Below are 57,671 nucleotides of genomic sequence, written 5' to 3'. Positions count from 1 at the left end.
CACGATTGACCTTCAACAGCCCACACATCTTGGAAAGGGACAAATCGCTTTTCCGATCGGTCTTGATCGTCTCGACGTACCGATTTCGCAAAATGAACTCGAGCGTCTTGCCCTGCGGAATACACTCGGTTCCATCGATAAGCCTCTGGGCATTGTCGACGACTTCACGGTATGCGTTCTCGTTCAGCATGGTCCCGAGCTTCGTTCCGAGTACGGCGGTAGCGATAATGTCCCGGCCGATATACGGGTCGACGATTGCCTTTGCGAGCCTGAGGTCACGTTCGCTGATCATTTTGCCTCGATCTGGGTCGGCTGCTCGATTCCCGGTTCACGTTGTTCAGTCTCAGCGATTTTGCTGCAGGCAGATTTGACGGTTTCGGCTTTATCGGAAAGTCTCGTGTGTTCACGGCAGGGCGCCCCGCCGTTGGAGACACCTTCGATCGGTCCGTTTTCGATAACGTCGATGATGTCTGACGAGCTGACGATTGAATTTGGATCATGGAACAGTTGGTCGAGATCGCCCATGAACTCATTGCTTTCCGGACGGCCCTCAAAGGAGAACTTTTCCGTCACGGCATGTGCATTGGAAAAATCAAGTTGGTGGAAGGTGAGTAGCTGGTCCACATATTCGCCTTCACGGTAGAAACCAGTATGGGCGAGCATGGCAAGGTGCTCGCGATTCTCATCGCAGCCAAAGTCGACGCCGCTCTTGAAATCATCCATGAACCACTCGGTGAAATCGGCAAGGTCCTCACCGGAAGTGGGACCGAGAGGAAGAAGCTCATATTCGGGTTCACCGATTTGTTTCGTTCCGGAGAAATTGACCTTTTGCACGACGAAGGCGGTGTCCTGTCCCTCGGCAAATTTAGAGATCAAACCGAAGATATGGTCGTTCTCTTCGGCATGGGCAAGCTGGTCCGGTTCGGGGACATCGGCCTTGATCTGATTCAGGTAGATAAAGTTCTCAATCGAGACATCATCGGCTTTTGGTCGGATTCGTCCCTGCAGATCGTCGATCTTATCCACGAGGCCGGAAAATGCCGAAAGGATATAATCCGGCTTGGAATCAGGATTCCATTCATTGATTTCGAGAACGTCAGTCAATCCATATTTTTGTGCAAAAGAGTCCAGTTCATCAAGTTGTTCTTTAGTGAACCCCCATGAGTCCAGATCTTCAGGATCGTCGATAAAGACCATGCCCGCATAGCTGTCTCGGACGTTCTCCGTAATAGCGTTCAGCATTTCTGGAAATTTCGGTGGGTCTACTTTCGGAACCATTGCATAAGTCCTTTCTTTGAATATCTTTTGTAAGATTCTACCACTTCGCATTAAAAAAATGACCCTGACCATGAGAAGAGATTGAGCGCGGCGATGGTATATGACGACTACGCGGATATTGGTATATTTGCAAAATGGGTGATGGATGCGCCCGAGATTGGGGAGCGGGCACATCCATCGGTGGGAAGAAGATGTCCCTGCACGAGAAAGGGGATCAAACTCGTGCTCTTAACCATAATAGCGATTTCTCAGCCCGTTTTCGTGTGGACTTTCCAAATTCGCAAACGTTTGCGAATTTCACTTCCGAAATTTGTCGAAGAGGCCTTTTAGCCTTCCGAGAATCCCGTGCGGTTTCGTCGGCGTTTCAAAACCGGTATCTTCGGTCTGCTTTATTTGTCGGCCGGCGGGTGCGCTGTTTTTATAGGAAGGGCATCTGGAACTGAGTGACCTTTTCTTCCTCAGTGCCTCTTCTTGCTTCTCGACGGTCGCTTCGGATATCTCCCGGAGTGTGAGGTCGATGTTGTCCCATGAGGTCTCACCTGTCGGTGCGCCTTTCACGGCATAGACCGTGATTGCCGGAAGCGGTGTCTCCAGCCTTACGAGATCTGTTCCTTTATGGCGGAGCGGTTTATCGGATGGTTCTGCCTCGATATGCCAGCTACGCTTGAGAATCTTTTTAGCTGCAGGAGAGTAGAGCCATTCGCGACCGGCGAAACGCGTCGCATGGCCGGTTCCTGTAATTCGTTCTGCCAGGCTCTTTCTGGTATTCCCCGCATTTGCGATATCATCTGTGATGGATATTTCCATGACCGGGAAATCCACGGTGGCATATTTCCGCACATCCTCGATGGCCAAACCAGCAAGCCTTTGAAAAAGGCTTTTCCGATATTGAATTCCTACAACCAGATGATCCAAATGTCGTCAGGGCTTTTACCGGTAGCCTCAGTAGTGCTTTGAACCTTCTCCTATTTACACTTTCAGCCGAAAACGATCCACAGGTCATCTACGCCCCGAGCAGGCATATTGCCAAACAAAAAGTTGGCGCAAAGACAAACTTAGAGACAGTCACTTTGCTCGGGGCGAAAATTGGTCATGCGATCGGAGAGGCAAAACGCTACGAGCGTGATAACAGAGTTGTATCGAATTCTGATTCAAAGCTAACTCGCAGCATGGCGCCGCATGTTCGAATTGCTCATTGGCATCATTACTGGGTTGGCAAGCGTAAGGATCGTTCAGACGGTCAATTCGGTGACGAGTTGGTCTTGAAATGGATTCCGCCAATTCCGGTAAACATCGGTAACGGCGAAGTAATCGAAATGGTTCATCAACAGTTAAGTGACAAGTCACTTGCATCGAAAGTTCCTTCGACGACTGTTGCTGCCGAGAAATTATCTAGGATTAAGGAATCTATGCCGGCAAAGGAAGAAATTCGACAGAAATAATTTTAAGCCTCAATAACCAAATGACTCGATGCTTCTCATCTCAAGTGAAAGGGACTCCGGATTAGATTCTGGAGTCCCTTTTTGTGGCGGTTTTTAACTATAGCGTAGTACTTTGATACAATATTACCAACAAGGGAAGGAGTAATTGAATGGAACTTACGGATGTCGTTGGTGTGTTTTGCGCGGCAGAAGAGTGCATTAAGGACCCAATTTTACAGATGCGTCAGCACAAATTGAAAATGCGAAAAACCGTCGTAAAACCCTGGTTTCAGCTACGGGGAGTGTCAACTGCGTTTAAGCTTCCTGATTGTCTAACATAGCTGTCCGATATGCAGCATCGATTGAGATAATGATTCCACGGAGGTTCCGATATGCCTGTGTATGATTTTGCCGTCTACTCATCCGATGATGGATCGCTGACGCTCTATCATCGAAGGCGGACCTTATTGCCCCTAAAGGGCATGGTTTTCGAGGGAAAACGCGTATCCGCTTGTTTTCGAATCGGAAAGGAAGGCCGTGACCATGGCTGGACTGCGGACAGTAAATGCAAGAAGGCCATGAGCGTCCTCGTCGCTGATGCCGGGATTAAGCCGAAAAAGATCGACTACTGGTTCGTTGATTTCAAGAACCTTCGGTTTGTCGATCTTTCAAAACTCGACACCTTTGACGTCCAACATGCCGGCGGACTCTTTTGCGGCTGCGAGCACTTGGAGGAGGTCTTGATGCCTGCCATCGGTCTACCGTCTGCTATACGAACCGCCTGCATGTTCCAGGGCTGCAGGTCGCTCACTAGCCTCGACATGGCAGGGTGCGACCTGCATAGTGCCGTAGATCTTCATCGTATGTTTTCGGAATGCGGAAAACTGCAACAGGTAGGCGCCTCCACCTGGAACATCCCACGCGCCAGCGATGTCAACAAGATGTTCTTCGGCTGCCAAAACTTGCACGAGGATCTTCGACGTTGGCAGCTCCCGCATCTGACTCTAGCGGATGACTTCAACCGCAATTCTCCCGGCATCCTCGCGCCGGATTGTATCGAGCTCACCCAGTAGGCTGCGTAGCAATAGTAGATGAGTTTAAAAGCGATGCCACAGACGAATCGTGGATAAGGCTTTAGACCATTAGAGGTCGATAATGTCGTTTTAGCGGCCTTACTTGTTTGTCTGGTGATATCGTAGTATTATTGTTTATATAAAGAAAGAGAGGAGGAATCATGATGGATATCGATAATTCGTTTGAAAAAACTCTTAATCCTTGCCTTAAAGATGCGATTGCCGCCTATCTTGAAGGAGAAGAAAAAGCGAAAGCTAACATAGGATATTTGGAATTCGACTGTGACTATTGCCTACTACAAAGTGAAATTAACAGCGCTGAGATTGAGCGTTCGATTACTGAGGAACAGGCATGGTATCTTCGTAAGAAGTATTTAGGAATCAAGAGAACGGATATCTAAATGATTGATTTCACGGATGCTCCTAAGCTTAAGAAAGGCTATGGTGGAGCCAATGGAAATAAGATTTCTATTATGTTAAACGGGTCACGCTGGATGCTTAAGTTTCCTTCTATTTCGGAACGAAGCCCTGAGTTGCATTACACAAAAGGATGTATTTCTGAATATATTGGTTCACATATCTTTCAGTCAACTGGCATTAGCGCTCAAGATACTTTATTGGGTACGTATTTTATAAATGGTAGTGAAAAGACTGTCGTAGCATGTCGTGATTTTGTTGAACCTGGTTTTGAACTTCAAGATTTCGCTTCTCTGAAGAATCAAATGGTAGATTCTGCTAGAAGTGGATATGGAACAGAATTAAAGGATATTCTTGAGACCTTCAATGTACAGGATGTTATTGATCCGGAAGAACTTGAGAATCATTTTTGGAATATGTTTATTGTGGATTCTTTAATAGGAAACTGGGATAGACATAATGGAAATTGGGGATTTTTATACGATTCCACCCACGACGCGCTTAGTATTGCTCCCGTATATGATTGCGGAAGCAGTTTGTTCCCAGAAGCGGGCAAAGCTATGCAAAAAGATATTTTGCATAATAAACAGGCTTTACATCGCCGTTTGTACAGTATTCCAACTTCTTCTATTAAGATTAACGGTAGACGTATAAATTATTTCAATTTTTTATCCTCGTTAGAAAACGATGGATGTAACAGAGCTCTTGAGCGAATGCTACCGCGAATTGATATGTCCAAAATAAATAATATTATTTGGGACACTCCTGGAATTGATCAGGCGGAAAAGGAATTTTATACGGGAATAATTAAGGCTCGGAAAGAGGCTATTCTTGATTATTCTGCAGATTTGCTCAGTCGTGAGAAAGGAATAGTAATTCTTACAAAAGAATTTAAGAGGATGCCCGATCGGTCATTGGCTTCAAAAGATATTTCTTCAACTGAAGCTGCAAAGAAACTTGCTGAAGCAAAGAATTCCCGAGCTAGTAAAGATGAGACTCTTAATAAGTTGAATATAAAAGCAGTAGAAGATAGTCATTTTGATGATTCATCTGATACTTCTTGTTTATAAACGTATTGATAGTATCGCCAAAAACGGAGCTGTCCTGTTGAAGGATGGCTCCGTTTTTGCTATCAAAACAAGCAGATCATTGTCCTTTACTTTGCCGAATGTTCTTTGCTCCAAGTAGCACGACAGGAGTTGCTGCAGAAAGAACGTTCGCCGCCCTGGGTGCCGGAGAGCACCGTTCGCATACAGCGCTTGCAAGTCAGAAAATAATAGCCGGGATGGTTCCTGACGAGGAGCCACATGGCCTCCAATATATTGCTCGGTTTCCGTTCCGGGGCTATTTCCGCCATCTTTACGCCCGTATACGTAAGTTGTGGCTGGAAGAGTATCCCGTCAAATGCCTGAAGCAAACGGTTTGCCAGTTGCATCTGGCTATTTATCGCGTCGTCGTTCATTTTTGAGCTGACGACCATATACCGCCATTTATTTTCCCCGGAATGGCTTTCATGATTGTCCGATCTGTTCTTGACCCGTGATGCCTCTAACGGCGCAAGAAATTTCACGAATTCATTGCCGGGACCTTTAAGATATTGCTCAATCGTAGTTCGGCTAAAGGAATTCTTTTTATCGATAAGGCTGCCGTACAGCGGGCAGAATTGCAGAGCATCGAAGGAGATATCCTTGACTGCTAAGTTTTCCATTCGATAGATCGGATTGAAAGCGATGGGGATTACATAGCAGGTGTCCGTAGCTATATTGAATCGTTTTTTCAGAACTGTGGGATTCACTTGGCGGAACCGTGCGGTTTCCAGAATAGTGTCTGGATCGGCACCGGATCTGTATAGCCCGCCGATGCGCATGAGAATCGAAAGCAGGTTTCTGGCAAAGACCCAGTCGTGCAGCGGTTCGACGATTGCACGAAACTGCGAATCCAGATAGGACAGATCCCCGGCTATGGTGAAGTCGAAGTCGTTGATAAGCTCTCGTGTCGCCTTCTTTTCCGTACGGCCGATTGCCCTATAGCCCATACCAGCTATCTCATCGGGGATTGCGTATGGGTCGAAATAGCATTCCGAAAGCAGGCTCTCTAGATCGGATGGAATGAGATTAAACCCGCACTCAATATCTTGCTGGAGATGGCTAGGTATAAAAGTGCGACGTGAGAGGATGTTTGCTGAAATGTACATGGGTCCGAGATCGCGTGCAGCCAGGACAAGCGATTTTACATCCCTTGCCATCATGAGTTTATTGAAATTGTCGGGATCAATCGGAGGATAATCTACTCCTATATCATTGACTGCCAAGATTCTGACGAGAACATGCATACCCGACTTCCCGTCCCTCGCGATATAGATTTGATTGGTGCGCATATAATTCCCTCTTTTAGTAACGAAACTAGCATGCATCAGTTGAAAGACCGTCATGGTCTGACCGTATCACTCGTTCTCAGCCTGACGGTATACGTGCAGTTCCCATTGCTTGCGCTCGACTTTCGCCACGGCATCCAGAATGAATCCAGTAGCCAGAGAGAGGGCGGCAATAAACATGAACGCCACGGCTAAGATGGCTGTCGGGAGTCTGGGCACGAGGCCGGTGGCAAGGTACTCACTCACTACAGGCATGCCGGCACATAGGCCCCCGATGCAGAACGCCAAAGCGATCAGCGAGAAGAACTTTAACGGGCGGTAGTCCTTGAACAGCGTGCCGATCATGGCGATCACCTTCAGACCGTCACTCACCGTATTCAATTTAGAGACCGAGCCTTTGGGGCGGTCGCGGTAGTCAATCGGAATGTTCAGGATGCGCCAACGATGATCGACGGCATGTATCGAGAGCTCGGTCTCGATTTGGAAACCCTCGGAAAGGACGGGGAACGTCTTGATAAAGGGCTTGGACATGGCCCGATACCCCGTCATGACATCGGAATAGGCATAGCCGTAGATCCACTTAATCATGAAGCGAACCAAATCGTTTCCGAAGCCATGAAACGCGCGGGCGTTCTGCTGCGCATAGGTGCCGTTGGATAGACGGTCGCCCACGACCATATCGGCCTGTTTAGCAAGAATCGGCTCGCATAGGGCTTTAGCCGCCTCGGCCGGATAGGTATCGTCGCCGTCGACCATGAGGTAGCAGTCGGCTTCGATGTCTCGGAACATCTGGCGGCAGACGTTTCCCTTGCCTTGGCGGGGTTCGAGTCTGACGACAGCGCCACGCGAGCGGGCGATGGCGGCGGTGCCGTCGGTCGAGTTGTTGTCGTAAACGTAGACAGACGCCTCGGGTAGCTCGCGGCGGAAGTCATCGATTACCTTGCCGATGGTAAGAGCCTCGTTATAGCAGGGAATGATGACGGCAATCTTATCTCGACTCAATGCAGGCTTCCTTTCAATACAAACCTCCATATAAGGCTAACGTTGTTAATGTGACAGCGCAATAGTGCGATAGTACATTACCTATTATGCTATCATAATATCATCCGACCATCTCAAATAGAAAGTCACCACCATGCAAGTTCTTACTTCCGCGTTCTGCCGCGAGCTTTTCACGTCACTCGGCTTTGCTTACGACGATATACGCCACTGCGATCTCGATGCCCTCCAGGGCTATATCGCCATCGAGTGCGCCAGGTCTCACCGTGCCGGGATGACCCCGCACTTCATGACGCCACGTCGGAAGTCTGACAGCCTGTGCTGCAAAATGAAGCCGGAAGGTGGTCTTGAGAAGGCATATATCAAGATCGACTGTCTTGACCAGTGGAACGGTCGAGAGGCGATAAGCTTCAACGCTGACGGCTTCATCGGCTTCTGTGGATGGGCTGATACGCAGAACAGCCAACCGTTCCTCAATGCTTTTCGACGTTGGCTGACTGAATACATGTTAGAGCGTTCGCGCTGATTTCAAGTGCTTTATTATGGTGTCGTAGTATTGTGATACAATAGATTTCGACGATAAATAAAACCTGGCTGATAGGAGTGGCTATGGGCAAAAGGAAAGTGACCGATAAAGACATCCGTTCGATTGAGTTTGCAATTGATAGTGTGTTTCCCGGTGCATCGGGAGAAGCTGCTAAGCAAGCTTTCCATGTTTTGGTTGAACGGGCCAAAGAGACCGGGAAGCTCCAAAACGATTTGAACTCTCTGCGCCACGAATTCAATACGCTTAAAGGCGAATATAAAAAGGTTTCCCATCGCTTCAGTAAATTCCGTAAGCTCTGCCACGCGATGGCACGTAAGGAGATTGTCGATGCGGATGGGGAGCCCATCTTGTTCGGCGACATTCTGTATGGTGAGGATGGCCGTGCATGGACTGTTCTCGGACCGAGTAGTAAACGTTGGATATTTGTCAGCGGGATGAATGTCGATGGCGAACCGGTCAAACAACTTGTCATGACGAAATGGTTGACTCGTACACCTTGTAAGGCAGAAGAGAAGTAGTGCGATCTAAAACTGATAGGTCTAAAGAGTCGTCTTTTTCGGGCGACTCTTTTTAAGCTCTATAATCGGTGGGCTGTAGACTGGTTAAAGGGGAAGGTCAACTAAATGGCAAAGCTAATCGTCGGTCAAAATGACCTGGCGACAGTCAATCCGGATTTGGCAGCGGAGTGGCATCCGACGAAGAATAACTGCCTTCGACCGACGCAGGTGACTGCCGGATCCAACCGAAAGGTCTGGTGGAAAGGAACATGCGGGCATGAGTGGGAGGCGGTAATCGGAAATAGGAGCAGGGGAATTGGATGTCCCCATTGTTCAAAGAGACATGTCGTCGAAGGCGTTAACGACCTCGTCACGGTGAATCCAAGCCTGGCCGCCGAATGGCATCCCACGAAGAACGGTAGGCTTCGCCCGATGCAGATTGCCGGAAAATCCAACAAGAAGGCGTGGTGGTTGGGAAAGTGCGGGCATGAGTGGGAGGCTGCCATATATTCAAGGGCGGCAGGGAAAGGCTGTCCCTATTGCCATGGCAAAAAGGAAAGATAAGAATTAAGACTGCAGATACCGTTTCTGGGCTATCACGGAAGACAATGATTGGTTTTGCAGGAAAGTTTTTGGGAATTTTCAAAACTAACCGGTAGAAATATTAGTAGCAGCTATACTAAAGATGACGCGAGGGTGCGCTTAACGGTTTTGCAGAACCGGCGCCCTACGTGGATAGAAACAGGTTTTGAGGCTTTCACCTCGTCACTGAAGTCGTCCTTGCAGGGGCGGCTTCAGTCATTTAATAGGTCGAATTTAACGACCCAGAATGATCTGCACGGTCGTAAGCAGGAGAGCTACGACTAAAAGACGTAGCATGTCCATATGACCACCTCCCCGAAAACTCGGGTAGGGCTTCAGCGCACCCCGCGCCTTTGCTGATTGTATCAGGTATCATTTCGTCCTGCAAAAAAGACCCCGGATTAAACCCGAGGTCTTTCTTTTTACCGGTAAATTCTCATCGCTAGTGCCATGGTACTATGGTACAATCTATTTACCAAATGTAAGAGGAGAGGAACGATGTACATTACTCCCAGTGACCGGCGACGTCGACAACCCAATGTTGTCCCGTAGCCTGCTGTTCATAATGTCCTTGGTCCTCAGAGGTGGTATACGAATCATTGATTGCAGAACCGCCGTTAGGATGCTGCGCATCGCCAAAAGTAGCGTGAGCGTGAGCGTCCATTTCGGCTGCAGATCCAAATGCTGCGTGGCATGCACTGCAGATCCAACGTTCATGGCGCGTATAAACCACATTCGGCACCCAGACCTGGCTGTAATCTGTCTCCCAGTGGCCCTGCTCGGCAACCCACTTCTTCTGGCTGCCGCCGTTGGAAGAGGAATTGTTGCTGCCGGAACTCTGCGAATTGCCGGAATTCTGCTTGGACTGGGAGGAATCGCCCTTGTTGTCCGACTTCGAGGAATCGGAAGACTTGTTATCCTCCTTCTTGGAGTCATCGGACTTCTGGTCCTTGTCGTCGGATTCTTTCTTCTCCTCGGTCTTGGTTCCAGTCGAGATAGGGGTTCCGTCCGGTTTCTTCACGGTACCGGCATTCTGGTCATAACCCTGGTCATGCACGCCATCGGTGGACCAGATGTCATCGGCGATCACATGTCCGCCGGATCCGTTGATGATGTCGACTGTTGATCCTCCGGTCGGTGCCTTTGTGACATCGTATGCGACGGCGACTTTGATGTTGCCGTCCTTGTCAGTGGTAACCCACGTCACATCGACGGCACTGACGCCCTTGATTTTCTTTCCGTTGAGTACGGCAGCGAGGGCGGCGGATCGGCGTGCGGTCGAATCGACCATTTTGGCTGCATCGTCCTCGGAAACCTGGGTCACGAGGACGCGGCCGCTTTTGGCATCGACCCGTACCTGATCAGAAGCGATCGACAGATCGGCATCGTCCAGCTTGAGCGTCGAGCATAGCTTGGCGATATCGGAAGTCGACAGATTGTCCGTCTTTTCCTCAGAGTTGTCCTTGACCGGTGCGACGGTTTGCTCCTGCTCGGCCGGCTGAGTGTTCGCTGTCTTATGGGAACTCAACGCGAATGCGCCGATACCGAGACCGGCGATGAGCACGACGCCTGCGGCGATCGCGATGATCTTCTTGCGCCCGCCTCGGTCACCGGTCGACGTATCCCCATACACCGGAAGTTCCTCGGTGAGACCGGCATCGTTCTCGCCCTCGGTGGGGATGGGGTCTGTCGGTTTCATATCGCCGCTGTCGTAAACGGGCGGCTCGTTGTTCATGTTCATATCATCCATTTGCATATCCTCCTTATGCTGTCTTTGGTGCTTCATCCTGGATGGATGAATTCGGGAGCGGTGCGATCTGAACGATCGGCTTGCTTCCCTTCAGGACGACGATCGGCTTTCCAGTCGTCGCCACGTCTTTTGCGATGCGGGAGAAATCCCGTTTGACTTGTGAGATTCCAAGCATCAGTGGAATATCGCTGTCCATTGTATCGCCTTCTAAAACTGAACCCGTACCTATATCTACAGTTCTTATACCACAATAGCGCTGTTTTTAACGCTATTTTTGGAGTTATCTAATATACTTTTCAGTTAAATCATATGTTCTGTCTGCTTGCATGGACAAATGGTTTCTTACTCGAAGAAGTCTTTTGTAAACAGCGTCTATAGGTAGACTGCTGTTTTTATTAAACGGTATGGCAATTTCCTTGAAAATTGCTTTTAAGGCAGTCAAGTCGTCATTGAGCCTGGCAATTTTAGACGCACTGTCCATGTCTCGACTGCTAACAGAAGTCTAATCTAAGTCATATCCTGCTTCCATTGCGCATAGTGACCAAAACACTCTTTGAGTCCTCCCGTTACCTTCTCTAAAAGGATGAATATAGTTCACATTTGAAAAATGGTATGCAAGACGATCGGCAAACGATAATTGATTTAAACCTTGGAGATTATGGTCTTCACCAAGTTCTTGCATTGAATTATAGAAAGCTGGTTCGATTAGGGCCGAAGGCGCAAAATTAGAATTGTCTGGATCTCCAACTTTGTGTATTTCAACAGTTCTGATTTGTCCAGCCCACGGATATACTTTGCCAATTGACACTCCCCGTAGTTGAAACCAGGGGATTCTCAGTTCTGCGAGGTCTGCCGTCGGGGACCGATATAGTCCTCTAGGGTCTTACGTCCTCTCCCCGAGCGTTTAGGCGGTTATAGCCGCCACGGTTCCCGCGTGCCCCGCGGTACCTTGCGTGTTGGAGAGGATGCGTTTCCCTTCCGTCAGTATGTTTCTCGCCGCGTTGACGTCGCGGTCGTGGTGCGCACCGCACACGGGGCAGTCCCACGACCGCACCGACAGCGGCAGGGCGTCGAGCCTGTGCCCGCAGGCCGAGCAGGTCTTGCTCGACGGGTAGAAGCGGCCAATCTTGACAAGGGAGCGCCCACGCTCGGCGCACTTGTACTCAAGCAGCCGTGCGAACTCACCGAACGAGGCATCCGACACGGCTTTCGCCAGATGATGGTTTCGCACCATGCCCTTGGCATTCAGGTCCTCCATGCACAGGACTTGGTTCTCGTCCGCGAGCATGGTCGTGACCTTGTGAAGGGCATCGGTTCTGGCATCGGCGATATTGGCGTGGATCCTGGAGACCCTCTTCCGCTGCTTCATGTACCTGCCGCTCGGCTTCTCGCCCCTGCGTGCGCCCTTCCTGCGGGAGAGCCTGCGCTGCTCCCGCGCGAGCTTGCGCTCGTATTTCTTGAGATGACGCGGATTCTCGATTTTCGTGCCGTCCGAGAGAGTCGCAAGCGTCTCGACGCCGAGATCGATTCCGACCTCCCGGTCGGTCGCGGTCGTGTTCTTAGCCGGCACGTCGGTGCAGAGGAAGGTGGCGAAGTAACGGCCGGCCGCGTCCAGGGAGACCGTGACCGACATGAAACGCCCCTGGAGCGGTCGGGATACCTTAGCCCGGACAGTCCCGAGCTTCGGCAGCGCGATATGGTTGCGGTCGAGGACCTTGCCGCCGTTGGTGCGGTAGGACTGCCGGGCGTGCCGGCGCGACTTGAACTTGGGGAAGCCCGGCTTCCCGCCCTCGCGCACGCGTCGGAAGAAGTTCTTGTAGGCGCGGTCGAGGTCGCGGATGGACTGCTGGAGCGCCATGGAGTCCACTTGCGCGAGCCAGGAGGTCTCGGGGTCGCGCTTCCACGCAGGGATCATCTTGATCAGATCATTGGTGGCGATACTCTTCCCGGTCTCGCTGTAGGCGGTCTTCTTGACATCGAGGGCGCGGTTGTACACGAAGCGGCAGCAACCGAACATCCGCGCGATCTGGTCGCGCTGTGACTCATTCGGGTAAATTCGGTATTTGAATCCGCGTTCCATCGGCTAGACCTCCTTCTGTCTCTCTATGTATTTCCTCACCTGCGCGAGCGGTGCACCTCCCACGGTCGACACGAAGTAGCTGTTCGTCCAGAGCGTCGGTATACGGCTCTTGAGCCACGGGAACTCCTCGCGCAGGTCGTGGCTTGACCTCCCCTTGATGCGCTTGATCGCCCGGTGGATGCTCAGCTGGGGATCGATTGACAGGAGCAGGTGGACGTGGTCGGGCATGACCTCCATCTCGGCAATCTCGAACCCGAGCTCGTCGGCGACTTCCCATGCGATCTCCTTGAAGCGCTCGTCGACTCCGTCCACGAGGACGGGCCGACGGTACTTCGGGCAGAAGACCACATGGTAGTTGCAGGAGAAAACTATGTTGCGGTTACTCTTGTACTTCATGGTATAGATATTATACAGTATTGAGCTGCATAATATCTACCGTCTTATATCCCCGTAGTTGAAACCAGGGGTTTTACGACGGTTTAGATAAAGAAGCATGGATATATTGCAGGTCTTCAAGAGAATAGCTGACTCTAAATTTTTCGTCATATAACTTCAAAAGCCCAATAGAAACGAAGTCCGCTTCTATTTGATCGAGTTCTGATTGAGTTTTTGCACCTATCGAATTGATGAGAAGTCCTGTTTCAGTATCAATATATGGGTCGACAAAGGACATAGGTGGCTACCTTTCTAGCTGAGACGGTGAAATGCCGTAGTGCTTGCAAAGGCGGCGATCAAATTCAGCAAGGTCGATTTCATCGTTGCAATACCTGCTTGCTTCTTCAAGAAAGAAATCAGAAACTCTTTTACCTTCCAAGGTGTTCGTATATATAGCTTCTGCAACAAACTTTGGGCGATCGTTTTTTTTGATCATTCTTTTGCTCCTTTCTAAAAGTATAATATCATTATACCATGTCTGTATTATGATACAAGTGTACTACGCCCTTACCGAGACCGTCGTAAAGCCCCTGGATTTATCTATGGGGAGTGTCAATGAACAAAAATAAGAAGCGTTCTCGCTCGACCGCCCGTATTCATCGAAGAGCAGGTGACGAGTGTGATTGCGCGGGTTGCGTTTGCAATCGTGGCGTCGCAGTCATCACTGACGGCGGTCGCGTCTTTTTTCATATCCAAAAGCCACGACCGTACTTCCTCTGCGGAAGTGAAATCGAACGTCTGGATTGGCTGGTATTTCTTATCGACAGACATCGCCATGACAGGTTTGAGAACCTGCCGTCCTTTATCGGGGGTGAACCAATACATCTCGCCGATCTTGTCGAATTCCGCTTGCCTGTAGGTCGCGAAAATAGGGGAGAAGATCTGACCGGTAAACCCCATGTGGTGTCCGTATACGAGTGCGTGTGGTCCGTCTGCCGTACCCCTTGCGTCTAGGTATGGGCAACCGGCGAAAGACGGATTACGGTCGAAATCGTGGCTCAGATAGAAGTCCGCGGGGTCTCCCTTACGTGTATTTACGACGGGAAGGTCGATAGTTGTTCCCTCGACCCTGAGCCAAGCCGCGATATCCTGATTGCGGCCGCGAAGCATGGTCCAGTCGATTCCGTCTGCCGTCTGAGCCTCAGCGTCCTTTGCGAGGCTATCGTATTCCCAGCCTTCTTTAACCGTCTCTCCTCCCAGCAGAAGGGCTGCGGCCGCGGATAGGATGCAGATGACGAGCAGCATCCCGTTAACGATCTTGCTTATCCTTTTCTTTTTCGTCATGTTCAATTCCTTTCCTTTTTAGTGAAAAAGGGGCCATCGGGTTGCCCCGAATAGCCCCTTCAGTAGGCGATGGAAGCCCCTCTTAAAGGTTACTCCATCATATCGTCGGCGTCATCGATTTGATGGCGCTTGCGGTAGATATACGTACCGCCCGCACCGGCGGCGACGGCAGCCGCGATTGCGGCGCCGATCAGGATGTTGCGGCCGGTTTGAGCCATCGAGGACTTGTCGCTGGTGACGGTGACGGTCTGGTTCGCATCGTCGATGTCCTTGTGCTCGGCAACGGTCTTGTCGACGGTTGTCTTCTCGCCGGTCTCCCTGTCGGTTTCCGTTTCCTTGGTGGTCAGCGTCTCGAATGCCACGAGATCGTGGCCGTCCAGATGTGTCGTATCGACGGTGAACTTGACCTCGACGGTGCCGTCCTTCTCCTCCGGAGTGAAGGTGACACTCGAGCTGAGTGGGTTACCGTCCCCATCGGAGAGGGGAGCGCCGGTGGTCTTATCCATAAGCGTACCGGTGACGGTATGCTCGACACCTGCCTCGATATTCGTGTAGGAGACGGTATCGGTGAGCTCGACCTTCTCGCCGACCTTGACGGTGTGCTTGCCGTCTTCGCCGGTGAGCGTGGTGCCGATGATGGCGGAATCGGACTTCGGGGTCTGCTTCACCTTGTCATCGTCATGGTCCTCGAGCTGGTCCTCGCCACCGCCGTTGCGGTAGAGGTCGACCTTGGCGTAATTCTCCAAGGAGTCGCCATCGCGGTAATCGTCGGTGACCTTCATATGGACGATAGCCGGTGCATAGTCACCGGAAACGCCCTCGCTGATCTTGAATTGACCGGCGGCGAGGTCGACCTTGGTCTCCTTGCCGTCCTTATCGGTCATCTTCGCGGAGGCGGACCCGTCCTTGTTCAGGGTGAGGGAATAGACGGTATCCCCGTCCTTACAGGTATAGGTGCCATCCTTCTGCTTGATCTTACCGCCGAGACCGTTATTGCCGAATGCCGTGAACTTGCCGGAGCCGTCGAGATCGACGAGGATGGAGACCCCATCGGAGTACGAACCGTTGCCCTTGGCGGTCTCGGTTGCGTCGTTCACGTCATCATGGGAGTCCTTGATGCCGTCACGGTCCCAATCGTCCTCACGCGTGGTGAAGCCGGATTCGACGCGCCCGTACTCGAAACGGATTGCAGTGACGTGCTCGCCCTCGGCAAGCTCGAGGTCGGACACCTTAAGATCCTCGGCCTCGGTGGTGGACACGTCGGCTTTCCAAAGCTTCCAGCCGGTGTAATCGATCTTGCGGCCGTCTTCGCCAAGGGTTTCGGAATTGGACTCGTCGGTGAGCCACGGATTGCCGTGTCCGTCGGAAAGGGTCTGGTTGGCACCGGATTCGTCGGAGTAATCGGATGGTGTCTGATCGGTCTTGTACCAGACGTTCATCTTGCCATCGAAGTCCTTGTACGCCTGCGGGGTCGTGATTGAATCGAGGGTGGCCTTACCGGTCATGACTCCGTAAAGGTCGTCCTCGACGGTGAACTCATCCGTCCAGGTGTTAGAGGTGGAGCGGAAATCGAGGGTGTAATCATAGCTTCCGTCATCTGACGTGCTGGTATCGGCGTTGTTCTCGCCGTCCCCGTTAGCCTCCGTATACGGATGCGTGGGGTCAGCGATCTCCTGGCGCTTGTCGATCTCGCCCTTGATGGAGATCGGCTTGTCGTACATGACGGCGGTCTGGATCTCGCCGGTCTTCTCCACGGTGAAATCGATGGACTCCGCTACATCATAAGTGTGCGGCGTGCGCTCTTCGGTGAGCGTGTACTTGCCGGGCGCGAGGGCATTGATCACATGGTCCTCCGTGGTGGAAGTCCACGAATCAATGACCTTGCCATCGGAATCCTTGAGCGTGAGCTTCGCGCCCTCGATTTCGGCCTCATTCGTGATATCGCGCTTGGAGACATGCAGCTTAGTGTAGTCGTCCGTGACATCGATCGTGTACTCGGTCACGCCCTCGGTCATGCCGTCGGAATCGACTGTGAAGGCGAAAACGTTCGGGTTCTCGATGTAGCCGGCGGGAGCCTCGGTCTCGACCATGCGGTAGGAACCGGTGGTGAGGTGCTTCACGTCGAACTCGCCCTTCGCGTCCGTGGTGCGCTCGGTGAACTTCTTGCCGTCTTTGAGGAGGACGGGCTCGGCTTTGACCTTGCCATCGGAGATGGATGCGTAGGCAATCTCGCCGTTCTTGACGGAAATCTTTCCAACCGCGCCGCCATCGACGGAGACGGTGTATTTGCCGGAGGCAAGGGCCTTGTCGGTGGTGTATGCCTTGCGGGCGGCATCCCACATCAGATTCACATTCGGCACCGAATCACCGGTCTCGCTGAGTTCAGCGGAAGTTCCGAAGATATGGTTCTTGATGGCGACGGTATAGGACTTACCCTTGTCTACGGAAATCGTGGCGTCGGAAAGCTTCACTTCATCGTCGCCCTTCTTAGCCACGACGGTGTAGTCACCGGCTTCGACAGCCGTATCGCTTCCGACCTCGATCTCCCTGCCGTCCTTGTCCTTCAGGACAATCGAATATTCATTCGAATTGACCGTGACGGTGGAAGAGGAGACATTCTGCTTGACGGAGACCTCTTTGCCCTCATCGGCACGGATTGCGACGGAAGTTCCGGTCTGGAAGGTCTCCTGGTCATCGATGTTCCAAATGTCGAACTTGGCTCCGGCGAGGACATCATCGGTACCGAGAATGGTCTTGTTGACCTTTACCTTGGTCGGCTTGTCCTTCTGCTCTACGGAAGCGGTCACGAGATCGGTCTTGTCGTCCTTATAGGAAAGGGTGAACTCGACCGGGGTCGTATCGAGCACATGGCCCTTCGGAGCCTTGGTCTCGATGAAGGCATAGGTTGCGGAACCGGAACCGAGATAGAGTTTCTTGGTGGTGGCGGTTCCATCGTCACCGGTGGTCACATGATCGACGACCTGTCCCTTGGACGCACGCACGGTACCATCGGGGGAGACGACATCCTCCTGCGCGACGACATCGTACTCTGCATCTTTGAGATTCTTGCCGTCATCGGCGCAGGACTTGGTAATGGTCGCCTGCCCCATAGCCTGCCTGTCGAAGACCTTTACGACGGTGATGGGAGAGGCGTCTTTGTAATCCTTGGAGACCTCGAAGCCGACCGTCTCGCTGTTGAGCAGATACGGGGCGGAGGTGGTGATTTCCTTGACGGCGTACTTGCCGGACTTCAGCTTTCCAGGCATGGAAACTTGACCATTCGCGTCGGTGGTGAACGTATCGACCTTGGCGTTCACGTCATACGGATCGTCAAACGATACGACCTTGCCGTCAGCATCGAGGATCTGGAACTTGAAGCCGGAGAGCAGAACCGTGTTGCCCGTCTCCGCGTCGCATTTAACGATCTGGAGTCGGCTCGTCAACGTCTTGTCGATTACGGAGTAGTACTTCGTACTCTGGTTGACCTCTTCATCTGCCGAGATAGTCCAGTCATCGACATGGTCATAGCCCTCGGGCACCGTGGAATCCACCTCGTGGATTGTGTAGCCCTTCTGATCGATTGGCAACGCGCCGTCGATGCCGGCATTACGCTTGCCCTCGCCGAACCACGGACGGGTTGCATCATCCGTCTTGTCCTCGGAGATGGAAGTCTCGTCACAGGTATCGGCATCCTTGGTGGAGGCGAATCCGCTCTCGTTGGTGGTCAGCGTGCCGATGACTTTGCCGGTGGAGTTCGAGATGATTTGGAACTGCACGCCGACGGCAGGCTTGCCATGGCCGTTGTCGGACTCCCAGCTGTCGTCCTCGCCGCCCTTGGTCTTGGCGATCTCGACATCGAACGCCTGCGGGTTCTCGGCGAAATCATCCTCCGGCTCAAGCTCGATGGCCCCGCCGTCAACCTTGGTGGCATCAATCCACTGGCCGGCATTAACCGTATATGAATGGACGGTAGTGTCCAACTTGTAACCGGCGGGTGCCTTGGTTTCCACGATCTGAATTTCACCGAGAGGAACACGATCGAACCACAAAACACCGTTCGCATCAGTCTTTCCGGTCGCTTCCCAGCCAGGGGTCGAGATGGAAGTGCATTTGTATTCTGCACCTTCAAGGGAAAGGCTAGTCTGGGGATTTCCGCTCGTAGCGGAATCCTTCTTGGCAACGGTAATTTTCACATACCCAGGGTCGTCCTTGAGCTGCTGTTCCCCGGCGCTGTTACCGGTCGAGAACTCGATATGTCCCTCGTACTTCTGGAAACCCTGCGGGGCCTTGGTCTCGACGGCGTAATAGCTTTCGTTCGGGTCGAGCTGGTAGCTGGCATGGCCGTTGCCGTCCATGGTGATATGGGTGACCAGCGCGTTGTCACGGGTGCGGTAGATATCGTACTCTGCGCCCGCATAGGAGTACTCGCCGTTGCCGTCCGTCACCTTGGCATCGGCGGAGATCTTACTGAAGGTCACGTTGACGTTGGGGCTGTACTCGAATCCACCGACGGCCTGCGTGTAACCGTAGGGTACGCCGATATAGTTTGCAGCCTGGGTCGGGTGGATCTGGCTCAGGTTGGAAAAGTGGTAGCGGCTGTTGACAGTAATGTTGTACGAACCATTCGCATTGCGCGTTCCGGTGAAGGTATAGGTTCCGTCTTTCGGAAGCGCATCTCCGTGATTGAGGCAATGGCCTTGATATACCTTGCCATCCGGCATGGTGACGTTGAATTGCGCGGTAACGGTTGTATACTGCGTTGCAGAGAGCGCATTCGTGCAGTAGATCGAGCAGTTGCCCGTGATCGTTTGCGAGTCCGCGGCGTATGCCGTCGTGGGTGCGAGCGTGGCACCGAAGCTACCGAGACACTGCGACATCACGAGTACGGTGCCTACCGTAAGCGTTGCGATGCGCCGTCCAAGCTTCCTGATCCTGTCGAACATGCCTCCTCCTTTCTTTTGCTTGTTGTCTGTTTCGTTCATGTCTTACATCATTCCTTTCCTTTTCCGGCTGCAACTCTTGCAGCGTATTCAAGAGGATCGATTTGATATTTTACCAATTTCCACGTCGCGGTGCCTTTGCAAATGGCCCGCTTCACGTGCCGTTTCAACAATCGTATACCTCTTATCAAACAACCACGTTTCAACCTGAGGAGTTGCAAACAGAAAAAGCCCCGCCTTTTATGGCGAGTCTGAATGTAAGGATAGATTTAGACCAGTGGCATGGCTTATCCATATCGTTCACTTGGAACTATTTCATCCATAGATTCCGCGGTTTTACGACGGTTTTGATAAAGACAGCAAACAGGGCTATCGCCGTACTGACGGTAGCCCTGTTAACTCTAAAAGAAAACAACCAGGCAAATACCCGGTGGCCGATTCAGTCAAATTCGCAAGCGCTTGCGAATTTCATCTAGACGAATATCTGGACGAGGTTGTTAAGGAAGATGATGATCGCCGCAAGCTGTGCGATGGTGAGGAGTGAAATGATGAGATACGCCATGAGAAGCGTCTTGTTCTCCTTGTTGCCACGAACATGCTCATAAAGCTTGCGGTCGGAAAAGATGGGAACGAGAGAGTACCAGCCTGGCATGCCGAGCTTGACATACACCTTCCACTTACTGACAAGAGTCACGAACGCGATGGTGAGCAGCAAGACCAGCGTAAAGAAAAACGCACCAGGCAGGGCAGAATAGGAATGCATCAAATTTTCCTTTCAGATATTTAAATTCGCAAGCGCTTGCGAATTTCAGCTAAAGCACCTCGTAGTTCGTATCGCTGTCATCCTCAGTGTCTACAGGCTCGCTTTCGCCGAACCCGAGCATCGGCCAGAACACGATACCGAGCAGAACGAGACCGATCGTATAGGCGGACTCCTTACCGAAAGTGCGGGCAAGATCATTGAGGACGATGATGTTCATCACGAACTGTGCAATGATGAGAATCCAGTTGACCGCCGGCGCCCAACAGAGCACCCACGAGCAGATCAGCACAATGAGATATGCCATGAGGAATGTCTTGTTCTCCTCGCCGCCACGGACTCGCTCGCAGAGCTTGTAGTCGGAGAAGACGGGGATGAGGGAGTACCAACCCGGCATGCCGAGCTTGGCATACACCTTCCACTTGCCGACAAGCGTCACAATCGCGATGCCGAACAACACGATCAGCGTAATGAAAGACGCACCGAGCAGGGTAGAGTAAATATCCATTATCTAAACCTTCCGATTGTTCATACTGTACACGATCCATATGCGCAGCTTCTTCATTACGCTAATTCTATCAGCTACCGTGCAACTTCGTTACGATACACGTAGCTTTTCGAAGCAGCATTGAGGGCATTTGCCATAGCAACGTATTTCTGCGATTTAGAGGCAAGAGAAGTTCCTTTCGAAGAGGGAATATCTTTGCCATTTTGACGAGGCGCAAATTGAATGATGTTGTCTTTTCCGGTGGCATGAGCTGACTGGGTTTTTGATTCAGCGCTCGCACGCGATGTTCTTTTTTGTGTACCTTGATTTCTAAAAAATTCTACATCAGAGATTGAGGCGCTACTGTTTCTTGCAAGGGTTTTCAAATTGAAGGTTTTGCCGATATCTGCAAAATGCATAGCTGTAGAGCAAGTGTTAAGCCAAGGAAGTTCTTCAACAAGCGAATCGTAGAGCACGATCAATTTGTTTTTAGAAATAGGAGCTTTTGAGAGGTATCCAGAGCCTTGTCTATGCTCGAAACCGCGATTTTCAAGTGCTTCTCTTAGGTCGGAATATGCCAAAGTGTATCGTGTTGGCCCGAACTCCTTCTTAAGGCTAGCGGAGTCTAGGTCAAACATCAGATATCGTCGTGGCATGCTTTCATCGTGAGAGATATCGACCGTCGGAAAAGCTCTATCAAAATCAGCAAGCTCAAGTTGTGAGTTATCGACGGCATTGTCGGCGACGAGGTTTTGCGACAACGTCTTTAGGTTGTAAAATCCCCTGACATTTCCGACGTCCATTGTCTTGGAACATGAATCAAGCCATGGCATTTCTTCTGTCATGGCTTGGTAGATAACGATTGTTTGGTTGAGAGAAATCGGTTCAGCGGAAAGATACCCAGACCCTTGTTTGTGTTCGAAGCCACAGTTTTCTAGGAATTGTCTGATCATGGAATAGGCAACTGTATATCTCTTTGGTCCGAACTCTTCTTTAAGAGCGGTGGTGTCAAGATCAAAAAGTAGATATTTCTTTAACGTCTTTCCCATGGACACTCCAAAATATTAGCTGACTGGAAAATCGGCAAAAATCATATCCTGAATCGCATCCTCGATATCGAAATCTTGCGTATCGGCATTCCAACGATAGCACTTCAGGACCTTCACGTAGTTCCTGAACCAGTTCTGCTTCGAGAGACAGAGGGCGATATGGGTGATTGCACCCAGACCGTCTTCAGGATTCTCCTCGATATAGAAGTTTCCCTCCCTGCGAAGACCATTTGTCTCGACGATCAGCTTTGTGAGGTAATTGTTCACATCATCGATCCTGATAAGCCCGTCGTCGATGATTCTCTGCTCATCCAAGATGAGTTCCAGCTTGTGTATCGGAATCGCATCTTTCCGGATGACGGTGGGGGAGGAATAGGTGCCCGAATGAAATGAACCCCAATTTCTCACGGCTTCCTCAATCCCATCCTCAACATCGAAACTGTTTGTTTCCTCATTCCACCAGTAGCAGTTGAGTGTTTTCACGTATTTCCGGAACCAATCGTTCCGGAGAAGAATCAGCTCGACAGCAGCAATCATTCCAAAACCGTCGTCAACCGGATCATTCTCGATGTAGAAGTTCCCTTCCTTGCGAAGTCCCTTCTCGGTCACGGCGATGTAGTTGATATATCCGTAAAGCTCATCAAGGTTATACTCACCATCAGCAAGCACTTTTTTCTCATCCAGCTCAAGTTCCAACTTGTTCATTTGCGTTCCTCCCTATGTTTTGTAGCTAGTACTATTATACCATGTATTCATGTCAGTTACAACGAACGCAAAAGGAGGGAAGCCAGCCCCCCAATCTGATTTCCCACTACTTAAATTGTTCCATTGTGAAACTCATTTTTGATTCTCCTGTTCTTTGTCGCCTGAATTGTCGGTTTGTTCCCGCATCACCCTCATCGCTTCATCGACGCAAGTCTTTTTTGCATCGAGTCTCGCCTTTGGTTGCATTTTCGCACGCTTCCCCTTCTCGGCAGCCTTATCGAATTTTTCAGTAAGAGCCTCGAAGTCAACATCCTCCCAATGCCGTTTCTTCCCTGTTCCCTGCATGAAGACGTCGAAATAGCCGACACGGCTATGCCCGGCATATGCGAGAGGGCAGACCTGTTCTTCTTTCATACCGGCCTTGACTGCTTCAGCTGGCAATCGGTAAGAAATCATCTCGGTTTTCTTGCGTCGTGCGATGTACCGCGTGCACATCTCGGGATGAACGGCCTCATAGGCCAGAACGCTCGATGGGTTACATCCAAATTTCTGCTCGAATTCTTTTTCGCGAGCATTCATGAATTGAAGTCGTGCTTCCTGTGTAGCCTGCTCGGCCGCCATCTGCCTATCGCGTTCGATAACCTGCTCTTGGCTCATCGGTTCGAAGCTCCGGCAGACGGCATCTTCATTGAGACCGAAAAACTCGACCTCTCGGGCGGTTCGACTGGAATGATGCCATGACTTATACTCGAGAAATTCTTTAGCGAGTTCGTCTTTCGTCTTCTTTTCGATATCCGGATCGTAAGCCAAGTCGAAATCGAAACAGTAGTCCTTGACCGCCTGGATGATTGCAGTCTTGGTCCATCTGCTGATCGGCATCTCGCCCTGCTCATACGCCTCGGCTGCACGTACGCTCATCGAGGAACCTAAATAGCCTTTTTGACCATACACTACCTGTGTCATAACCCTAGACCTCCGTTCGCTGATCAGCTGTCGCCGACGGTGCCTTCATCGCGTGTGCAGGGCTTCGCACCGATCTCATCAGACAATCGAGTCGATGCCTCACGCGAGGAAGCGGTTTTCTGGGAGAGGTTCTTCGCCTTTGCAGGCTGCGGCGGTTCGGGCTCAAGCATACCGAGCGTTTTCTTGCATACTTCCGATGCCGTCATGAGATAGGAGTCGAATGATTCACCGGACAACGCATAGAACGTCTTGGCGACAGCATCGCGTCCGGATGCATCGCAACTCGAATAGACGCGCAGCAAATCAATCGCGGCATCGGTTGAGAGGGCGTCAATCGAATTGAATGTCTCGGCGAGCACCGTGTCGGCACCTTCCGCCTCCTCTGCATCCATATCCTTGATTTTATCCATGAACCCCGACACCTGCTCGACCATCCCGTCGCGCCACTCGTCATCTTTTACGATACCCGCTTCGATGCGGTCCGCCTTTGCAATGATTTCATTGAAACGGGCGAGCGTTTCCGCATCGAGTTCCGAGACATAGCTCCAGCGACCGTCTCCGCAAAGTGTGAAGATAAGGTCATTGATTCGACGGTCATCTGGACCCGTAACGTAGATTGTCGCGATGTGGGGGGAACCGTTCACGACATGGATCTGTCCGGGAACCTCATCGAGGTGTTTTGTGCCCCAGGCCATACATTCCTCGATGTCTGCGACCGACACATCATATAACGTGAAATGTGGGACATCGCCCAACCCATTGACTTTGGAGTCGATATAGATACCGTGGACGGGATCGTAGATGCCGCCGTTCTTGGAGAAGGACTTGGAAAGCTCGATGAAATGCAGCATGGGGTTTTCCATGAGCGATTCGGTCTTGCACGCTGGTGCAAAAGACAGCAATGCGTCGGCGACGTTTTCCAGGCAATATGGTCCGTTCAGCCGGGCGCGGTCAAGTATCTCGTTTAACATACGAAGCTGTCCCATATTCGCGCCCTGAAGAAAGGCCGCGGCAAGGGCTTCATGATTGAAAGACTCCTCCTCATAATGCCCGTCGGAGACGTTCAGCGCGGTCCAATCGTCGGTAAGCTTGTTTTTTTGGATCAATAGGCCGGCGCCGGTGTTTGGAAATAATGGCTGGTCCTCATTGACTTTTTTGATACGGGTGCGGCCTTCAAGGTATTCGCGGTACATATATTTGATGTAATCGGACATTGCGATTCGCTCCTTTTATCTATTCGCCTACGGTGTCTTCTTCACGGATCTGGTTGACTGTCGTTCGTTCAGTTTGCATCCGCTGCGCCACATCGCGGTTCACTTCATGTTTATGTCCCAGGGTGCGGTCATGTGCCGATTGCGCTTTATTCTCCGCATAGGGGATGACTTTGGCGGCGAGCTGGCTGCATTCGTCGCAACTGAGGTTCGGCAGTTTGCCGATATCCACTCCGGCATTCTGCAGATTTCTAAGGAACTGAGATGCGGCGACCATGGAATCATTCATGGGAATATCGACTTGACAGCCGCAGGGGAGATATTCATACGTTTCGCCTCCGCCGATCAGCTCATAGTCTATCAATGGGACAAGTTCACCTTCGAGCGAGCGGGAGCCACTTTCAACTGCCGAGACGAGGGCTTCAGGACTGAACTTCAGGCTGTACCCATCGACATCGGCTCCGCCGCCGTATTCCATATAGATAGTTTCATCGATAGTCGTATAGTCCTCGCCGGTGCATTTGAAATATGATTTCAAGGCGTCGAACAGTTTTTCATGGTAGCCGGTCGGTAGTGAATACTCGCTTTTGAATTCGAGCACATGCGTGCCGGTCTCGGCAAATCTATCGACAATTCCCCGTAAAACAGCAGGCGGCCAGTTTCCGACGTCACCGTAAAGTGCACTGTAGAAATCGGCATCCTTGAAATCGAAGTCATATACCTCTTGTCGGATAGAGTCACCGGTGTGCTCATCGGATACGTTGAACCTATACGTTTTCAGAAAGGCCATCATCCCATCGTTGATTTCGACTTTGGAGATGTCATCTGGAAGGAGTTCTTTCGGATCGAGCGAGTGCCTAGTCCAGGCATTCGTGTCACGGGCAGATTTGCCTTCGACGAGATTGGTGAAATCAGAGATCGACACGCCCTTGCTGACGAACTCGCCGGTGGCCCGATCGAAAAAGACCTGCATGTTGACGCCGTCGCCGTCGCGGTGGATAAAGTCGTCCCCGTAACCGTGATCGTTTCTTTCGTATCGGCTATAGCTGAAGAGCGGTTTATTAAGATCGAGAGTTATTTCAGTATCCATGTCTGTTTTTACTCCTTTATGCGTGGATCGCATGGTCATCGATCATGTTTACGGCGTTTTCACGACTTGCCTGTATCCGCTGCGCCGCATCGCGGTTCACTTCATGTTTGTGTCCAAGACTGCGGTCGGGCGCCGGTTGCGCTTTATTCTCCGCATATGGGATGACTTTGGCGGCGAGCTGGCTGCATTCGTCGCAGCTGAGGTTCGGCAAGGCGCCAAGATCCACTCCGGCATTCTGCAGCTCCTTGATCGATTGCGCCGCATTTTCAATCGAATTATTCATCGGGACGGCGATATGGCAGCCGCAGGGAAGATATCTATCGGGTCCGAAGCTGTCTGAGAGATAGGGGACCAGCTCGGCCTGAACAGTCTCGGTAGCATGTTCCACAGCCGCGATAACGTCTTGAGGATTGAACTTAAGCGAGATACCGGAGAGGTATGAGCCGTAGCTCCTGGCAGCGATCAGGTCGCCTGGCGTCCTGTAATTACTCTCTCCGCATCCGAAATGATCTTTAAGGGACGCCAGCAGCTCTTTATGGTAGTCGAGCGGCAGAACCCGATCATTCTCATATTCCGGAATGGGACGGTTTTCGACATTGCACTTTTCCACGAGGGTGCCGTAGACGCTCTGCGGCCACTTTTCGATTGCTCCATAGAATTCACCGGCGGTCTCGATGTCGCCCGTGCGGGTGAAGAGGAAATCCTTAAGTGATTCCGGGTAGTCCGTCTTGTCCCCGAAGACGGCATCGTAGAATTCATTCTGGTAGAAGAAGAGACCGCGCGGCAGGACGTGGATAAAATCCTTCACGGACTCATTTACTTCATATTTGACGTTAGAGATCGGGAATTTCGGACTGAAATCGCTCGGTTTATACTCGCGGGCTGTGCGGGGCAGCTCGAAATGCTGCTTTGCGCCGTCCGCGAGGTCGATATAGTCGTCGACATATTCGAGTTTGCCGATGAACTCACCGCTCTTCGGGTCGAAATAGATCTGGGCGTTCTGTCCGGTGCCGACGTGAAGACGGTTCCCCCTTTTGTCATCGGTGCTGCCGTTCTGCAGATACCAGCTGAAACTGGCGACAGGCTTATCGAAATCAAACTTAGCCATTGCCCATTCCCCTTTGCTTACGCTCCGATGGCATTTTCATCGCGCATGTTCACAAGGTCTGCGCGGTCGCCCTGCATGTGGGCAGACGCATCGCGAGCCGTTTCCTTCTTGTGCGAGAGACTGCGGCCGGCGCGATCTTCCTGCTCCGTCTTTTCGGGCATATCGAGCTTCTGCACGATCTCCTTGCCGGCTGCCGGATGCCCGACTTCCTGCTCGTAGCGGTCGATGATGAAATCGGTCGCCTGCGATGCCTGGGAAGCGGCGGCAAAGAAATCGTCACAGAGTTCTTCCTTGGTCGCCTCATATTCGTCCGTGCCGGCCACGCTGTCGAGACGCCCCTTCCAGAACTCGAGGTAGGCGACATGCTCGCCATAACCGGCGGCCTCAGGGTCGGTCTCGGCCTTGACGGCAAGATCGACGGAGCTGAAGATGCTGCTTAGCTCAGCGACGATCTCCTCGTGTGCATATTCCTTGCTGTGCATGTCACCCGTCATCTGACGGTCAAGTGCGGGCGCTGTAGAATGGCCCATCTCATGGAGCAGTGAGGCGAGAAACGAGGAATTGCTGTTGAACGCCTCGCGGGACGGAACCGAAATCTTGTCATCGACGAAGTTGTAGTAGGCGCCGTCGGTGCTACCCTCGAACACCTCGCACCTACTCGACGCGATCACGTCGTCGGCAAGGAGCCCGACTTCGATATCGTCATTCGGCGCGAGGTCGGGAACGGGAAGCGGCGGGACGCCCTCGATAAGTGAGAGATTGAATACCTTGAAGTAGCGATCGCATTCGGGGTGCGGATGGACGCCACTCGGCAGCTGCTCGAATTCATATTTTCCGTTATCGCCTTTACGGTAGCGTCCCCAGACGCCGTTCTCTTTGACGGCGCGGACCCTGGTGAACTTCTGTGTGCCCCCTTTGTCGGTAAGTGGCGTTCCGTCTTTCTTGACGCGCGGAATGTAGGCGTACATGCCCCAGTGCTCGATTCCTACACCGAGTTCGTCATTGATGCCCCCGCGTCCGTTCTGCAGGTTCTCTGGGATTTTCCAGCCCATTTCCTTGATCTGCTTCTCGGTAGCCCAACGCGGGTCGGCATAGCCTCGCATCATGCCGTAGACATATGTGTAGAGGAAGTTGCGTCCGCTGTATTGGGTACCGGAGACCGGGTTATGCGGTGGGAGAGGGGAGGCCTCTACCCACGGCTTCTTCCACTCGTTACCGCCTTTCTCCATGTCCTCCAGAACGCGCATGGTGATTTCCTCGCGCTGCTTGTTGATGCGGGAGAATTTAGTCATTGCCATTTGTCGTCTCCTTCTAGTCGTTTTGATCCTGAAAATCTATCCATCGAGCGAGCCTTGGCGAGCGGATCATAGGTGCCGTCAGGCACCGCATGGAATGCAGGTCGCGGTACGCATCGCCCATTCGAGTCGCCATCCGTCCGGCAAATCGAATCGATTTTTTGCATCACTCGTCAAGTAACAATTCACCCTTCTTCTTGGCCTCTTCGGCGAGTTTATCGGCGCCTGCTCGTGCGATCTCGCCCTTCACGGTCAACTTTCCATCGTCTCGCCCTGGCGAATCGCTTTTTTCGACTCGCCCCTTCAATTCGAATGCCCTCGATACCGCACCGCGGAAATCGAAAGTCATATTGCGGCTTCTGGCCTCTGCGATGCAGGCATATGTCCAGAACTTATCGCCGATCATGCCGTCTTCGTCGGCAAGCCTGTCAAACCGTTCTGCGAAATCGCTTCTGACGGCAACGACTGGCACGGTCCGCTTCGACAGGATGTCGCAGATCATGAGCTCTCCGGTCTTATCCGCCAGCAGGAGGAAGGGGTTGATGTCATCGACCCATTCCCGTCCGATTCCCGAAAGGTCGCTTGCCCATTTCTCACCTGAGATAATCCGGTATCCTTCAGGGATTTCGATTTCATCGAGCAGGGCGCCCGGACCATCGCTGAATCGCGTGATAATCTCCTGGTAGGCATAATCGAGGACATCGGCATCGCCGTATGCATCGGCCCAGGGTCCGTTTTTGACCCCATGCTGCCCTTTGACCTTTATCACGGCACTCCTGATAGCGCTCCTGACGCTCCTATCGGTATCTTTGTCCATGTTCTCGAGAAGGAATCTGTCTTCCATCTCTTCTGAAACCGAACGTGTCAGAGCTGAGCGAATTCCGTCGGGAAGGGCAGTGCTCCATGGGCTATCGATTGCGGAACGCAGTTGCTCCAGAATGTATCGGTCCTTGATTTCCGCGATGTTGCCTTTGGTGAGTTCGAATAGGACGAATGCCTTGGCTCCATTTTCCCTGTCGACGATGATTTCCCTCAAACACTTGCCTCCTTCCCTGTTTTGTAAGATTCTACCACTCATTCTCATCCGACCATCACGTTTCTCTCCATGTTTTTGCTGAACCGTATTTTGGCAAACGCCTGCAGGTTCCGTCAAAGCCGCGATATCTGCCCATCTTTGCAACCGATCCCTGTTAGTTCCATGTGAGCGGTCCCCGTCGCTCGCGGGTTTCCTAGCCCACCGAGATCCGGAAACGCAAGGGCTGCCCTACGGCGCATCGTTTCACTTGTCCCTTGTCGTTTCGGTCCCATCGTGGTCTTGAACGGATACCGGCGACGGGAAATCGCCAGCACATTGAAAACTGAACAGGGTTCGGAAGCGCCGACGGAAGAGCGGATGTTGAGTGCCGAACCCACAGAGGCACCAAAGAAAACAGCAGGTTGAAAAACAAGGAGGAAAACCAAATGGAAGAAAGAAGAGAAATGAATGGACAGAGAACGATGACCAGGGAGGAACTGGAGATGAGATTGCCGGCGCTGAATCATATCGCGGAACAGAGGAATGCCAAATTCAGACTTCGCTACGCTGAGAAGACGGTAAACAATGGTATCGAGCGTGGGTACACCTTGGATGCCGGGACAACGGTATCTGTAAACGTTTACCAGAACGAGCGATGGGCGCAGATGTCAGACGGGGAACTTTTCGATACCCTGATCGATCTCGACGGAAGATACTGTGTGACGGAAGACCAGAAGACGATCGGGGAGAGACTGAATGCCCTTTTCAAGAGCGGTGAGCTGTTCGAGAAAATCTATCCAGTTGTCGTATCCGAAAACAATAAGGAAAACTTTACGGAGGCCGGTATCACATTCGATCGATATCTCGACATGCTGATTACATATCGCGTCGAACTGATGCAGATGAATGATGGAATCGGAACGATTCGACTTCAGGACAGCCATCTTGAGACTTTCGGAATTTCCCGTCAGAAAATCCGAAAGGCTGCTTTTGCAAACCTTGAAGGGATTGTCGATTTCATGACGCTGCGTGATGACGCATCCGGCTTCAAGATGGTTGCGGCGACCAGGAAAGACAGACAGTTCGGCGGGGCGGCGTCGATGTTGCTCCCGTCGGTTCGCAGGAGACTTGCCGAGATGTTCGGGACCGATAGCCTTGTCTTCCTTCCATCGAGCATTTCAGAGGTCATTGTTGTAGCGCAGACAGCCGGTGAACCGGAAACGCTTCTCGCAATGGTTCATGAAATCAATGAGATGGAAGTCGCGCTGGAGGAACGGCTCACGGACAGTATCTATCCGATGTGCCTTGCAGACGGCGAGTACCGCCTTTCAGTTATCCGCCCTAAATAAAGGGCGGCCCCTCGGGGCATTCGGGTGGCATCTGATTCGCGCTGCTCGAATGTCTCGAATCAAGCTGAGCGCTCGAGATTGAATCGTCGTGCCGTTAATGGTATAATTGTATTATTATATCAAAAGGGGAAATCATGAAGATGGCTGAATACACATTGATGAACAAGAACTACCCCGTTGTTTCTTTCAGATATGACCGCGATATTCACGCAGTGGTGAAGATTGTTGATGTCCATGATCTCAGATATGCACCCGTGGCTCTCGCTGATTCAAAAGGTATCGTGACCAGGCGTGCGCTCAACGACTGGTGGCGCCGGCGTGCGATTCCGCCGTCCCGACATCAGATTCAGCAACTTCTCGATTCTTTGAATCTCAATAGCACGTTGGAGCTGGCGGAGGAGAATTTTGGACTTTCGCTGTCTGATCGTTACTGGATCAACGACAGCAAGAATCCTTTGAAATGGGAGGATGTCAATTTCTTCGACAATGACTTTACAGACGATCTTGGAATGTTGACTCTTGGACAGGAATCGTCCGGCAATCCGAACCTGATGTCGCCGAATTCGACGCTTGGCGGCGATCTCAATAAAAAATGGAAGATCGTCAATGGCACTCGATTCCTCGTGAAAGGCGGGACTGGGTCGACACGGCAGGAGGTTCTGAACGAAGTTGTGGCGACGGCGCTGTATAACCGCCTGCTAAGCAGAAACGATTACGTCCCCTACTTCTTATTTGAGGAGAATGGACGAATCTATTCCGCATGTGAGAACATGCTCGGACAGGATGAGGAGCTAGTCACCGCATATGACGTACTTTCAACGCGAAAGAAACCTAATTCTATGAGTGACTATGACTTTCTGGTGGACACCTACAAGAGCCTTGGCCTTAAAAATATAGAGGAAGGCTTGGCGAAGATGTTCACCTGTGATTACATTCTTGCCAATCAAGATCGGCACTGGCGTAACTTCGGGGTAATCCGAAATGTTGAAACACTTGAATTTACAAGGCTTGCGCCGATTTTCGATAACGGAACAAGCCTTTGGTGTCATGCCTACAACATTCTCGCGGAAGATAGCTATATCGCGAAACCGTTTGGGCCGAAAGGTATGGCTCCGGACAAGCAGCTCAGCCTTCTCAGAGACTACAGCTGGTTCGATAGGGACAAGCTTGTCGGTTTCCCTCTTGAGGCAAAGGAGATCTTGTCCCATGGGAATGATGGTATCCAGGCTCGACTTGATGTTATCGAAAGTCGCATCGAGCGAAACATCGGCGGTGTCATCCGCCGCCACATCGAGAGCCAGGAGCGGAAATGACGGTCACGATGCACAGGGCAGTGGTGTACCGTGCCTACCCGACACGTGAGCAGGCGGCTCGCACGTGAGCAGCGAAAGCTCTCCCGAATGCAGAAGGGTTCCGCCAATTGGCGAAAGCAGAAGCTCAGGGTCGCACGCATCCACGAGAAGATGAAAAACCAGAGGAAGGACTTCCACCACAAGGCGGCGAACGGACTCGTGGAGCGCTACGACTGCGTGTGCGTGGAGGATCTTGACATGAGGGGCATGTCCCGGAGCCTGAAGCTCGGCAAGTCCACGATGGACAACGGCTTCGGCATGTTCCACGCCCTTCTCAGCTACAAGCTCGAAGACCGGGGCAAGCGTCTCGTCACCGTCGGTCGACTGTTCCCGTCGAGCCAGCTCTGCCACGAGTGCGGCTACCGCTTCTCGGGAACCAAGGACCTGTCGGTGAGGGAGTGGACGTGTCCCTCGTGCGGTCGCACCCATGACCGCGACGTTAACGCTGCTCGGAACATCAGGGACGAGGGTATGAGGCTCGCGCTTTCGGCCTAGAGGAAGCGAAACCGTGGGGCACACGGGGATAGCTCGTCGATACTGGCGACATCGGTTGCCTTGAGCGAGAAGCCCCCACCTCTAGCAGCGAAGCTGCAAGGTGGATGGGAGCATGTCACGCGACTATAGGAAGTATCTGGAAGGATCTCATCGAAATATACCGAAAGCCATCGTAAATGTAGTCGGCTGTATCAATACGCTTTTTTGATGTTATAGTACTATTACACAAAGCATTACAGGAGGAATTGAATATGGGAAGGATGTGGCGCGGTGGGTATCGCCGCTTCCATCCGATAGGAGATCGGGTGGAAAATGAAATGGTTGATGTGTTCGATGTGGGGCAGCCGATATGCGACCTTGATATGGAATACGGGATATATAAGGTCCCTGCTAAAGAAGTCATACCGTACAGGATCTATCCGGTGCTGTCGCCGGCCTGGAAGGCTGACGGCTATGACGAGCTGGGGATCATCTACGATCGCTATCTCGATCTGCTTGTCACCTACGTCGTCGAGGGTGAATCCGAAACGGACGGCTACGCGGCCGCAATCGTGACGTATGACAATCTCGATACATTCGACTTGCCGAGAGGGAAGCTGTTCGAATATGCATCCCGCAACCTCAAATCGGATATACGGATCGGCTTCACCGGCACAACGGGGCAGCTCGCTATGTTGGAGATCGGTAGGCTGAGCGGGGGAGTGGGAGGCGCCTCGGCGCTGCTCTTGTCATCAGTATGGGAGAGTGCCGCCAAATTACTCGGCACGGAGAAGATCGCATTCTTCGCATTGAGTAACTGCGAGCTCATGGCATTAGTTGCGGAAGAGCGGATAATTCATGCCTTGAAATCCGGTCTCTTCGATGCGGCAAGGGAATCAGTCCCAGTTGAAGAGTATTTTCCGAAGAGCATTTACGGGATCGTGTCGGATAAATCGGGCTATTGCCTTCATCGGTTTTGAAAGGTGCGATATACCTTGGGCGCTCGAACATACGGTTGCCTTTCGGCTGCTATAGTGCTATAATACTAGCATATTGCATTAACGGAAGGAGGATACGTATGGAGGAAAATAGCTTTCAGGTCGCTTTGCGCTCGGCCCTGTCTGAGCTGAAGGACGGGTCGATGCTCGAGTTGAGCGAACGTGACCCCGGCTTCCGACAAAGTGAGATGGAAGAGCATCTTGCGGAGCAGGATTGGCTCAAGATCTCTCATGAGATTCCGAAGGAGCTTCGGGATGTGACGGATCGCTTTATCCGCGCTGTCCGCGTCCATGCCTGCGACCAGGTCGATACGGCCTATCTTGCCGGTATGCGTGACATGATGAAGATCGCGGCGGCATTCGGGCTCTATGAGATCGATCCCGACGATGTCTTGCCGGCGCGACAGAGGAAGTAGACAAACTGCCTATACTATGCTATAGTAGTATTGTTTTCGAAGATTCCTTCGGGAATCACCTTGTTGGCCGGTATTCCTATCTACCGGCATCAGCCTATTTTTATACAGGAAAAGAAGAAGATTGCGGTCTCTCTCCGCAGCCTTCTTCTTTTTTTATTCGCAAGCGCTTGCGAATTTTAACGGGTGGATTCATCTTTCATTTCTTGAATAGAGCGCATGTATTCTTTTCTTTGTTCAACCTATGGATTGGCGGCATAGGAGACCTGTCTATTTCGGCGGTTGCAAATACAAAGAGGCTTGTGTATAATAGTATCAGAGGCGAGCTTAGAGTAGTATTCGGGAAACTGGATCCCGGCCAAACGCTCTAGGTCTCGCCCTTTTTCTTTGTCTTAATATTCACGTTTGAAAACGGCTTATAGTAAAAAAAGAGGGGCAGATGAAACTCCATCTGCCCCTCGTTCAGTCACTTCAGTCGATATCCGCTACGACCGGGCGCTCATGACACCGTCGTAGCCGCTCCAAGGCCAATCGACGTAGACCGTCGTGTTGCCCTTGATGGTCGCCGAGAGGATCGGGGACCCGCTGGCGGCCGCGGTAGCATATACACCGGGGGTGCTGGATACGCAGCGCGTCTTCCCGGCATCCTCGCACCAAGCGGACCACGGACCGGCAAACGTCAGCTTCGTCCCATACTTAACGATTTCGTCCTGTGGGTACAGGGCTGCCAGATCAAGCGCGGTGCCAAGGTCGGCGTCCGTCGACCAGTTATACGAGGTGTCCAGCACGCTGCTGCGGGTGGTCGTATCGTATTTCACCGAGCAAGGGTTGTAACCGTACAGCTTCAACGAAGTGGCAAGCTCCTGCGATTCATAGGGCTGCGTGTACTCCGGATCCGTGTACCAGCAGACCAGATCGAGGCAGTTGTCTTTCTGACCGGCGGCAGTCGCATCGGGATTCACCTGATAGGTCGTTCCCATCTCATACTCTTCGTCGAAACACGGATCGGTTTCACCGTCGACATAATAGAACACCTTGATACCGACAGGAGGCGGAGGAGTCGACGGCACGGGCAGAGCTTCCAGGCCCTTCGAACTGTCGCCCTGATACGCATCGACGATCATCTTGTGCCCATCGAACCCCGACGTGTCATCGAGGTTGAGCGCGAGCATCGCCTGTGCCGTGAGATAGCCACCCGAATGGGAGTTTTCCGGGATAAACGAATTGTCCTCGGCGAACTCTCGTGCCAGCTTGGCACCGCGCGGCTTCGGGATGGCGAATACCTGGATACACTTGATAGCTCCCTTGCTGCCGGATGCATCATCCGAGCCGCACAGCTCCGCATCATCCTGAGAACCGCCGTTGGAGTGGAAACGCTCCGTCCAGCCCTGCCCATAGATGAAGGCGCGATAGGCGATATCGTATTCCTTGGCGATATCTCCTTCAAGCCAGATCTTGATGCCGGTAATGCGGTTGCTGACGCCGCCCTTGCCAAGTTCCTCGCCGTCGCGGCAGACATCGGACCAAGAGAAATCGCCTGAATTTTCGATGCCCATGCATCCGGCGTAGCAGATTGAACCGAAGTCAGCGTTGTTCTCGATGAAACCGGTGCCGTACTTGATCCTCAACTTGAAGGACTCAACGAAGAAGTTAGTGTCGCGAACGGGGTATCCCGCGCCAGCATAGGCGTCACGCCAGATCTGATCGCCGCAATTTGCAAGATGGCACCAGCTGCTTAACGTAAAGGCTTCAGGATACTTGTTTTCGGCAAACGGGCTTTCCCTCTCGTCTTTCATCCAGTACCAGCGGTACAGGTATTTCACCGAACCGGTGCCAGCCATATCATAGGGCGTGCATGTCTTTGACGGGTCGATGACAGAGATCGTCTTACCGGGCTCGACACGCTCGGCATCGAGCGAGATCGTGCCCTTGAAGAACACTTCCTCGATACGCCATTTATGGGCCTCATTCGACCATTCGGAAGCGTGAATACCGTTGGAATGCAGTCGGACGATGGTTCCTTCGCCGGTCTTGCCGTCGGCTCGGTCGAATGCGAAGCCGGAAGCGTCGCTGATAATGTTGTACCTGCCGTTCTTATCGACACTCTTTGTGACCCAGAATCGACCGGCGATTGTATTGTCATCCCCGTAGAGTTGGAGCGTTTGAGTGGAAGAAGGCGTGGTGCGGTTTCGGGCGGCTTGCTCTAGATAGCCTCTTCCTCCCGATGCGTTGAGCACACGACTGAAACCTTTCACATGCGCCGGGAAGATGGTAAATGTGATACCGCCACGTTCATCCATCGCGCCAAGGCCCATGATGAAATTGCGCTGCGTATAATTCGTTCCGCTTCCGTCCGCACCGTAAAGATGGACGAGCGTGCCGGAGGACTGTCCTGCGGAATCGACATCCAGACATTGATATCCGCTTTTGACGGCATCCGGAACGATCGCGACGATCTTGCCGAACAGGGACATGTCCTGGTCGAGGGTAATTTTATCGATTTTTGCGTGAATATCACTGCCCATGAAGGAATCAGAGTTACTTGTAAATCCGCTAAGAAAAACTCTGTCAGGTGTAGTCCAGTTATTAACGCCTCCGCTCATGACGTTATAAACATAAACTCCAAGACCGAAATAGGCGTCTTGAAGACCATTGTTCCGCTTATAGAGGTATGTCGGGGAGTCGTATCCCAAATCGGACCAGCCAGTAATGCTCCACCAACTTCGATTTCCGCCACCGAGGTTTTCGTTTGAGAAAGCGAAGTATTTATTATCTTCCCAGTCAGTTTCTTGACTACTTCCGGCGATTCCAAGATTGCTCACCCAAAAATGGAGATAGTTATCTTTATATTTGGAAAGCCAGATTCGCTGACCGGTTGAAGTGTTTACATCGCCGCATTTTGCTTGGACGTGAATCTTAAAAATATCATAGAGCTCATCCGTAAAAATCGATTCGACGTATACCCTGAAGGAGACGCAAAGCCATTGGCTTGCATCCCAGCTATATCCGACCTGCCAGCACCAGGTTTTAGATGTAACACCGATATAGTTTCCACCATGATGGACAACAGATCCATTTCCTGAACCGAACCAACCTTTTTCGTTCGGAGGATTTCCGCCCGGACAGGTTGCTCCGAACGCTAATTTGGGCATCATGAGCAATGCCAACGCCGCTGCGCCGGCTTCGAGTACACGGCGGCGGGAGAGTGACTTATCATCACTTTCAGCAGAATTATCCTGTGGGATGAGTTCCGCATTGACGTGGGCGATCTCGTTACTTTTTTCCATTGGATCGTTCAACTCCCTATTCGTCATAACCGGTTTCTTCGTAGTTATCTTGAACGCACAATTTTAATGTGTAGAGGTCAAGGCAGATGATATCGCAGAGCTGGATTACAACTGGCTCAGTGCTCATATGGAAAGCCGGAAGTAAAAAATAGATAGTTGCGACGATACCAGCCGCAAGTGCAACCTTATAGTTATTTTTACAAAACGCAATGGCTGCGAGGGCGAGAATGATTACTGGAATTGCCGGTTGCAGGACAGACCAGACAGAATGCGAAAGTGCAATGTACCTGATAGAAGTTACCAAATTGCCTATAGCGTCCGGCACGGGCGCCACGCTCGCCACGACGGCAGCGAACCCGAAAGCTTCTGCCGAGATCGGGATGACTCTCACCCAGCTTTCTATCTTACCTAGCATGGAACTCCTTTTCATAGAAATAGCTATAGTTAAATTTCATTATATATCTTGCGGTCCGCTTTGAATCGATCTGCTGCAACATGATTACCATATTTTTAGTATCGTCACGCAAATATGGGCGGGGAATCCATCTTCAGATTTCCCGCCCATATTTAGTTACCATAATGTGTGCGACATTCAGCTATTTGTATATTTCCATCTTTCTGTCGATACACTATTCGGTTCTTCTCGTCTATTCTTCGGCTCCACCAACCGGATAGGTTTCCTTTTAATGGTTCTGGCTTTCCGATTCCTTCATAAGGAGTCCTCTCTATCTCTTTTATCAAGGCATTGATTCTTTTCAAGGTCTTCTTGTCCTGTGTCTGCCAGTATAGATAGTCATCCCATGCATCGTTATCCCATAAGTTACCCATATTCCCCTTCTAATCGATAAGATCATGGGGGCTCAGTTTTGCCTCTCCGTTCTCAATTCTGTTCACCACGCTGTTCAAGTGCTCCATATTTGATTTGGAAAAAAAAGGATCGGCGGTCAATTCGAAGGGGATGCGCTGCTCGCGCACCACTGTTTTCAGAAAGATCGTGATTGCCGTCGACATACTGAGTCCGATTTCGTCGAGAGTCGTTTCCGCGTTCTTCTTTACGTCGTCGTCGATTCTTAAACTAATTTGTGCCATGTTTATTTCCCCTTTCTTTGATACTATTATATCATATTGTATATTATATTTCAAGCAGTTTGCTATACAATTGCTTTTGTACTTGCAAAAATATAGCCCGGGGTGCAGTGAGAGCACTCCGGGCTTTCGCTTTGCCTAATCGCCTCGTCTACATGATTTCCATGAGCATGCTTGCGGTCGGAATGATGAGCGGGGGAAGAATGAGGACGAGCACGGCGATCAGGAAGAACACCAGCGGGACAGCCATCTTCGTCGAGAGCTTGTTAATCTGCGCGGTCAGCGCATCGTAACGCGCCTTGCGTGCAAGCTTTGCCTGAGATTCGAGGACGCCTGAGATCGAGGTGCCCTTTCTGGTCGCCTCGATCAACGCCGCGCAGAAATATCCCATGAGCGGTGAATCGCATCGGCGGCGCATATGGTCCAGGGCATCTACGCGGGACACGCCGAGATGCGAAATTTCCATATCGGTACGCGCGAACTCTTCTGCCAGCGGACCGAGCGCCTTGTTCTCGGCAAGCTGCCTGAATCCACGCTCCACGAGCACGCCGGCTGAGACGGAGATGGTGAGCAGTTCCAGTGCCGGCGGCAGATAGCGATCGATCTCTTCGCCGCGTTTCTTTCCCGCATGCGACAGCCAGACTCCGCAGACCGCCCATCCGCCGACGGCACCGATGATTCCGACCAGGAGTGCCATCGCGATTCCATATCCGCCCACGAGGGCGGCACCGGCGAGCATGATAGCGGTGAAGATTGTGATCCCGAGAGAGATGGCACGCCAGGTCGATGGAATGATCTTTAACCCTGCCAGGTCGAGCTTGTTCTGCAGCTCTCGGGATTCCGACAGCTTGAGCGGGATGACCTTTTCGAACGCCTCTCCGGCACGGTCGATTGCCTCGGCGATCTTCATGCGCTGCGTCGGTTTGGCGTGCAGCCCCTTACGGGCGGCGATGGACATCCTGGCACGCGCTAGCGGCTTGCGGAAGGGCTCGCCGGCGAGAACATATGTCATACCGCCGGCAGCACAGGCGAACAGGAGCACGAGGAGATATTGGATATTCATTTCGATTGGCTCCTATTCCACGTCGATGTCTGCCATTTTGTAGATGATGACGGAGCCCGTTGCCGCAAATAGCACCACGACGATCAGCACGGGAATGCCGAGCGGGTCCTGCGTATAGAAATCATATGCCTGGGGGATGCCGACCATAATGATTGCGAACAGGATGAGCAGCATCACGATAAGCGCCTTCATGGATGCAATCACGGATGACGTCTCCGATTCGATATGTCGACGGAGCGACAACCGGGCGTCGATGGTGTCTCCGATGCGCTCGAGCGAGTCGGCCAGCGATCCGCCGACCTCCTTGTGCGAGGCCACGGCGGCCTGCAGGAGGACAAGGTCCTTGCTGCCGGTTCGTTTCGCCATGTCATCGAGCGCGGCGACGATATCGCCATCGATCTGCATCGCACCGGCGCAGGCCAGGAGTTCGGATTTCAGAGGGTCGTCTGAATTCTCCCCGACAGAGCGCAGGGCTCTTTCAATCGAGGATCCGGCACGCATGTTTTCCGCGACCATGGGAAGCGACCGCGCCAATTGCTCATCGAATCGTGCTTTACGGCTCTTTCCGCGGGAACGCACCCACAGCTCGGCAATCAGGGGTCCGATAAGAGCGAAACCGATTCCGATAAGTCCAAGGGCCATGAATCCGATGAGGGCGCCCGCTCCCGCGAGCAAGACAAGGAGGATGATCCATATCTTGCCGTCGACTTCAATACCGGCTTCCGCAAGACGTGGAAGGGGCGTGGAGACTTTTTGGTCCTTATCGTCCGACTCGCCGGTTCTAATGGCAGTCGAATTCCTCATGCGGCGTACATCGCCGGCAGCCGACAGCCCGCAGAACAGGGAATAGAGGCCGACGGTGATGGAAAGCAATAGGAAGAAAACGCTCAGCATCATGATGATGACAGCAGGTTCCATTACCAGACACCGCCTTCGAACCAACGGGGGTCGTACTCCGCGCCCTCGTCGAGGATCTTTTCCTTTAGACGCGCCGGCTGGTATCCAGTGGCAACATGCCTGCCGTTTTCCGGCGAGCCCTCCCAGTGGAACAGTTCGTTTCGGGTCACGTTACCGTCGGAAAAGCCCTCGACGGCTGTGATGGACTCGATACGGCGGTAGCCGCCCCTCCAGCGCTTCACCTGCACGACGACATCGATCGCGGCACCGATCTGGCGGCGGATTGCTTCCATGGTCATGTTGCCCTGACTCTTCAGGATCATGTTCTCGATACGCGTGAATGCACCGGCGCAGTCGTTCGCATGGATCGTCGTGAGCGATCCGTCGTGACCCGTCTGCATGGCCTGAAGCATCTCGTAAGTCTCATCGTCACGGCACTCGCCGACGACGATACGGTCGGGACGCTCACGGAGTGCGCCGACCAGGAGCTCATGCATCGTAAACTCGCCCTTGCCCTCTGAGTTCGGTGGGCAGGCGACGCGGGGGATCACGATGCGCTGTTTCAGCTGCAGCTCTCGCGTATCCTCGATGGTCACGACGCGCTCGTTATAGCCGATGAAGGCGGAGAGTGCGTTCAGCATCGTGGTCTTGCCGGAACCGGTGCCGCCGGAGATGATGAAGTTCGCACGGGCCTGGACGGCCGATTTGAGGAACATGTACATAGGCTCGCTCATGGCACCGCGCTCCAGCAGGTCCTCAGCGGTTAGCTTGTCCTTGCTGAATTTACGGATATTGAGCGACCAGCCGTTGGGGGAGACCTTCGGGTGGGCTGCGTGCACACGGGAGCCGTCGGCAAGGGTGGCGTCCATCTCGGGAAACGAATCGTCGCAGCGGCGGTTCGCCTCCTCGGCGATACGTCCGATAAGCCGACCGACCTCATCATGCGAGACGAGGTCGATACCGGGGCAATCGACGATCTGGCCGTCCACTTCGGCGCGGGCGACCGGCGTGATAAATGTTCCATTCGGCTCGACGCCGACGGGATCGATGAAGATCTCGGCAACCTTGGGATCGTCCTGCAAAGGCTGCAGGGGACCCAGACCGATGAAATCGTCAATGGTGCTTTTGATGATGTAGCCGATCCAGTTTTCGTCGGAGATACCGAAATCGGCGCACACTTCATGGGCGACACCGTCGATCTGGGTCGGAAGCGCCTGACGGTCGATAGAGCCGCCGTCGGCCATGGTCACGCCGAGCAGGTCGCGCATCTCCTGGCGGATGCGCTCCTTGATCCTGAGAACGGTTTCGTCTGCCATGGGCTACTCACCGCTCTCGGTGGTATCGGCAGAAGAGGGCAGGGTAAGGGTAAGGCCACCGGCGGTGCGGATCTTGCCTGCCTGCTCGGGCGTGACTTCGAGCGTCACGGTGCTGTATCCGTCAGAGGAGCCGCTACCAGAGCTGAAGTTTCCGTCGAGGGCGGCGATGCGCACGGAGTCGGCGATGACGGTGAACCCGTCGCCGCCGAGGGAGCCGTCGTTGGGCTGGATGACCTTGACCCTGTCGTTTACGCGGAGCATGCCGCCCATGCCGGACTGGGCATCGACGGAGATGGTCACGGCCTCCATGCCGTCCCCGATCGCGGCGGCAAGGGACTCAGGGTTGTCCTTGCCGGCAGTCGATGCGTTGGTGAGCTGGGAGCCCTTGGCGATGTACTGGGTTGCGACGCGGCCGACGGGAGTCTTGGAGGAGTCGTCGATATCCTTCTTGGTAATCGCGCCGTCCGCCACCGTGCTGTTCGGAACGGAAACGAAGGCGAGGTCGCTTGCGGAGATCTCGTCGCCGGCGTGGATGGTCTTCGTGGCAGCGACGATTTCGGTGGTGCCGGAGAACGCTTCTGCGATTCGGTTGTTGGCGTCGATCTCCGATACGACGGCGACACCTCCCGCGAGGACGGCGATAACAGCGAGACCGGCGGTGACCTTCTGCAGGCGGGAGACCTTCACGGCAATCTTCTCCATGCCCGTGAGGCTCGGACCGTTGGGGGACGCGGCGCCACGGCGGCCGGCTGCCCTCTTTTGGACTTTCGCTGCCTTGGCTTCTTCTTTGGCCTTCTTCTTCTCGGCCTTGCGTTCGGCACGGGACGGCTTCGATGGCTTTGCAGGCTTCTCGCGCTTCTTTTTCGGCTCCTGTTCCTCAGCAGGTTCAGGATCGGTAAAGAAGCTGGAGGATTCCATCTCGTTGACGGGAATGTACTTGTCGGTCTCCTGCGGGGGATTATACGGAAGGTGCGAGTCCTGATGGTACGCGGTTTCCACTTCTGGCTGGGATGCGGTGGCATCCTGTGCCGGAAGCGTGGCAGTCGTGTCGGGTGCCGGCTGACGATACGGATTTACGGCAGGGGAGGGCTGGTCGTAGACCGGATGCGGCTCGGGTGCCGATGCAGCCGGGACATATGCAGGCGGCTCATAGGGGGCGGGGTGCTGCGCTGTAGGTGCCTGAGGGTGTTGCAGAATCGGCTCTTGAGCCTTCTCGGCAACCGCATCGGGCGTCGGTGCGGCATATGCCGGCATAGCCGGAACCTGCGGCTGATAGCAAGGTGCGGCAGCCGCGACCGGTGCCGGCTGGACGGGCTGCTGGAACATGCCCGGCTGGCTGGCGGCTTGAGGTGCGGGAGGCTCGGGCTGCGGAGCCTGTGCAGACTGCGCGTCCTGCATCGCCTTGTAGGATGCGGCGTGGAGATTCGCGATCAGGGCGGCTGCATCGCCTGCCGAAAGCTCGCCTGAACGGACTTTCGCGAGGATCGCATCGGTATCGTTGGTGTCTGGCATGGTGTTCCTTTCTCGCTTTCCTGTGTAGAGATGCCGTCAGACACGCGGCATAGCAAAAGGATATCAGGCATTGGCACATGATGTCGCCTGATATCCTTTCATTTTAGCTCATCGGGAAGGCTATTTATTGTTCGTTGCCTGGTTGACGGCTGTTTTCATCTCGTCGATCACTTCTTGCGGAAGCTCTTTTGTGGACGTGTACTCTTCGTATTCGGGGGTGTCCGAACCGGCTTTGAAGGAATACTTTCCGTTACCCGAATCCGCCGGTCTCCATGCCTTTCCCGCAGTGTAGGGGACGGCATGTGCCGTGACGTGCGATCCAATGGGGATATTGAAATCTCCGAGCGAATAGGTCGCAAAGTATCCTTTCAAGGACGATTTCGTCTGGATGCCCCAGGCCCACGCGCGTTTGCTCTGGGGGACGGCCGAGGAGGGGGCTTCATAGAACCAGACCTCCACTTCGCCGTTGAACCCGTTGGCACGCAGGGACTTGACGGCCGCGGTCGCGATTGCGAATCCGGGGTCATCGGAGTTCTTCGCGACAAGGAGGTTCTGCGACGCCATGGTGGCGTCCCTGGCTGCGGAGCAGTCATTTGTCTGGGCGTTCTGCTGGTCGAGGGCTGCGGAGAGTTCGAATGCGAAGCCGAGTGCGATGAGGAGCACGAGCATGATGATGACGTTCAGGATGCTGATTGCGCCGGATTCGCTGCGGACGCGCGTCATCGCGACACCTCCATTTTCTCGGAAACCGGGACCTCCACTTTGATCGTTTTCGACATCTTGATACCGTCGAAGCTGCCGACCGAAATCAGGGTCGGGACTTTATAGTCGACGGTCGATTCGAGAAGTGCCGTGGTGCTTGATTTCGAGATGGTCGTGATTCCCGTGGAACCGGAATCGGTGACGGTGGCCTCATCGGACCTGTCCGTATAGGAGACCTTGGAGTTCGTCACGGTGATATTGTCCTTGACGATACCAGGCGTGTTCGATGCGAGTTCGTCCTTTACCGCCTGGTTTACGTTTCCGGATGCGATTGCGGCGGAGAAATCGGATTTCATCGCGGCCGACTCGATTGCGGCGCTCATCGCGGTGCCCTCATATGCTATCAGGCAAACTTGGATAAGGCAGAATGCGAGGACGATGAGCATGGGGAGGACGATGGCGGCCTCGAGGACTTCCGCGCCTCTTTCAGAATGGGTCCTTACCACGAGGACGCACCTCCTTCCACCGTTGCATCCTTTAACTCCACGGCGTTGGATTCGATCGTCATGCCGCCTCCGAACCCTCCGGCGGCATAGATCGCATCGCCGAGGACGGTCTGTGGCTGGATGGTCACGGATACGGTCGCGGTGCATTTCCGGGTTGAGACATTCGACTCCCTGTCCGTATAGGACGATCCGTTTGAATCGGGAATCCGGTGCGTGTACGCTTCCCTCTCGGCATCCGAGACGTCTGTCTCGATCTTCATGTTTTCAGCGAAAAAAGAGGAGGCGGCATTTACGGCTGCCTCCTTAGCTGATGAGGCATCGCCGCTGGGGTTTACGGCGAGCTCTCGGGCGGCTGCATGGGCGGCGTTGTCGACAGCGGTTGTCGCCGCCGAAATCTGGCCGAATTCCATGGCAGCCATGGCAAAAATCAGGAGGAACGGGACACCGAGCGCAAATTCGATGATTGCGGCGCCCGATTCGGACTCCGGTTTCTTGAAGATGCCTTTCACGTCCTGTTCCTCCTTGGTTGCAGAATTCTCGATTCTCGGAACAAATACCTTAGTAGTATGGTATTATGCTATCAGAGAGAAAGGAGGTTTACTTGCCGCCGGCGCCGGGGTTTTTGCCGGGGTCGATCTTGTTGGCAGAGTTGCCGGCGGCGGTGCGGGCCTTGTCGAACCACTGGGTGATGGACGTGCCGGTCTTGTCCATCTGGTCGCGCATCTGGTTGCCGAAGGCGATCAGAGCGGCGCCGATCACGACGGCGACGATGGCAACGATGACGTACTCGACGGTGTCGGCGCCGCCGGCGATCTCACCGGCATAGACGCGATTGCGGATGGAATTCATGGGAATTCTCCTTCCTTTGTGTTCATTCGGACGGTTACAGAAACTCTATTCTCAGTTGTCCCTCGCAGATCGGCTACCCCTAACTTCTCTGCGGGGGACAGCGGGATAGACTGCTACATGATACACCCAAGGGGCACGCCGGTGCAAAGCCAGACGAGCAGGAAAGGCCCCATGGGTACGCGGCTTTTAAGGGTGATCTCTTTCGCACGGTAGCGGGGGATGTAGTTGGCGAGCATGGCGATGCACATCGCGCCCATGCCGTATACCGTGCCGTGGAACCCGCATGCCGTCGCGATCGCGGGGACGAGCCTGCGGTCGCCGGCACCGACTGCATCGGCGCCGCCGGTGATGCGGAAGAGATGGTTGGTGATGGCGAAAATCGCATAGATTCCCACACCGCACAGCAGGTTGCCGATCAATCCGCTTACACCGCCGTGCCCGAACGCCGTGAGTGCGGCGAGAGGGTACGTGGCGATAGACAGACCGAAGGGCAGAACGCGCGAGCGCTGGTCGCACATCGCGCCGACCGCCGTGACGAGAATCGAGGTAATCCCGCCGAGAAGAAAGAGCAGCGGGGAGTGGAGGTTGCCGGTCATCCCGACATAGCAGGTCGCGGCGGTACCGAGACCGACGGCAAGGGAAAGCATGGCGGCGGTCATCTTGGAGACCGGTGCGACGTAGCGGGCACGGTACTCCTCGACGGTCTCATAATCATCGAGATTCACGCCGTCTGGCATGCGGCTGCCCGTCTCGATAAGCGCCTCGACTTTCTCACGCATGAGTTCCTTGGTGCGGACGAGCCTCATGGCATCGAGCCACCAAATCGCAAGGTCCCGTTCCTCGCGTTTCTCGGCGCGTTTGCTCGGCTCGCGGTCGGGATTCTCCGCCTTGAACTTCTTGTAGACCTCAAGGTTCTCATCCCACCAGGAAAGGATCGCATCGCGCTTGCGGGCGAGGATGTTCCCGCTGATGGACGGGAGGGCGAGGCTGCACACGCAGCCCGTCAAGCCGCCTGCGACGATTGCCGCGACAGGTGACTTTGTGAGCATGCCGAGTGCGATAGTAAGGGTTTCGCTCGCGGCGAGGACGGCGACAGGCGTCGCGTCATATGCCTCCCCACAAGAGGGCTTCATGGTTTCATTCATAAACACGCACTTTCCTTTTGGTGTTTCTCTTGGGCTATTATACTGACTTCGTCTCATAATTCAATGCGCAGATGTCGCGAAATTATTTCTTATCAAAACCGTCGTAAAACCCCTGGTTTCAACTACGGGGAGTGTCAAGAATCTCATCGAGCAGGCCGACGAGATCCCGTTTTACAGCTGGGGATACGGGCGGGCTTACACCGAAGGTGGTGAAGTCACCGTTCTTGAGGACGGCTATATCGATAACTGCGCTGACGGACCGGACGAAGATTATTATGACCGTGACGAGTTGTTTTCCCTTATCGGCGACCGTTATGACGCAAAGTATCCTGTGAGCTCATCCAAAACGGCGGATCGCAGCCTGGGACATAAACAGGAAGTCAGCCGCAACGCTTCCGAATTGCTCAATGACGGGAAACAGGCTATAGAGACTTCACTCCAGGAGCATTAACTGGAGAAAGGCATATGGAGTCATACCGGGGAAGTCCCTTGCACGGGTTAACGTGCGGGGGACTTCCCCTCTTTTGGAAGATCGTTCTTTATGCGTTCAGCGTCGAACTGTTTACAGCAGACCTTGCATTTCATGGCTTTGGAATTCAGCCCTTGTTGCATCTTGAACCCAATGGCATCGAGGATTTCCTGTTCCGTGCACCGTGAGATATCGGAAACGGCGGCGATCGTCGCGCCGCATCCCGGAAGCTCGAGTTGCTTGGGACCGGTGAGGAGTCGATGCCCGATCGGTCCTTTCCGGTCGATCTCGGTAACTTGGAGTGCGCCGTCCTGCCTGGTACTCCGTGTCAGAACCGAATAGTATTTACTGGAGTCTCCGCAAAAACAGGCGAGGTCAAGGTGACCTGACAGGACGGCGTTATAGACTTTCTCGCCGATTTCCCTGTTTTGGAGATAGAGTTCTTTATACCTATCGTTTTTGGGGTTCTTAAGTCGGGCGGTCGCGGCTTCGTGCAGGGAGGCCAACCTGTAAGTTTGGATAACCGGACGAGCACTCATCGGAAATCACGCCCATCAAAGTTTTCTAAACCTACGCGGTTGCGCGCGGCTTCAAGCTGTTTGCTGCCCTCCCTGCCGATGGCAGCCTTTTCCTTCAGGCTTCGATCGCCCTTCTGTTCAAATCCAATCGCCTGCAGGATGTCCCGTTCATTGCATTTCGAGATGTCGGGAACGGCGGCGAGGACGGCACCGTATCCCGGGAGATCGAGCATCTTCTGGTTCGTAAGCCGGCGATGTCCGATCGGTCCCTTGCAATCGATATCCGTGAGTTGCAGGGCACCTTCCTGTTTCGCGCTACGCGTAAGGATGGAGTAGAAGCGGCCGTTTTCCGTTCCGCGGAAAGCTACGAGGTCAATTTTTCTATCAAGAATTGCGCTGTACAATCTGTCACCGACCGCGCGGTTCTTTTCATACCATTCTTCAAACCGGGTATCATCCAAATCGAAATATCCGGCGAGCGCTACCTCATCCAGGCGCAACAGCTCATACGTTTCAATTCCGCTTCGATTCATCACCGCGCATCACCCGAAAGGCAGGAAGCGCCCTTTACTTTGTTTGCTTGTCTTAAGTTGTCACCGATCACAGCTAAATCCCCCATTTCTTTATTTTTCTTTGTAAGATTCTACCATCTCTCATCAAAAAAGGGGCACCCATAGCCGGATGCCCCAAAGAGAAGAGTGCCAGAAAAATCAATCAGCGAGCCCTGGCGAGCGGATCATAGGTGCCGTCAGGCACCGCATGAATAGCGCATTGCCATGCGAATCGCTGGCATATCGATTCGGCTTGCAGGTCTAGCCGACAAGCGGCCTATCGGCCATAGCCGACAACTTGGCGTATAGGTCGAGCTCGACGGAGATTGCCGTCTCACCGTAGGCGATGGCCTGGAACATGCGGTACCGCTTCAGCCCCAGGTCCTCCTCGACAGTCGCGCCGTCGGCCTCGATCTTGTCATAGGCAGCCTTGATCGAAGGCATGCCCTGGTCCTCGTTATGGCTGATGTCATTCTGCAGAAGATCGACGAGACCCTGCATACTCATCGAATCGCCGCCCTGGCGATAGAGCAGGCAGACACACGCATCGAGAAGCATGGCGCGAGCCGTCGCGAAAAGATCCCCGCTTTTCTTGATGACATCTGCATCCAAGCCATGTGAGATGCACCCTGCCAGCACCAAGGCGTCCTCCTGGCAGGAAATGAACGAAAACGGGTTATAGTTCATAGTCAAACCAACCGTAGTTTCCTCGCTCTTAACGGCTTCGGTCTTTTCTTCCATAATGAAATTCCTTTCTATCGATCTCCGGCTTCAGCTTGAGCATCATTTACTGACTGCATTGTGGTCAATTGTATCAAACCGATCGCGGAAGCCAACGTCGCCCATTTAGACTAGAAGCACCAAGCGGGGCAGACGCAAGGGTCGGCGCTCGCATTCACGCCGTACGACGGAATGCCGTTGTTGTAGACAATTCTAACCCCGAACTAGCCTTTGTGCTTCTTCCCCTTGAACTCGGGGAATTTCATATCAAGCGACCAGGTCTCGCGATTCAACGTGAGATACGCGTCATAGGTTCCATCCCCGCTTTTCTTCTTGATTCCCTTGATGAGCGATGTCTTTCCTTTTTCGGCGATTTCCCTGCCATTCTTGTCGGTGAGCTTCTTCGGCTTATCCTTTGGCCCGACAAAACGGTAGATGGAAAAGTCGCAGGTTCCGTCTTGGGAGAAGACAGCTTTCCCATCTTTCTCGCCTGTCTTCTTGAAATGCACACCGGCGCAGCGGAACTGGTTTTTTGTCGCATAGAGGTCCCTGCCGCATTTCGGGCACTTGCCGATTACGATTGCGTGCCCGTCACTCAGTTTCATACCGTCCAGGGCACCGATGTTATCCTGCATTGCCCTCATATCATGTACAACCATATCGGTGACGGTATTGATGACATCGGACGGTTTGCGTGAAAACCGTCCCACCTCGTTCATGGATTCGAACAGCTTCTCGGTGACTTCCGGTGAGGCGATATGGCAATTCGCCAGTAAGGCGTAAGATACCTCGCCGCACTTCGTCATGGTGAGTGCGCCCTTGTTTTCCTTCATGAGGGCGCGTTCCTCATTGGCGGTGATTTCCGCAAGCGTGCTGGTTCTGGTGGCGCCGGTACCGACGTTATATTTCTCAAGCTTCTTCGTAAGCCATTTCATTGTCGGTTTTTGCGGGCGTTTGTTGGCTCCTTCGTGCACATACGGGGAGGCGACCTTACCGAACTCGCAGGCGTTCTCTGTTTCCTCCCCTTCCGCTTTCTCGGTAGAAGAGGAGTCCGAATCGAAGATCGCCTTGAACCCCGGTTTGATTGGGATCTGGGTCTGCCCGACATATTCGGGAAAATCCCTTACATAGCCTTTGACCAGCTCATATTCATAATCTTCGGCGAGTATCGCTAGATAGTTCTTGGCAAGTACGGAATAGATCGCGGAACCGATTCTTCCGTAACCCTTTTCAAGTTCGGCAAGGGATTCGGGCACATTGATTCCCGGTCTGTTCGCGCCGTGCGCCCCGCCTTCCTTGACGTGTGTCTTCCTTGCGGTGCGATGGGAGAGCAGTGACGTATCCACACCGACCACTCCGGCAATCTTATCGACAAGCGGAAGCAATTCGCCGAATTGCTCCGGCGTGACCTCCTTATCCTCGGTACGCGGGTAGCTTACGATCTGGTTTTCGTACATCTCCTGATATGTCTTCAGGACATTTGCCGGCTTGAACCCCTGCTTCGCGAGGATAGCGGACAGGCCGGCGAGGTCGAGGAGCTTTCCGGGGGCAGTGTGTTTCTTCGCCCTGGAATCCTCTACGACAGCGCTGTCGTGCAACTGCGAAAGGTCTACCTGATCGGGGCTATCGAACCGGATATCTTCGGGGTCGTCGGTCTTTCTGGCAAAGATGTTGCCGTTTTCGTCTTTGAAACGCGCCTCGTAAAACGGCTTGCGGACATATTCGTTATAGGCTTTCAACTGGTCGCCGGTCAGTTTGACCATGACCGATTTCAACCGGCCCTGGCGTACGACCGTTCGGAACCCCTTTTTTCGCGCTACGAGTGTTGCCGCACGGGTGAACTGCATGCTCGCGAGATCCCAGCGCTCGCGGACGACTGCCTTCACATAGTCGCCGTCCTTCTCCATAGATGGAAGGGTCTTGCGTTCCCTGAAAGCCTTCTGCACGCTTGCCGGCGCCTCGTCGGCAAAGTACATACGCTTGGTCGGACCTCTCCAATCGCATTTCTCCAAAGCCTCCCAGGCGAGCAGTTCGCCCTCGCCGGACGGGTCGACATCCGTTGCGATCACGACGCAATCGGCCTCTTTCAGCTCATCTTTAAGACCGGAAATGATGTCCTTGCATCCGCTTAGGATCCCCTTCTTCCATGCAAAATCGTTGAGATTCCACGGCAGATTTTCAAGATCCCAACTCTTATAGAACTCGACCTTTTCAGTAGGAACCTGTTTATCGGGAGGCAACAGCCCCATAACGTGTCCGCGCAGATTGGTAATTTTATATTCAGTTCCGGCATAATTACCGGTTTTTCCACCCAATGCTTTTGCAAAATTTCGTGCAGCGCTAGGCTTCTCGGCAAGAATCAATTCCATTATTGCTTTCCTTTCTAAAAGACTCTCACAACGATAACGTTTTAATGCTCAGTTTTGTCAAAGGAATCTATTTGCCAATCTGTTCGTTCGTTAGAAAGAGCTTTTGACGCCTGGCGTAAATCATGGTTTCGCTCTGACAGGCGTTGATGCGCACTTGGTTTTTTGATATTGCCGAATGCTTCTCGGTGAATATCAGAAAGATTTGAGATCATTTTCAATCGATAGTTGGGATCTAGTAAGGTTGTTTCAACAGTCTCAACAGGAAGCATCTTTTTCATTTCCTGCAGGAATTCATTGCTGTTAATGAATTCTGGGATATTTTTGATGGTGTTCTCCAAGTTACTTTTGTATTCTTGGGAATCTGTTTTGTAATCAAGAATTTTATATTCAAGTAATGGGAAAGTAGCTGGAGTAATATCCGATTTTTCTATCATCCAGTTCATATCCCAAAGATCTCGCCATCTTGTATAACTGGAAGCAGAAAAGGAGAGCAGTTTATCAGCCATGATTTCATCGCAGGATTCAACGTGAATCTTTAAATCAGGAAATTCCTTAAAGAACTGCGGGTAATGGCAGATGGCGTTTTTCGTGAGTGATGTATGGGCTCCGATAGAAGCGGCTTCCAATTTAATTTTCTGCAAAGGAATATCTCGCTGATTTGGATTTAGATCATATTTGACAAACCATTTAGCAACTTTCGTCTGATTTGAAACGTCATTTCTATTCCAAATGCTGTCTTTAGGTTGCTTAAGACTGACCTCACCATTGCACTGTTTAATGAGATTTTCATTGATAAGCGAGTTTAATTTTTCTGCTTGGTAAAAGTCTAAACCGACAGAAAAATCAAGGTCTTCACTATATCGTGGAGCACCATAACAAAGACGCAGCGCGGTTCCGCCTTGAAATACGAGGGATGTATTCTGCATCTGGGGAATAAAGGAATTGAGCAAGTCTATATGAAGGAGTTCTTTTTCAATAAAAGGAATGAGAGATGAAGAATCAACTCTGAAAGCTTCTTGTTGAGCAAAATCTCTGACTTGAGGAAGAGCGGAAACGTAAAGCATAATGACTCCAAAAAAATAAGCAGGAAGATGCACACTAGAGTACATCTTCCTGCTTATCAAGAAAATCCCAAGTATCGTCGTCTTCGCAAGGATAATATTGGATATTTCCGTCGCGACAGCCATGGTCTTTTTCGTATTGCTCTCTTAAAAGATCAAGGGAACGTTTTGTTTTTTGTAAGTCCCGATATGTTTGAAGTTTGTCTGCAAGCGGAATCCTTCCCATCGACGACCTATCGATGGTTCTTGGTTTCTCATCTGTTTTGCTGTAATGAACGAAATCGATGCTTCCGTAACCCGTGTTATACCATTTTGACTTTCCTGTGGTCATATAGGTTACGACCGTGGGGATCTGTGAAATGAGACTCCATGCTGAAGCAGAGGACTCAAGGCTTTCATAGAAGGAGTCATTTGGTCGGATTTTCTTACCAATCAAATCTAAAGTACCGAGTCCTCCGTATTGAGAAAAGCGAAAAACGTATACATTATGGTATGCACGATTCAAAATGTTTTCTTTAATAAGTGACTTCAATGTTCCATTCAATTTGCTGCCGGTTTCATTAAAAAGTTCTGACAGCTCCTTTTTAGTGTAAACATGAGTAAATCGCCCATCATTGCGGGCAAGTTTTTTCATAGCGTCGATAGTACGCATCTTATCACCTGCTTTCAAAGTATATTATATCATATACTTTGATTAAGTAAAACTCGTCTAACCGTAAAAGAAAGCAGGAAGCCGACTGAAATCAGTTTCCTGCTTCTCTTAATTGTAGATTGATGTTTCAATTAAAAAATTGTTCAGCCTTAATCTTTAATGACTCGGATTATCGTGCACGGAACTAGCTTGATGCCTTTCGTTGACCTTGTCGGCAACGGCCGTCTTTGCATCCCTGACGGCAGCGAGAGAGCGGTCATGTTTACTGTTCTCGGCGAGCTTGTCACGGGCTTGTTTCCCGAGCGTATGCCATTGGGAAATGTCGCATTTCGTGCGTTTGCCGGCCAGCTTGGCATCGATTGAGTCTTTCATATCCGAAGCCACGATTGACGCGAATTCCGGGCTGATCGGTACCGCGATGTGGCTTTCATCGACAAACGCCGCGTCCATTGGGTCTCGGGGATCCGATTTTTGAGACAGATGGTCACCTGGGTCAATGATAAGGACATCCATGATGATCTGCTGAGGTTTCTGGGATACGGCGATTTCTTCCAGCTTTCCGAGCTGCTTTGCCGAGATCGCCGTATCCACGGAGATGGCGGTGTTTCCCCTCGCCGATGGATGCCACGCCTGATATTCCTCACGCGACATTCCGGGCCTATATCCTTGCGGGACGATCAGGCGGCCGTTCTTTTCCTCTAGCATACCGGAGGTAAACAGGGTCGCTTCGCGCAGGAGGTTCTTTTCCGCGAGATTGCGGAAGGTGGTTACCCGTGCGAAATTATCCATCGCTTTCTGAACGGGCTTCTCCAGGGATCCAAGGCACTCGAGAATATACTTCGCGGAGGGATCCGGGTCTTTTAGGTCAAATTCCACATCCGAGAAATACTTGCCGGTCTCTACGCCCTCATGGAAGTCCCTGATCGAGTCGATTCCGTCTTCCCCGATGAGGTTCGTGAGTTTTGAATAATTCTTTTCGACTGCTTCCGCGTAGCCGGGATGCTGTGGATCGGTTGTCAGTCGCAGCCCATCATACGCGTCGATGATGTTCATTACGACAGATGTCTTATCTGCTTCAACGGGCAGATAAGTGTATTTGAAATGTTCCGCGTTGCCCGCATAGGAGAGCTTTACATCGAATGCGGGCCCTTTTTCGGAATCTTCGATAGTAATATCCAGATCGAGGTTCTTATAGACCTGGAGCGGATGGGGCATCTTCACGTAAGCCAGCAGTTCCGGCACCAGGCTGCTCTTTGGATAGTTCCCTTCCGACAGCCATGCGATAAGCGACGGCATCTCGCCTTTGAGTTTACCGATCAGCCTTTGCGTCGTTTCAGGCGAGAACGGATCGTCCGTTTCGTTCCATTCAGCCAGCGCATTGTGGATGGCGGCGTTCTGGATATGGTTATCGGCCATCTGAGCCACATCGATCAGTACGTTTCCATCGTTGTTTAAGACATTTACCAGGCCAAGCGTGTTCATTTCTTAATTCTCCTTTTCAATGGTTTTACTGCGAATCGCGGTTGTCGTCGTCATATCTGAGAGTGATGTTGCGCGGTCTATCCCTATCTTGCGCGAGCCTATTTCGCCTGCTGTCCGCGACCTTGATATGCATGGTGCGGTTAAGGGAATTATGTTCCCTTTCGCGATCGGACAGCTTCGGATTTATCTCCGCTTTCATCTTGCAAATATAGGATGAAGGTATTATAATATCCATTGAAAGAGCTGCAAGCGCCGGAGGGAATCGTGTCCCACCATAGCGGGGTAGCTCTTTTTCCATTTGTTCATATTTCTCAGAATCGATATACAGGATCTTTTCCTCGTTTGCAGCACGGGCGAGATATGAAGTGAAGTTGTCACGTCCGTAAAGGCTGGCTATCACGTTGCTGCAGCCGTTATCGTTCGTCTTGGTTCCATATCCGTTTGGGAAAAAGTATGCGATGACCGGGACGCCGTCAGGGTCGTACATATCGAGTACGGCGGCGACGCCTTTGCCCTCAAACGATCTACCGTTTACCGTATAGTTCGGCTGGTCGAAAACGACTACCGGCTCTTCGAGCTTTTCCGGAAGCGATTTGATTTGCTCGATGGTAAGCCCATGTTGATGGTTGTCAGCCTCTTTTGGGGCGATTGCATTCCTGAGATGTCTTTGCGTATAGATGAAGGGCAGGTTGTCGAATCCGGCTCTCCTGAATACATACGGTGTGTTGGGTCGGGGTTCCAGAACGGCGTGCGGTGACAGCATGCCGCTCAGGCTTGCATCGACATCGTAACCGAAATCCAGATATTCCGAACACTGTATCCCATATTGTCTGATTGCCTTGACGTCCATTTCAGGCAATTCGTCTCCTCTGAGCAAAGCGGAGAGAATCGAGTCGTTGATCGTTCTTTCCGCTTTCGGGCGCTGGATCGAGGATTCGTATTCGCGAATCGTTCGCGCAGCGTTAAGCGTATAGCCATCCATATCGTTCCTCCCCTGTAGCTCGACGGCAAGTTCTATTTTTCCTGCATGTCTAGTGCAACCGCATCGTTTTTGCGATCGTCATTCACGTGGACAGCCTGCTTCGCTTTTGCATCCTTTACATCGGAAAGTCCACGGTGGGAATCGGACTTGATACTTTTATATTCCGCACCGATTTGGTCCCAGACGATTTCATCGAGATCGGACTGTCCACCGGACTCCCAGATGTTTTCACATGCGTTATCGCGGATCTGGATAGCTTCGTCGATCGTGATATCGGGATATTGCCTCAGTACGGCGTCCGGGCTTACGGAGATAAATACATCATCTGTCGGCGTCGCGAGTACGTCGACACGTTTCCCGAGCGCAGCGAGCATCTTTTCCATATCATCTGATGACAGGTAGCGGAAATACTCAGCCGCGCAATCGAGGAAGAATTCCTTCATCTGGTCGAAATCATCGAGATCCGGCACACAGAGGTCCGGATCATCGAACGGGATTTTCTTATAGTCGTCCATGTTGGTTCTCCTTTGCTTATTTTGTAAGGTCCTGTGGAACTTCCGCATGCTCATGCTGGCTGTTCAAGGCACTTGCCGCGCGTCCGATATCTACAGACCGTCCGAGCGGGCTTCGCTGGGACCGTTCCGCTTTGTCGAACCACTGGTTGACGGTCATGCGCGTGAACTGGGTGGTGGTACCGGCTCGAGCGCAGAGTTTCGCAGAGCTCTGGAGCCGATGGAGAATCGGCTCCGTGACGGCAAACGGGCGGCCTCCGGGGTTGAGGTCCCAGCAGTCTTTTGGAAGCCCCTCTGAACCGTTCTCAATCGGTTTGGCGTGCATGATAGCGTCTTCGGTAAGCTCAAGGTTCTCCACACACCAGTTATGGTCGTCGACGCATTTCTGTGCGGCAAGGCAGGCGAGGGTGTCGGAAAGCGAGCCATGCGGGGCGCTCGTCCAGTTGTAGCCGAGACGTTCAGCTGCCATGGAGAGCGGTTGGTATCTATGTCCCGTATTTGAGTTTCCGAAGGCATCCATGAATTCTTGCATGGTGTCGATGATTACGGCATCGGGGTTGATGATGGCACCGGCTGCCTTCAGGAAACCGATATCGAAGGCTACGTTGTAGCCAACAATCTCGTCGGCGATACGGGCGAGGATGCGGTAGATTTGTTCCATATAGGCATCGATAGTGGTCAGGTGTTCCACGTCATCCGGGGAAATGTGGTTCACCGCCTGGGCTTCCGGCCACTCCTTCTTGTGTTTCGGCTTGAACCTCTCATCGAAGAGAAGCCGTCCGTTGGCATCTACGATAGTGAGCGACAGGATCTCGTCGCCGTCCTCGGGATGCAGGCCGGTGGTCTCCGTATCAAGGTAGACGCGGTTAGGATTGTTACCGCTCATGACTACTTTACCTCCTTGTCTTTTGCAATATCGTTCCTGTCGACGTTTCGATCCGCATCGAGACGCCCCGACGACTCTCTTGCATTGCAGGTTTTTTCGGAAACGCTCTTGTTTTTAGACGGTTCCTTTTTGCAGGTGCCAACATAGTGCCCGGCGCCCACACCGGTGATGACGAAGTCTTCCCCGTTGTCTTCCCTGCCGATCATGTCCACGAGTTCATTCTGAGTATAGCCGGAGAACGTAACGCTATCGTCGATGGCAAGTCCGTAGGTGTCCTCGAAACTGAAATTCGTCTCGATAACCTCAGATGGGTCATCCTTCCAGTACATCTGGACAGGCATGATGAATACGCTGATTTCATTTGGTACCTTGTAGTCCTTGATCGCGTACTCCGGAAACGTATCGAGGACGGCATCGAGTTTCCGCGAATCCTCGAAGGTCTTGCCGGCGAGAAGTCCATACTGTTTACCGGAAATATCGACGATGGTCTCGGTGGCGTTCGTCTCGATACCGGAGAGCTCGATCTTCGGAACGAGCGCGAAGTTATAGCCTACCTTCACGGCGACCAGCTTATAGTCGTCGGGGGTATTCGCATCCGTGAATTCTTGCGTGTTGCGCATCTGGGAGATCACGTCGGCGTCAAACGTGAATGCCGGATAGGAGCAGAAACCGGAATGGGAGACGATGCCTTCCACGGTTCCGAGTTCATAGATGGCCTCGATGATTGCCGGGTTGTACAGGTTGTTCATGTCGAGGAAAACAGTTCTGTCGTTCTGACATGGATTGTTTAGGTTGACGGAGATATCTGCCCAGCGCTCTCCGAAATTATCGCTTTCCGGCGTGACGTCGAAAGCGCCGACATAGAGGCTGCCGTTATCGCGATAGCTGTCGCAGACGAGCTCGAGCTTATATTTCTCCCCGAAGTTTTCCACATCGAACGTAACTCCGCGCTTCATGAAATCGGGATCGTTCCAGACGATCTCTCCGTTAGAGTCGATAAGCTCAGGATACTGTTCGCGCACGTTCATGATTTCCTGTTCATCCAGGTAATCCGGACCTGCCTGTGTCATGTAGCACTCGGCGTAATCATCGGCGACAGACGACATCGCCATGCGGTCGATCCAGCCGAACTCATCCTTATGTTCGATGATCTCCTTGGT

The 57,671-nt window shown here is 52.6% G+C and carries 60 protein-coding genes (1 of these 60 running past the window's edge); 12 read left to right on the top strand and 48 right to left on the bottom strand.

What is annotated here, in order from left to right:
* The 3 genes from DW037_RS02150 to DW037_RS02140 form a co-directional block, all read right to left on the bottom strand.
* On the bottom strand, nt 1-292 hold the 5' portion of the coding sequence (locus DW037_RS02150; RefSeq protein WP_118219615.1) for a hypothetical protein. 56 nt of this gene lie to the left of the window's left edge; only the first 292 of its 348 coding nucleotides appear in the window; the start codon lies at nt 290-292; its stop codon lies beyond the left edge, outside the window.
* Nucleotides 289-1,278 carry a hypothetical protein gene (locus DW037_RS02145; RefSeq protein ID WP_118372730.1) on the bottom strand — a complete coding sequence of 330 codons (990 nt, stop codon included), beginning with the start codon at nt 1,276-1,278 and terminating at the stop codon, nt 289-291. The genes DW037_RS02150 and DW037_RS02145 overlap by 4 nt, the downstream gene beginning before the upstream one ends.
* Before the next feature lie 297 nt (nt 1,279-1,575).
* Complete coding sequence (locus tag DW037_RS02140) at nt 1,576-2,133, bottom strand: hypothetical protein (RefSeq protein WP_118372729.1); 558 nt, start codon at nt 2,131-2,133, stop codon at nt 1,576-1,578.
* A gap of 98 nt (nt 2,134-2,231) precedes the next feature.
* Here DW037_RS02140 and DW037_RS10455 point away from each other — a divergent pair, with 98 nt between their 5' ends.
* The 4 genes from DW037_RS10455 (at nt 2,232) to DW037_RS02125 (ending at nt 5,259) form a co-directional block, all read left to right on the top strand.
* The gene (locus DW037_RS10455) at nt 2,232-2,720 is read left to right on the top strand and encodes a hypothetical protein (RefSeq protein ID WP_147351995.1); all 489 of its coding nucleotides are present in this window, start codon (nt 2,232-2,234) and stop codon (nt 2,718-2,720) included.
* Nucleotides 2,721-3,277: 557 nt separating this feature from the next.
* The gene (locus DW037_RS02135; RefSeq protein ID WP_158571906.1) at nt 3,278-3,772 is read left to right on the top strand and encodes a BspA family leucine-rich repeat surface protein; all 495 of its coding nucleotides are present in this window, start codon (nt 3,278-3,280) and stop codon (nt 3,770-3,772) included.
* 161 nt (nt 3,773-3,933) lie between these two features.
* A complete protein-coding gene (locus tag DW037_RS02130; protein WP_118372727.1) occupies nt 3,934-4,173 on the top strand; it encodes a hypothetical protein in 240 nt (79 codons plus the stop codon).
* Complete coding sequence (locus DW037_RS02125) at nt 4,174-5,259, top strand: HipA domain-containing protein (protein WP_118372726.1); 1,086 nt, start codon at nt 4,174-4,176, stop codon at nt 5,257-5,259.
* An 86-nt stretch (nt 5,260-5,345) separates the two neighbouring features.
* Here DW037_RS02125 and DW037_RS02120 read toward each other — a convergent pair whose 3' ends face one another.
* A complete protein-coding gene (locus DW037_RS02120) occupies nt 5,346-6,566 on the bottom strand; it encodes a hypothetical protein (RefSeq protein ID WP_118372725.1) in 1,221 nt (406 codons plus the stop codon).
* 66 nt (nt 6,567-6,632) lie between these two features.
* Nucleotides 6,633-7,565 (bottom strand): glycosyltransferase family 2 protein, encoded by a 933-nt coding sequence (locus DW037_RS02115; protein WP_233542218.1) that lies wholly within the window; start codon nt 7,563-7,565, stop codon nt 6,633-6,635.
* Between the two features lie 133 nt (nt 7,566-7,698).
* On the opposite strand from DW037_RS02115, the gene DW037_RS02110 reads away from it, so the two are divergent.
* The 3 genes from DW037_RS02110 (at nt 7,699) to DW037_RS02100 (ending at nt 9,170) form a co-directional block, all read left to right on the top strand.
* On the top strand, nt 7,699-8,088 hold the full coding sequence (locus DW037_RS02110) for a hypothetical protein (protein ID WP_118372723.1): 390 nt from the start codon (nt 7,699-7,701) through the stop codon (nt 8,086-8,088).
* An 83-nt stretch (nt 8,089-8,171) separates the two neighbouring features.
* On the top strand, nt 8,172-8,627 hold the full coding sequence (locus tag DW037_RS02105) for a hypothetical protein (protein WP_118372722.1): 456 nt from the start codon (nt 8,172-8,174) through the stop codon (nt 8,625-8,627).
* Between the two features lie 105 nt (nt 8,628-8,732).
* Complete coding sequence (locus DW037_RS02100) at nt 8,733-9,170, top strand: zinc-ribbon domain-containing protein (protein WP_118372721.1); 438 nt, start codon at nt 8,733-8,735, stop codon at nt 9,168-9,170.
* Between the two features lie 523 nt (nt 9,171-9,693).
* Here DW037_RS02100 and DW037_RS02095 read toward each other — a convergent pair.
* The 19 genes from DW037_RS02095 to DW037_RS02005 all read right to left on the bottom strand — a co-directional run bounded on the left by DW037_RS02095 (nt 9,694) and on the right by DW037_RS02005 (nt 29,381).
* Entirely contained in the window at nt 9,694-10,938 is a 1,245-nt protein-coding gene (locus tag DW037_RS02095; protein WP_233542217.1) for a hypothetical protein, read from the bottom strand.
* Between the two features lie 13 nt (nt 10,939-10,951).
* Entirely contained in the window at nt 10,952-11,134 is a 183-nt protein-coding gene (locus tag DW037_RS02090; protein ID WP_118372719.1) for a type II toxin-antitoxin system Phd/YefM family antitoxin, read from the bottom strand.
* 306 nt (nt 11,135-11,440) lie between these two features.
* Complete coding sequence (locus DW037_RS10875; protein WP_158571904.1) at nt 11,441-11,746, bottom strand: Fic family protein; 306 nt, start codon at nt 11,744-11,746, stop codon at nt 11,441-11,443.
* A gap of 96 nt (nt 11,747-11,842) precedes the next feature.
* Nucleotides 11,843-13,018: an IS200/IS605 family element RNA-guided endonuclease TnpB gene (tnpB, locus tag DW037_RS02080; RefSeq protein ID WP_118372717.1), complete on the bottom strand. Its 1,176-nt coding sequence runs from the start codon at nt 13,016-13,018 to the stop codon at nt 11,843-11,845.
* 3 nt (nt 13,019-13,021) lie between these two features.
* The gene (gene tnpA / locus DW037_RS02075; RefSeq protein WP_118372716.1) at nt 13,022-13,414 is read right to left on the bottom strand and encodes an IS200/IS605 family transposase; all 393 of its coding nucleotides are present in this window, start codon (nt 13,412-13,414) and stop codon (nt 13,022-13,024) included.
* A gap of 73 nt (nt 13,415-13,487) precedes the next feature.
* On the bottom strand, nt 13,488-13,691 hold the full coding sequence (locus tag DW037_RS10450) for a hypothetical protein (protein ID WP_147351994.1): 204 nt from the start codon (nt 13,689-13,691) through the stop codon (nt 13,488-13,490).
* Nucleotides 13,692-13,697: 6 nt separating this feature from the next.
* Complete coding sequence (locus tag DW037_RS02070; protein ID WP_118199908.1) at nt 13,698-13,889, bottom strand: antitoxin VbhA family protein; 192 nt, start codon at nt 13,887-13,889, stop codon at nt 13,698-13,700.
* Nucleotides 13,890-14,005: 116 nt separating this feature from the next.
* Nucleotides 14,006-14,737 (bottom strand): class B sortase, encoded by a 732-nt coding sequence (locus DW037_RS02065; protein ID WP_118372715.1) that lies wholly within the window; start codon nt 14,735-14,737, stop codon nt 14,006-14,008.
* A gap of 89 nt (nt 14,738-14,826) precedes the next feature.
* Nucleotides 14,827-19,680: a SpaA isopeptide-forming pilin-related protein gene (locus tag DW037_RS02060; protein ID WP_118372714.1), complete on the bottom strand. Its 4,854-nt coding sequence runs from the start codon at nt 19,678-19,680 to the stop codon at nt 14,827-14,829.
* Nucleotides 19,681-20,149: 469 nt separating this feature from the next.
* Nucleotides 20,150-20,440, bottom strand: coding sequence for a hypothetical protein (locus tag DW037_RS02050; RefSeq protein ID WP_118218995.1), 291 nt, complete (start codon nt 20,438-20,440; stop codon nt 20,150-20,152).
* 49 nt (nt 20,441-20,489) lie between these two features.
* The gene (locus tag DW037_RS02045; protein ID WP_118372712.1) at nt 20,490-20,945 is read right to left on the bottom strand and encodes a DUF5684 domain-containing protein; all 456 of its coding nucleotides are present in this window, start codon (nt 20,943-20,945) and stop codon (nt 20,490-20,492) included.
* Nucleotides 20,946-21,019: 74 nt separating this feature from the next.
* Nucleotides 21,020-21,973 (bottom strand): hypothetical protein, encoded by a 954-nt coding sequence (locus DW037_RS02040; RefSeq protein WP_118372711.1) that lies wholly within the window; start codon nt 21,971-21,973, stop codon nt 21,020-21,022.
* Between the two features lie 15 nt (nt 21,974-21,988).
* Nucleotides 21,989-22,678 carry a hypothetical protein gene (locus tag DW037_RS02035; protein ID WP_118372710.1) on the bottom strand — a complete coding sequence of 230 codons (690 nt, stop codon included), beginning with the start codon at nt 22,676-22,678 and terminating at the stop codon, nt 21,989-21,991.
* Between the two features lie 132 nt (nt 22,679-22,810).
* Nucleotides 22,811-23,641, bottom strand: a complete 831-nt coding sequence (locus DW037_RS02030) for a hypothetical protein (RefSeq protein WP_118372709.1) — start codon at nt 23,639-23,641, stop codon at nt 22,811-22,813.
* Nucleotides 23,642-23,664: 23 nt separating this feature from the next.
* Complete coding sequence (locus tag DW037_RS02025; RefSeq protein WP_118372708.1) at nt 23,665-24,855, bottom strand: hypothetical protein; 1,191 nt, start codon at nt 24,853-24,855, stop codon at nt 23,665-23,667.
* A gap of 19 nt (nt 24,856-24,874) precedes the next feature.
* On the bottom strand, nt 24,875-25,942 hold the full coding sequence (locus DW037_RS02020; protein WP_118372707.1) for a hypothetical protein: 1,068 nt from the start codon (nt 25,940-25,942) through the stop codon (nt 24,875-24,877).
* Between the two features lie 16 nt (nt 25,943-25,958).
* The gene (locus tag DW037_RS02015) at nt 25,959-27,050 is read right to left on the bottom strand and encodes a hypothetical protein (RefSeq protein ID WP_118372706.1); all 1,092 of its coding nucleotides are present in this window, start codon (nt 27,048-27,050) and stop codon (nt 25,959-25,961) included.
* Between the two features lie 17 nt (nt 27,051-27,067).
* A complete protein-coding gene (locus DW037_RS02010; RefSeq protein WP_118372705.1) occupies nt 27,068-28,348 on the bottom strand; it encodes a zincin-like metallopeptidase domain-containing protein in 1,281 nt (426 codons plus the stop codon).
* Nucleotides 28,349-28,511: 163 nt separating this feature from the next.
* Complete coding sequence (locus DW037_RS02005) at nt 28,512-29,381, bottom strand: hypothetical protein (RefSeq protein WP_118372704.1); 870 nt, start codon at nt 29,379-29,381, stop codon at nt 28,512-28,514.
* 425 nt (nt 29,382-29,806) lie between these two features.
* Between DW037_RS02005 and DW037_RS02000 the strand changes: the two genes are divergently transcribed.
* The 5 genes from DW037_RS02000 to DW037_RS01980 all read left to right on the top strand — a co-directional run bounded on the left by DW037_RS02000 (nt 29,807) and on the right by DW037_RS01980 (nt 33,949).
* A complete protein-coding gene (locus DW037_RS02000) occupies nt 29,807-30,709 on the top strand; it encodes a DUF5688 family protein (RefSeq protein ID WP_118372703.1) in 903 nt (300 codons plus the stop codon).
* 134 nt (nt 30,710-30,843) lie between these two features.
* Nucleotides 30,844-32,022: an excisionase gene (locus tag DW037_RS01995; protein WP_118372702.1), complete on the top strand. Its 1,179-nt coding sequence runs from the start codon at nt 30,844-30,846 to the stop codon at nt 32,020-32,022.
* 30 nt (nt 32,023-32,052) lie between these two features.
* The gene (locus DW037_RS01990; protein WP_118372701.1) at nt 32,053-32,556 is read left to right on the top strand and encodes an RNA-guided endonuclease TnpB family protein; all 504 of its coding nucleotides are present in this window, start codon (nt 32,053-32,055) and stop codon (nt 32,554-32,556) included.
* A gap of 251 nt (nt 32,557-32,807) precedes the next feature.
* Nucleotides 32,808-33,515: a hypothetical protein gene (locus tag DW037_RS01985; RefSeq protein WP_118372700.1), complete on the top strand. Its 708-nt coding sequence runs from the start codon at nt 32,808-32,810 to the stop codon at nt 33,513-33,515.
* Nucleotides 33,516-33,613: 98 nt separating this feature from the next.
* Nucleotides 33,614-33,949, top strand: a complete 336-nt coding sequence (locus DW037_RS01980) for a hypothetical protein (RefSeq protein WP_118372699.1) — start codon at nt 33,614-33,616, stop codon at nt 33,947-33,949.
* Nucleotides 33,950-34,431: 482 nt separating this feature from the next.
* Here the strand turns inward: DW037_RS01980 and DW037_RS01975 are convergent, their stop codons facing one another.
* The 24 genes from DW037_RS01975 to DW037_RS01860 form a co-directional block, all read right to left on the bottom strand.
* Entirely contained in the window at nt 34,432-37,233 is a 2,802-nt protein-coding gene (locus tag DW037_RS01975; RefSeq protein ID WP_147351993.1) for an RICIN domain-containing protein, read from the bottom strand.
* 16 nt (nt 37,234-37,249) lie between these two features.
* Nucleotides 37,250-37,648, bottom strand: coding sequence for a hypothetical protein (locus DW037_RS01970; protein WP_118372697.1), 399 nt, complete (start codon nt 37,646-37,648; stop codon nt 37,250-37,252).
* 152 nt (nt 37,649-37,800) lie between these two features.
* The gene (locus DW037_RS01965) at nt 37,801-38,061 is read right to left on the bottom strand and encodes a Txe/YoeB family addiction module toxin (RefSeq protein WP_118372696.1); all 261 of its coding nucleotides are present in this window, start codon (nt 38,059-38,061) and stop codon (nt 37,801-37,803) included.
* A gap of 9 nt (nt 38,062-38,070) precedes the next feature.
* Nucleotides 38,071-38,322: a type II toxin-antitoxin system RelB/DinJ family antitoxin gene (locus DW037_RS01960; RefSeq protein ID WP_118199933.1), complete on the bottom strand. Its 252-nt coding sequence runs from the start codon at nt 38,320-38,322 to the stop codon at nt 38,071-38,073.
* A 148-nt stretch (nt 38,323-38,470) separates the two neighbouring features.
* On the bottom strand, nt 38,471-39,382 hold the full coding sequence (locus tag DW037_RS01955; protein WP_118372695.1) for a type II secretion system F family protein: 912 nt from the start codon (nt 39,380-39,382) through the stop codon (nt 38,471-38,473).
* Nucleotides 39,383-39,394: 12 nt separating this feature from the next.
* A complete protein-coding gene (locus DW037_RS01950) occupies nt 39,395-40,300 on the bottom strand; it encodes a type II secretion system F family protein (RefSeq protein ID WP_118372694.1) in 906 nt (301 codons plus the stop codon).
* The gene (locus DW037_RS01945; RefSeq protein ID WP_118372693.1) at nt 40,300-41,595 is read right to left on the bottom strand and encodes a CpaF family protein; all 1,296 of its coding nucleotides are present in this window, start codon (nt 41,593-41,595) and stop codon (nt 40,300-40,302) included. The genes DW037_RS01950 and DW037_RS01945 overlap by 1 nt, the downstream gene beginning before the upstream one ends.
* A 3-nt stretch (nt 41,596-41,598) precedes the next feature.
* On the bottom strand, nt 41,599-43,107 hold the full coding sequence (gene cpaB / locus DW037_RS01940) for a Flp pilus assembly protein CpaB (protein ID WP_118372692.1): 1,509 nt from the start codon (nt 43,105-43,107) through the stop codon (nt 41,599-41,601).
* 120 nt (nt 43,108-43,227) lie between these two features.
* Nucleotides 43,228-43,830, bottom strand: a complete 603-nt coding sequence (locus DW037_RS01935) for a hypothetical protein (RefSeq protein WP_118372691.1) — start codon at nt 43,828-43,830, stop codon at nt 43,228-43,230.
* Nucleotides 43,827-44,315 (bottom strand): TadE/TadG family type IV pilus assembly protein, encoded by a 489-nt coding sequence (locus DW037_RS01930; protein ID WP_158571902.1) that lies wholly within the window; start codon nt 44,313-44,315, stop codon nt 43,827-43,829. The genes DW037_RS01935 and DW037_RS01930 overlap by 4 nt, the downstream gene beginning before the upstream one ends.
* The gene (locus tag DW037_RS01925; protein WP_008370654.1) at nt 44,309-44,824 is read right to left on the bottom strand and encodes a TadE/TadG family type IV pilus assembly protein; all 516 of its coding nucleotides are present in this window, start codon (nt 44,822-44,824) and stop codon (nt 44,309-44,311) included. The genes DW037_RS01930 and DW037_RS01925 overlap by 7 nt, the downstream gene beginning before the upstream one ends.
* 88 nt (nt 44,825-44,912) lie before the next feature.
* Nucleotides 44,913-45,164, bottom strand: coding sequence for a hypothetical protein (locus tag DW037_RS01920; protein ID WP_118372689.1), 252 nt, complete (start codon nt 45,162-45,164; stop codon nt 44,913-44,915).
* Between the two features lie 113 nt (nt 45,165-45,277).
* The gene (locus DW037_RS01915) at nt 45,278-46,315 is read right to left on the bottom strand and encodes a hypothetical protein (protein WP_118372688.1); all 1,038 of its coding nucleotides are present in this window, start codon (nt 46,313-46,315) and stop codon (nt 45,278-45,280) included.
* Between the two features lie 492 nt (nt 46,316-46,807).
* Entirely contained in the window at nt 46,808-47,317 is a 510-nt protein-coding gene (locus tag DW037_RS01910; protein ID WP_118218947.1) for a hypothetical protein, read from the bottom strand.
* Nucleotides 47,314-47,829 carry a hypothetical protein gene (locus DW037_RS01905; RefSeq protein WP_118218945.1) on the bottom strand — a complete coding sequence of 172 codons (516 nt, stop codon included), beginning with the start codon at nt 47,827-47,829 and terminating at the stop codon, nt 47,314-47,316. Before DW037_RS01905 ends, DW037_RS01910 begins: the two co-directional genes overlap by 4 nt.
* 279 nt (nt 47,830-48,108) lie before the next feature.
* On the bottom strand, nt 48,109-48,588 hold the full coding sequence (locus tag DW037_RS01900) for a hypothetical protein (RefSeq protein ID WP_118372687.1): 480 nt from the start codon (nt 48,586-48,588) through the stop codon (nt 48,109-48,111).
* 203 nt (nt 48,589-48,791) lie between these two features.
* Nucleotides 48,792-50,936, bottom strand: coding sequence for a DNA topoisomerase (locus tag DW037_RS01895; RefSeq protein WP_118372686.1), 2,145 nt, complete (start codon nt 50,934-50,936; stop codon nt 48,792-48,794).
* Nucleotides 50,937-50,977: 41 nt separating this feature from the next.
* The gene (locus DW037_RS01890) at nt 50,978-52,000 is read right to left on the bottom strand and encodes a nucleotidyl transferase AbiEii/AbiGii toxin family protein (protein WP_158571900.1); all 1,023 of its coding nucleotides are present in this window, start codon (nt 51,998-52,000) and stop codon (nt 50,978-50,980) included.
* A gap of 34 nt (nt 52,001-52,034) precedes the next feature.
* Nucleotides 52,035-52,649 (bottom strand): hypothetical protein, encoded by a 615-nt coding sequence (locus tag DW037_RS01885; protein WP_118372685.1) that lies wholly within the window; start codon nt 52,647-52,649, stop codon nt 52,035-52,037.
* Nucleotides 52,650-52,805: 156 nt separating this feature from the next.
* Complete coding sequence (locus DW037_RS01880; RefSeq protein ID WP_118372684.1) at nt 52,806-54,131, bottom strand: hypothetical protein; 1,326 nt, start codon at nt 54,129-54,131, stop codon at nt 52,806-52,808.
* 25 nt (nt 54,132-54,156) lie between these two features.
* Nucleotides 54,157-55,113: a hypothetical protein gene (locus tag DW037_RS01875; protein ID WP_118372683.1), complete on the bottom strand. Its 957-nt coding sequence runs from the start codon at nt 55,111-55,113 to the stop codon at nt 54,157-54,159.
* Between the two features lie 32 nt (nt 55,114-55,145).
* The gene (locus DW037_RS01870; RefSeq protein WP_118372682.1) at nt 55,146-55,628 is read right to left on the bottom strand and encodes a hypothetical protein; all 483 of its coding nucleotides are present in this window, start codon (nt 55,626-55,628) and stop codon (nt 55,146-55,148) included.
* A gap of 16 nt (nt 55,629-55,644) precedes the next feature.
* A complete protein-coding gene (locus DW037_RS01865) occupies nt 55,645-56,511 on the bottom strand; it encodes a 3'-5' exonuclease (protein WP_118372681.1) in 867 nt (288 codons plus the stop codon).
* Between the two features lie 2 nt (nt 56,512-56,513).
* On the bottom strand, nt 56,514-57,671 hold a 1,158-nt coding region (locus tag DW037_RS01860; protein WP_118372680.1), incomplete at its 5' end, for a DUF4313 domain-containing protein.

Source organism: Collinsella sp. AF39-11AT (assembly GCF_003474585.1).
Classification (GTDB): Bacteria; Actinomycetota; Coriobacteriia; order Coriobacteriales; family Coriobacteriaceae; genus Collinsella.
Note: the sequence above shows the minus strand (reverse complement) of the source record. Positions and strands in the feature narration are given on the sequence as shown.

Excerpts from the sequence above, each read along its gene's own strand:
- DW037_RS02145 (WP_118372730.1), bottom strand. The coding sequence starts at position 1,278 with ATGGTTCCGAAAGTAGACCCACCGAAATTTCCAGAAATGCTGAACGCT.
- DW037_RS02135 (WP_158571906.1), top strand. The coding sequence starts at position 3,278 with ATGAGCGTCCTCGTCGCTGATGCCGGGATTAAGCCGAAAAAGATCGAC.
- DW037_RS02130 (WP_118372727.1), top strand. The coding sequence starts at position 3,934 with ATGATGGATATCGATAATTCGTTTGAAAAAACTCTTAATCCTTGCCTT.
- DW037_RS02125 (WP_118372726.1), top strand. The coding sequence starts at position 4,174 with ATGATTGATTTCACGGATGCTCCTAAGCTTAAGAAAGGCTATGGTGGA.
- DW037_RS02120 (WP_118372725.1), bottom strand. The coding sequence starts at position 6,566 with ATGCGCACCAATCAAATCTATATCGCGAGGGACGGGAAGTCGGGTATG.
- DW037_RS02110 (WP_118372723.1), top strand. The coding sequence starts at position 7,699 with ATGCAAGTTCTTACTTCCGCGTTCTGCCGCGAGCTTTTCACGTCACTC.
- DW037_RS02105 (WP_118372722.1), top strand. The coding sequence starts at position 8,172 with ATGGGCAAAAGGAAAGTGACCGATAAAGACATCCGTTCGATTGAGTTT.
- DW037_RS02100 (WP_118372721.1), top strand. The coding sequence starts at position 8,733 with ATGGCAAAGCTAATCGTCGGTCAAAATGACCTGGCGACAGTCAATCCG.
- DW037_RS02095 (WP_233542217.1), bottom strand. The coding sequence starts at position 10,938 with ATGGATGATATGAACATGAACAACGAGCCGCCCGTTTACGACAGCGGC.
- DW037_RS02090 (WP_118372719.1), bottom strand. The coding sequence starts at position 11,134 with ATGGACAGCGATATTCCACTGATGCTTGGAATCTCACAAGTCAAACGG.
- tnpB (WP_118372717.1), bottom strand. The coding sequence starts at position 13,018 with ATGGAACGCGGATTCAAATACCGAATTTACCCGAATGAGTCACAGCGC.
- tnpA (WP_118372716.1), bottom strand. The coding sequence starts at position 13,414 with ATGAAGTACAAGAGTAACCGCAACATAGTTTTCTCCTGCAACTACCAT.
- DW037_RS10450 (WP_147351994.1), bottom strand. The coding sequence starts at position 13,691 with ATGTCCTTTGTCGACCCATATATTGATACTGAAACAGGACTTCTCATC.
- DW037_RS02070 (WP_118199908.1), bottom strand. The coding sequence starts at position 13,889 with ATGATCAAAAAAAACGATCGCCCAAAGTTTGTTGCAGAAGCTATATAT.
- DW037_RS02065 (WP_118372715.1), bottom strand. The coding sequence starts at position 14,737 with ATGACGAAAAAGAAAAGGATAAGCAAGATCGTTAACGGGATGCTGCTC.
- DW037_RS02060 (WP_118372714.1), bottom strand. The coding sequence starts at position 19,680 with ATGTTCGACAGGATCAGGAAGCTTGGACGGCGCATCGCAACGCTTACG.
- DW037_RS02050 (WP_118218995.1), bottom strand. The coding sequence starts at position 20,440 with ATGCATTCCTATTCTGCCCTGCCTGGTGCGTTTTTCTTTACGCTGGTC.
- DW037_RS02045 (WP_118372712.1), bottom strand. The coding sequence starts at position 20,945 with ATGGATATTTACTCTACCCTGCTCGGTGCGTCTTTCATTACGCTGATC.
- DW037_RS02040 (WP_118372711.1), bottom strand. The coding sequence starts at position 21,973 with ATGGGAAAGACGTTAAAGAAATATCTACTTTTTGATCTTGACACCACC.
- DW037_RS02035 (WP_118372710.1), bottom strand. The coding sequence starts at position 22,678 with ATGAACAAGTTGGAACTTGAGCTGGATGAGAAAAAAGTGCTTGCTGAT.
- DW037_RS02030 (WP_118372709.1), bottom strand. The coding sequence starts at position 23,641 with ATGACACAGGTAGTGTATGGTCAAAAAGGCTATTTAGGTTCCTCGATG.
- DW037_RS02025 (WP_118372708.1), bottom strand. The coding sequence starts at position 24,855 with ATGTCCGATTACATCAAATATATGTACCGCGAATACCTTGAAGGCCGC.
- DW037_RS02020 (WP_118372707.1), bottom strand. The coding sequence starts at position 25,942 with ATGGATACTGAAATAACTCTCGATCTTAATAAACCGCTCTTCAGCTAT.
- DW037_RS02015 (WP_118372706.1), bottom strand. The coding sequence starts at position 27,050 with ATGGCTAAGTTTGATTTCGATAAGCCTGTCGCCAGTTTCAGCTGGTAT.
- DW037_RS02010 (WP_118372705.1), bottom strand. The coding sequence starts at position 28,348 with ATGGCAATGACTAAATTCTCCCGCATCAACAAGCAGCGCGAGGAAATC.
- DW037_RS02000 (WP_118372703.1), top strand. The coding sequence starts at position 29,807 with ATGGAAGAAAGAAGAGAAATGAATGGACAGAGAACGATGACCAGGGAG.
- DW037_RS01995 (WP_118372702.1), top strand. The coding sequence starts at position 30,844 with ATGAAGATGGCTGAATACACATTGATGAACAAGAACTACCCCGTTGTT.
- DW037_RS01985 (WP_118372700.1), top strand. The coding sequence starts at position 32,808 with ATGGGAAGGATGTGGCGCGGTGGGTATCGCCGCTTCCATCCGATAGGA.
- DW037_RS01980 (WP_118372699.1), top strand. The coding sequence starts at position 33,614 with ATGGAGGAAAATAGCTTTCAGGTCGCTTTGCGCTCGGCCCTGTCTGAG.
- DW037_RS01975 (WP_147351993.1), bottom strand. The coding sequence starts at position 37,233 with ATGGAAAAAAGTAACGAGATCGCCCACGTCAATGCGGAACTCATCCCA.
- DW037_RS01970 (WP_118372697.1), bottom strand. The coding sequence starts at position 37,648 with ATGCTAGGTAAGATAGAAAGCTGGGTGAGAGTCATCCCGATCTCGGCA.
- DW037_RS01965 (WP_118372696.1), bottom strand. The coding sequence starts at position 38,061 with ATGGGTAACTTATGGGATAACGATGCATGGGATGACTATCTATACTGG.
- DW037_RS01960 (WP_118199933.1), bottom strand. The coding sequence starts at position 38,322 with ATGGCACAAATTAGTTTAAGAATCGACGACGACGTAAAGAAGAACGCG.
- DW037_RS01955 (WP_118372695.1), bottom strand. The coding sequence starts at position 39,382 with ATGAATATCCAATATCTCCTCGTGCTCCTGTTCGCCTGTGCTGCCGGC.
- DW037_RS01950 (WP_118372694.1), bottom strand. The coding sequence starts at position 40,300 with ATGGAACCTGCTGTCATCATCATGATGCTGAGCGTTTTCTTCCTATTG.
- DW037_RS01945 (WP_118372693.1), bottom strand. The coding sequence starts at position 41,595 with ATGGCAGACGAAACCGTTCTCAGGATCAAGGAGCGCATCCGCCAGGAG.
- cpaB (WP_118372692.1), bottom strand. The coding sequence starts at position 43,107 with ATGCCAGACACCAACGATACCGATGCGATCCTCGCGAAAGTCCGTTCA.
- DW037_RS01935 (WP_118372691.1), bottom strand. The coding sequence starts at position 43,830 with ATGACGCGCGTCCGCAGCGAATCCGGCGCAATCAGCATCCTGAACGTC.
- DW037_RS01920 (WP_118372689.1), bottom strand. The coding sequence starts at position 45,164 with ATGAATTCCATCCGCAATCGCGTCTATGCCGGTGAGATCGCCGGCGGC.
- DW037_RS01910 (WP_118218947.1), bottom strand. The coding sequence starts at position 47,317 with ATGAGTGCTCGTCCGGTTATCCAAACTTACAGGTTGGCCTCCCTGCAC.
- DW037_RS01905 (WP_118218945.1), bottom strand. The coding sequence starts at position 47,829 with ATGAATCGAAGCGGAATTGAAACGTATGAGCTGTTGCGCCTGGATGAG.
- DW037_RS01900 (WP_118372687.1), bottom strand. The coding sequence starts at position 48,588 with ATGGAAGAAAAGACCGAAGCCGTTAAGAGCGAGGAAACTACGGTTGGT.
- DW037_RS01895 (WP_118372686.1), bottom strand. The coding sequence starts at position 50,936 with ATGGAATTGATTCTTGCCGAGAAGCCTAGCGCTGCACGAAATTTTGCA.
- DW037_RS01890 (WP_158571900.1), bottom strand. The coding sequence starts at position 52,000 with ATGCTTTACGTTTCCGCTCTTCCTCAAGTCAGAGATTTTGCTCAACAA.
- DW037_RS01885 (WP_118372685.1), bottom strand. The coding sequence starts at position 52,649 with ATGCGTACTATCGACGCTATGAAAAAACTTGCCCGCAATGATGGGCGA.
- DW037_RS01880 (WP_118372684.1), bottom strand. The coding sequence starts at position 54,131 with ATGAACACGCTTGGCCTGGTAAATGTCTTAAACAACGATGGAAACGTA.
- DW037_RS01875 (WP_118372683.1), bottom strand. The coding sequence starts at position 55,113 with ATGGATGGCTATACGCTTAACGCTGCGCGAACGATTCGCGAATACGAA.
- DW037_RS01870 (WP_118372682.1), bottom strand. The coding sequence starts at position 55,628 with ATGGACGACTATAAGAAAATCCCGTTCGATGATCCGGACCTCTGTGTG.
- DW037_RS01865 (WP_118372681.1), bottom strand. The coding sequence starts at position 56,511 with ATGAGCGGTAACAATCCTAACCGCGTCTACCTTGATACGGAGACCACC.